Annotated in this window: 33 protein-coding genes (2 of these 33 cut by a window edge); 14 read left to right on the plus strand and 19 right to left on the minus strand. The window is 64.6% G+C overall.

What is annotated here, in order from left to right; genetic code table 11:
• The 5 genes from ACEN42_RS32175 to ACEN42_RS32195 form a co-directional block, all read right to left on the minus strand.
• Nucleotides 1-478: the 5' portion of a DUF4118 domain-containing protein gene (locus tag ACEN42_RS32175; protein WP_371882741.1), read on the minus strand. The gene continues 278 nt to the left of window position 1, outside the view; only the first 478 of its 756 coding nucleotides appear in the window; it begins with the start codon at nucleotides 476-478; its stop codon lies off the left edge, out of view.
• A gap of 211 nt (nucleotides 479-689) precedes the next feature.
• Nucleotides 690-1799, minus strand: coding sequence for an NAD-dependent epimerase/dehydratase family protein (locus tag ACEN42_RS32180; protein ID WP_371882742.1), 1110 nt, complete (start codon nucleotides 1797-1799; stop codon nucleotides 690-692).
• Complete coding sequence (locus ACEN42_RS32185; protein WP_371882743.1) at nucleotides 1796-3067, minus strand: CaiB/BaiF CoA transferase family protein; 1272 nt, start codon at nucleotides 3065-3067, stop codon at nucleotides 1796-1798. The genes ACEN42_RS32180 and ACEN42_RS32185 overlap by 4 nt, the downstream gene beginning before the upstream one ends.
• A gap of 59 nt (nucleotides 3068-3126) precedes the next feature.
• Nucleotides 3127-4407 (minus strand): acetyl-CoA hydrolase/transferase family protein, encoded by a 1281-nt coding sequence (locus tag ACEN42_RS32190; RefSeq protein WP_371882744.1) that lies wholly within the window; start codon nucleotides 4405-4407, stop codon nucleotides 3127-3129.
• 90 nt (nucleotides 4408-4497) lie between these two features.
• Nucleotides 4498-6867, minus strand: coding sequence for a LuxR C-terminal-related transcriptional regulator (locus tag ACEN42_RS32195; protein WP_371882745.1), 2370 nt, complete (start codon nucleotides 6865-6867; stop codon nucleotides 4498-4500).
• A 191-nt stretch (nucleotides 6868-7058) separates the two neighbouring features.
• Here ACEN42_RS32195 and ACEN42_RS32200 point away from each other — a divergent pair, with 191 nt between their 5' ends.
• Both ACEN42_RS32200 and ACEN42_RS32205 read left to right on the plus strand, forming a co-directional pair.
• Nucleotides 7059-8018, plus strand: a complete 960-nt coding sequence (locus ACEN42_RS32200; RefSeq protein WP_371882746.1) for an alpha/beta hydrolase — start codon at nucleotides 7059-7061, stop codon at nucleotides 8016-8018.
• Between the two features lie 948 nt (nucleotides 8019-8966).
• Nucleotides 8967-15173, plus strand: coding sequence for an autotransporter outer membrane beta-barrel domain-containing protein (locus ACEN42_RS32205; RefSeq protein WP_371882747.1), 6207 nt, complete (start codon nucleotides 8967-8969; stop codon nucleotides 15171-15173).
• Here ACEN42_RS32205 and ACEN42_RS32210 read toward each other — a convergent pair.
• Entirely contained in the window at nucleotides 15157-17148 is a 1992-nt protein-coding gene (locus ACEN42_RS32210; protein WP_371882748.1) for an AAA family ATPase, read from the minus strand. The two genes, ACEN42_RS32205 and ACEN42_RS32210, sit on opposite strands and share 17 nt — an antisense overlap.
• A 358-nt stretch (nucleotides 17149-17506) precedes the next feature.
• On the opposite strand from ACEN42_RS32210, the gene ACEN42_RS32215 reads away from it, so the two are divergent.
• The 4 genes from ACEN42_RS32215 to ACEN42_RS32230 all read left to right on the plus strand — a co-directional run bounded on the left by ACEN42_RS32215 (nucleotide 17507) and on the right by ACEN42_RS32230 (nucleotide 19647).
• The gene (locus ACEN42_RS32215; protein WP_371882749.1) at nucleotides 17507-17869 is read left to right on the plus strand and encodes a nuclear transport factor 2 family protein; all 363 of its coding nucleotides are present in this window, start codon (nucleotides 17507-17509) and stop codon (nucleotides 17867-17869) included.
• A gap of 106 nt (nucleotides 17870-17975) precedes the next feature.
• Nucleotides 17976-18704 carry an NAD-dependent deacetylase gene (locus tag ACEN42_RS32220; RefSeq protein WP_371882750.1) on the plus strand — a complete coding sequence of 243 codons (729 nt, stop codon included), beginning with the start codon at nucleotides 17976-17978 and terminating at the stop codon, nucleotides 18702-18704.
• A 194-nt stretch (nucleotides 18705-18898) separates the two neighbouring features.
• Nucleotides 18899-19111 (plus strand): Sec-independent protein translocase subunit TatA, encoded by a 213-nt coding sequence (gene tatA / locus ACEN42_RS32225; RefSeq protein ID WP_187603725.1) that lies wholly within the window; start codon nucleotides 18899-18901, stop codon nucleotides 19109-19111.
• Between the two features lie 68 nt (nucleotides 19112-19179).
• Complete coding sequence (locus ACEN42_RS32230) at nucleotides 19180-19647, plus strand: RDD family protein (protein ID WP_371883209.1); 468 nt, start codon at nucleotides 19180-19182, stop codon at nucleotides 19645-19647.
• Nucleotides 19648-19653: 6 nt separating this feature from the next.
• On the opposite strand, the gene ACEN42_RS32235 is transcribed toward ACEN42_RS32230, so the two are convergent.
• Nucleotides 19654-21318 (minus strand): alpha-amylase family protein, encoded by a 1665-nt coding sequence (locus ACEN42_RS32235; protein WP_371882751.1) that lies wholly within the window; start codon nucleotides 21316-21318, stop codon nucleotides 19654-19656.
• A 227-nt stretch (nucleotides 21319-21545) separates the two neighbouring features.
• Between ACEN42_RS32235 and ACEN42_RS32240 the strand changes: the two genes are divergently transcribed.
• Together ACEN42_RS32240 and ACEN42_RS32245 are read left to right on the plus strand one after the other, a co-directional pair.
• Complete coding sequence (locus tag ACEN42_RS32240; protein WP_371882752.1) at nucleotides 21546-22340, plus strand: hypothetical protein; 795 nt, start codon at nucleotides 21546-21548, stop codon at nucleotides 22338-22340.
• Entirely contained in the window at nucleotides 22337-25000 is a 2664-nt protein-coding gene (locus tag ACEN42_RS32245) for a DEAD/DEAH box helicase (protein ID WP_371882753.1), read from the plus strand. The genes ACEN42_RS32240 and ACEN42_RS32245 overlap by 4 nt, the downstream gene beginning before the upstream one ends.
• Before the next feature lie 142 nt (nucleotides 25001-25142).
• On the opposite strand, the gene ACEN42_RS32250 is transcribed toward ACEN42_RS32245, so the two are convergent.
• The 3 genes from ACEN42_RS32250 to ACEN42_RS32260 all read right to left on the minus strand — a co-directional run bounded on the left by ACEN42_RS32250 (nucleotide 25143) and on the right by ACEN42_RS32260 (nucleotide 28497).
• Nucleotides 25143-27587: a filamentous hemagglutinin N-terminal domain-containing protein gene (locus tag ACEN42_RS32250; protein WP_371882754.1), complete on the minus strand. Its 2445-nt coding sequence runs from the start codon at nucleotides 27585-27587 to the stop codon at nucleotides 25143-25145.
• A 53-nt stretch (nucleotides 27588-27640) separates the two neighbouring features.
• Nucleotides 27641-27925 (minus strand): hypothetical protein, encoded by a 285-nt coding sequence (locus ACEN42_RS32255; RefSeq protein ID WP_371882755.1) that lies wholly within the window; start codon nucleotides 27923-27925, stop codon nucleotides 27641-27643.
• Between the two features lie 80 nt (nucleotides 27926-28005).
• On the minus strand, nucleotides 28006-28497 hold the full coding sequence (locus ACEN42_RS32260) for a low affinity iron permease family protein (RefSeq protein WP_371882756.1): 492 nt from the start codon (nucleotides 28495-28497) through the stop codon (nucleotides 28006-28008).
• Between the two features lie 355 nt (nucleotides 28498-28852).
• On the opposite strand from ACEN42_RS32260, the gene ACEN42_RS32265 reads away from it, so the two are divergent.
• The 3 genes from ACEN42_RS32265 to ACEN42_RS32275 all read left to right on the plus strand — a co-directional run bounded on the left by ACEN42_RS32265 (nucleotide 28853) and on the right by ACEN42_RS32275 (nucleotide 33444).
• A complete protein-coding gene (locus ACEN42_RS32265) occupies nucleotides 28853-30517 on the plus strand; it encodes an ABC-F family ATP-binding cassette domain-containing protein (RefSeq protein ID WP_371882757.1) in 1665 nt (554 codons plus the stop codon).
• 92 nt (nucleotides 30518-30609) lie between these two features.
• Nucleotides 30610-30957 carry a hypothetical protein gene (locus ACEN42_RS32270; RefSeq protein ID WP_371882758.1) on the plus strand — a complete coding sequence of 116 codons (348 nt, stop codon included), beginning with the start codon at nucleotides 30610-30612 and terminating at the stop codon, nucleotides 30955-30957.
• A 186-nt stretch (nucleotides 30958-31143) separates the two neighbouring features.
• Entirely contained in the window at nucleotides 31144-33444 is a 2301-nt protein-coding gene (locus ACEN42_RS32275) for a filamentous hemagglutinin N-terminal domain-containing protein (RefSeq protein ID WP_371882759.1), read from the plus strand.
• Nucleotides 33445-34001: 557 nt separating this feature from the next.
• Here the strand turns inward: ACEN42_RS32275 and ACEN42_RS32280 are convergent.
• The 6 genes from ACEN42_RS32280 to ACEN42_RS32305 form a co-directional block, all read right to left on the minus strand.
• Nucleotides 34002-36095, minus strand: a complete 2094-nt coding sequence (locus ACEN42_RS32280) for an HlyD family efflux transporter periplasmic adaptor subunit (protein WP_371882760.1) — start codon at nucleotides 36093-36095, stop codon at nucleotides 34002-34004.
• Nucleotides 36095-37444, minus strand: coding sequence for an efflux RND transporter periplasmic adaptor subunit (locus ACEN42_RS32285; protein WP_371882761.1), 1350 nt, complete (start codon nucleotides 37442-37444; stop codon nucleotides 36095-36097). The genes ACEN42_RS32280 and ACEN42_RS32285 overlap by 1 nt, the downstream gene beginning before the upstream one ends.
• A 10-nt stretch (nucleotides 37445-37454) precedes the next feature.
• Nucleotides 37455-38222, minus strand: a complete 768-nt coding sequence (locus ACEN42_RS32290; RefSeq protein ID WP_371882762.1) for an efflux RND transporter periplasmic adaptor subunit — start codon at nucleotides 38220-38222, stop codon at nucleotides 37455-37457.
• Nucleotides 38203-39831 (minus strand): TolC family protein, encoded by a 1629-nt coding sequence (locus ACEN42_RS32295; protein WP_238294651.1) that lies wholly within the window; start codon nucleotides 39829-39831, stop codon nucleotides 38203-38205. The genes ACEN42_RS32290 and ACEN42_RS32295 overlap by 20 nt, the downstream gene beginning before the upstream one ends.
• A 22-nt stretch (nucleotides 39832-39853) precedes the next feature.
• The gene (locus ACEN42_RS32300) at nucleotides 39854-50353 is read right to left on the minus strand and encodes a VCBS domain-containing protein (protein WP_371882763.1); all 10500 of its coding nucleotides are present in this window, start codon (nucleotides 50351-50353) and stop codon (nucleotides 39854-39856) included.
• Nucleotides 50354-50590: 237 nt separating this feature from the next.
• Entirely contained in the window at nucleotides 50591-51103 is a 513-nt protein-coding gene (locus ACEN42_RS32305; RefSeq protein ID WP_238294654.1) for a hypothetical protein, read from the minus strand.
• Nucleotides 51104-51346: 243 nt separating this feature from the next.
• Here ACEN42_RS32305 and ACEN42_RS32310 point away from each other — a divergent pair, with 243 nt between their 5' ends.
• From ACEN42_RS32310 to ACEN42_RS32320, 3 genes are all read left to right on the plus strand, one after another.
• Nucleotides 51347-52111: a hypothetical protein gene (locus ACEN42_RS32310; RefSeq protein WP_371882764.1), complete on the plus strand. Its 765-nt coding sequence runs from the start codon at nucleotides 51347-51349 to the stop codon at nucleotides 52109-52111.
• A 467-nt stretch (nucleotides 52112-52578) separates the two neighbouring features.
• The gene (locus ACEN42_RS32315; protein WP_371882765.1) at nucleotides 52579-54108 is read left to right on the plus strand and encodes a transglycosylase SLT domain-containing protein; all 1530 of its coding nucleotides are present in this window, start codon (nucleotides 52579-52581) and stop codon (nucleotides 54106-54108) included.
• Nucleotides 54109-54330: 222 nt separating this feature from the next.
• Complete coding sequence (locus tag ACEN42_RS32320) at nucleotides 54331-54543, plus strand: hypothetical protein (RefSeq protein WP_371882766.1); 213 nt, start codon at nucleotides 54331-54333, stop codon at nucleotides 54541-54543.
• A gap of 907 nt (nucleotides 54544-55450) precedes the next feature.
• On the opposite strand, the gene ACEN42_RS32325 is transcribed toward ACEN42_RS32320, so the two are convergent.
• From ACEN42_RS32325 to ACEN42_RS32335, 3 genes are all read right to left on the minus strand, one after another.
• Nucleotides 55451-56788 (minus strand): IS4 family transposase, encoded by a 1338-nt coding sequence (locus ACEN42_RS32325; RefSeq protein ID WP_371880870.1) that lies wholly within the window; start codon nucleotides 56786-56788, stop codon nucleotides 55451-55453.
• A gap of 140 nt (nucleotides 56789-56928) precedes the next feature.
• Nucleotides 56929-57240, minus strand: a complete 312-nt coding sequence (locus tag ACEN42_RS32330) for a DUF4148 domain-containing protein (RefSeq protein ID WP_371882767.1) — start codon at nucleotides 57238-57240, stop codon at nucleotides 56929-56931.
• A gap of 21 nt (nucleotides 57241-57261) precedes the next feature.
• Nucleotides 57262-57671, minus strand: partial view of an HAD family hydrolase gene (locus ACEN42_RS32335; protein ID WP_371882768.1) — the 3' portion only. It continues 253 nt past the right edge of the window; the window shows 410 of its 663 coding nt (coding positions 254-663); the start codon falls outside the window, past its right edge; it ends in the stop codon at nucleotides 57262-57264.

The raw sequence follows: 57671 nt of genomic DNA on the forward strand, positions 1-57671 counted from the left end.
GCGACAGATGGCGCAGCAGCCGATGCGTCTCGTCGACGGCGCGGCGCGCGAGCGCGCGCTCGTTGTCATGGCGCAGCAGCATCTCGTAGCGCGACTGCGCGACGGACGCAATTAGCTCGGCTCGAAACTGCGCGCGCCGCAACCGTTCAAGCAGCGTGATGACGACGAGCGCCACCAGCGGATAGGAAACCGCGAACATCACATCCGACCGATCGATGATTCCCAGCGCCTCGTAGGGTGGCACGAACAGAAAATCGGCGATGCACAGTCCCGCCAGCAGCACCGTCAGCGCGGGCGCGAGGCCAAAGTAATACTCGATGAGAACGGCTGCGATGCTGAAGGCCGTGCCCGGCATCACCGGACCGAGCAGCGGATGCAATAGCAGCCGCACTGCGCTTGCGATACCTAGTGCGACGAGCGCGATAATCCATCTCCGTGCCCCGCGAGGCGCCCAGCGACGGGCATTTTGGACTTGCATGTGTCTGACTGTGGGCCGTCGTTCCGAGGAGCTTTGCCGAGCAGCCAACTGGGGGGACAGATGCGCAGCAAAAGGCGCGAATCGTATCAGCCGTGTTCTTCGTCAAACATCGTCTTTTGCTGAATTTGAATGCTGCTCGTCCGCGCTTACGGTCGCCATTCGACGGCTCGCGCAGCCACCGTCGAATGGCGAGCGGGAGCGCCTGGGATCTTCAGCTCTGAGACATAGCGCCAGTCTCTCCAGCCCCGGCCTCGCCCGGAGCCTTGGGATGCGCGTAGGGGTGCTGGTACCGCACACCCGCGAACGGCAGCTCCGCAGCCCGCGCGTTCATCTCGTTGAGCATCGCGATGAACGTGTCCTCTGCCGCGTAGTCGAAGGGGTCCCCGATCTGCTGTTCGGCCGAGGTTTCGAGCGGATGCTCGAGGTAGTGCTCGACGGTGCGCTCGATGCCTTCCTCGAAGCTCACGAGGTCGGTGTAGCCGAGCTCGCGGCGGATCTTGCCGCTGTCGATCAGCAGATGGTGGGTCGTGGGCGGGAGGCCGGTCCTGGTGAAGTTGAGATCCCGGTTCGCGCCCCAGAAGTAGGCCGGTCGGCCCATCTCGGGCGTGAAGTTCGCGAGTTCGACTTCCACGCCCATCACCTTCGCGATGGTGCGCACCAGGGTCGCGTCGGATGGCGTGTAGGCGTCGGCAACGTTATAGATCTGTCCCGACGATGCTTCCGGTTGATCGACGCAGAGCAGGATCGCGTTCGCAGCGTTCTCGACGTACGCCTTGGTCTCCAGGGTCAGGCCGCCATTGATGACGGGGACGTGGGTGCGCCCATCGCGAAGGCGTCGGATGATGCTCCACTCGCGGGGTGCGAGCTGGCGGGGGCCGAACAGGCAGGGATAGCGAAGGTGAGTGATGTTGTACCGTCCGGCCGCGTGTGCGTCCATGAGGATCTGCTCGGTCTGCACGATCTTCTCGCTGAGCTTGTGCCCCGTCTTGCGGGGGCCGTCCTCGGCCGAGGGGCGCGCCAGGTTGTCGCCGTAGGCCGCGCCGCCGATGGTGATCAGCCGTTCGCTCACACCCGCGAGCGCGTCGACGAAGAGGCGCAGGCGCCCGTAGGTCGCCACGACGAGGTCGTAGCGACGGCCCTTGAGCGCCCCGGTCAGGCCTTCGAGAAAGTTCGGATCGGTGTGGATGTGCGGCACGTCGGCGGGCAGGTCGATCTCGTGCCGCCCCGTGTGCAGGATGGTGGTCTCGTAGCCGCGCTGCCGCAGCCCCTCGACGATGAACGGACCGGTGGGGCCGGTGCCCCCGATGACGAGTGCCTTCATGATGCTGTCTCCGTGTGATTCTGCTGCTTTGTCGATGCTTCTCGCGCGATGCCGGCGCGCGTTAGCGATGCAATCTCCGTGTCGTCGAACCCGGCTTCGCGCAAGATCTCGGCGGTGTGTTCACCGAGCGCGGGCGCGTAGCCGCGAGGGCCGGTGGGAGCGTCCGCGAAACGGATCGGGTTGTTGGGGACGCGGTATTCGCCGTGGATCGGATGATTGAGCGTAGTGAGGGATTCGTTGGCGATGGCTTGTGGATCTTCGATCGCGTCTTCGAGCGCGTGGATCGGGCCGCAGGGCACGCCGGCGGCTTCGAGCTCCGCGAGCCAGTAATCGGCGGGCTGTGTCGCGAAGATCGCTTCGAGTCGACTGCACAGTTCCGAGCGATGGGTGACGCGGCCGGTGTTCGTGGCGAAGCGCGGATCATGGAAGTCGCCGTAGCGATCGAGCAGCGGCAGCATCTTCTGCCAGAACTTGTCGTTCATGCAGGCGAGGATGAAGTGCCGCTGGTCGGAGCCGAGGAACGGCTGATAGGGCACGAGCTGCGGGTGCCCGCCGCCCTGACGGCGGAACGGCACGCGAGTCTTGTCGTACACCGTCAGGTAGTTCGCGAAGCTGGCGATCAGGCCGTCGAGCAGGTTGACAGTGACCTTGTCGCCATGACCGGTCTGCTCGCGCAGGCGCAGCGCGGCGCAGACGCCGAAGCCGAGCAGGTAGGAGGCGACGAAGTCGGCGATCGGCACGCCGACCTTCACAGGCCCTCCACCGATCTCGCCGGTGACGCCCATGATTCCGCTCATCGCTTGCGCGAGGATGTCCATGCCGGGCAGGTGCGCACGCGGTCCGGTCTCACCGAATGCGGTGATGGAGCAGTAGATGAGGCGGTCGTTGATCCTGCGCAGGGACTCGTAGTCGATGCCCATGCGCTGCACGGCGTCGGGCCTGAATGCGACGGCGAACACGTCGGCTTCTTTGACGAGCCGCGTGAGCACCTCGAAGCCGCGTTCGCTCTTGAGGTTCAGCGCGATGGAGCGCTTGCTTCGGTTCACGCCGTAGAAGTAGGCGCTTTCGCCCTCGCCGAATGCGTCGTCGACATAGCGGAAACTGTCTCCTTCGAGCGGCTCGACCTTGACGACATCGGCGCCGAGATCGCCCAGCAGCGAGGTGCAGTAGGGGCCGGCGCCCACCTGGGTGAGATCGACTACGCGAACGCCGCTCAGCGGCAGTGCGCCGCGTTCGGCGCCTCCGATGGTGAAGGGAATGTTGGGCATATCGGGCTCCTCGTCGTGTGTGATCGGTGCGCTTGGTGTGCGCTGGTGCGCAGTCGGGGTCAGAATCGACGCGCCTCGCGCAGCGCGTCGCGGTGCTCAGGGGCGGCAATCCCGATCAGGCGCTCCGCACGTTCCGCGGCGGTGGTGCCCTGCAGATCGGCGACACCGTATTCGGTGATCACCATGTCGATGTCGCTTTGCAACGAGGTGACGGGTCCGCTGAGCGCGGAGACGATCTGGGTGGCGCCTTTGGGGCTGCGAGCCGGCATTGCAACGATCGCGAGGCCTGATGGCGCGATGCGGGTCGCGCGGAAGGTGTCGACCTGGCTGCCGAGCGCACCGATGTATTGCCCGCCGACGACTTCGGCGTTCACCTGCCCGAGCAGGTCGACTTCGAGGGCGGAGTTCACCGCGATGTAGGGATCGCAGGATGCGAGGGCCTCGGATGCGGTCAGATCGGTGATGGGCATGAAACGGATCCGGTCGTGCCGCGCGACGAAGTCGTAGAGTTCAGGACTGCCAAGTGCCATGCCCGCGACGCAGACGTCCTCACCGCTTGCCAGTGCCCCCGAAGCATCGAGGTCGAGCAGCCAGTCTCCGACGAGGCCGGATCGTACGCGCAGATCGCGATGCTCGCCGAGTGCGCGCCCGATCGCTGTCGCAAGTGCGCCGATGCCGAGCTGTATCGAGGCGCCGTCGGGCACGACGGATGCGACGTTGCGCGCGATCGCGTGGTCGGTGTCCGAGAGTGCGCGGGCGGGGGTGCCCTCCAGCGGTCGATCTGTCGTGAACGAAGCGGTGATCTGTGAGTGGTGCAGTCGCCACTTCGTGCGCGTAGAGGGCATGTTCTCGTTGATCTCGGCGATGACGATGGGACCGAGACGGTCCGCGGATCCTGCCGGAGCGGCTGCCGGAACCGCTTGCGCGGCCTTCGCGACGTAATCGACCGAGGTGCCGAAGCTGTGGTACCCGTCCGGGTCGGCCGGGGGCAGCTGTAGCAGGATCACGTCGGGCTGAAACGCGCCGGTGGTGACGAGACGCTCGAAGTGACTGTAGTGGTTGGGAAGGATGTCGATCTCGCCCGAACGCGCCAGGCCACGCAGCGGGCCGTGCGCGGAGTAGGTGGCCACTCGCGGCTTGCCGCGCGTCACGCGCTTCCAGTCGTCCGAGAGCGCGTACCCGCATACCACGGTGAGATTCGCGATCTGCTCCGATGCGTCGATGAGCTGCGCGACGAGTTCGTGCGGCTCGGCAGCGGCCTGACCTACCAGCACGGTGTCATACGGTTGCAGGTAATCGGCCAGTGAGAATTCGGAAGAGGCGTGCGTCGGGGCGGTCATGGATGCGTCCGTCGGAGCGATGATGGATGCATGTTACCCATGCGTGTCGCCGCGCGCGCCGGGAGAAATACCTGAATCGCTCCCCGGTGCTCATTCGGGTATTCGCTGCCGCTTGACGACCCACGAGGCCACACTTGCGCGGGATCGGAAGCCGAGCTTGGCGAGGATCCGCTCCACATGCCCCTCGGCGGTACGCTGCGCGATCACGAGCCGCTCCGCGATCTGCCGGTTGCTGAGCCCCTCGGCGATGAGGGCTGCGACTTCGGCCTCGCGTCGGGTGAGTCCCTCGGCAACGAGTGCTTTGGCGGCGTCGCCCGGCCGGCGCGCGGGCGCTTCGGTCGGGGTGAGGGCGGGTGCGTCGCCGACGGCATAGCGAGCCGCCTCGGCCACCGAGAACGCGGCGCCGTGGTTGAATGCGGCGACGTAGCGAGCCTCGCCGAGTGCCTGTCGGATCTGCTCGTCGACGATGTCGGTGCCGAGACTGCGCACGACGGCCTGCGGAAACGGAGCCGCGGCTCTGCGCCACGCGGCGTGGGCGGCTCCCTTCAGGGTCGCCGCGTGGTCGGCCTGTCCGAGTGCGGCGGCGGTCAGCGCCAGTCCTTCGCAGCACATCGCGATGCCCTCTATGAAGCCTCGGGCTTCGTAGAGCGGCAGCGCTTCCCGCAGGCGAGCCGAGGCGAACTGATGATCGCCGGCGCGCCAGAGGCAGAAGCCGTCGATCCACAGCCCGCTCGCGATGCGATAGGGGGATCCGTGCTCTTGCGCGAGGGCAAGAGACGCTCGGGCGAACTCGGCGGCTCGGTCGTCGTGCATCCCGAGTGCGGTGACCGCTGCGCGATAAAGCGCGTCGCAAGCGCCCGCGAGATTGCCCGAGGCGGTGCAGAGGGCGACCGCTGCTTCAGAGAGGCGCAGCGTACGCGCGCGATCTCCGCCGTGGAAGCTAGCGCGCGCGATGCCGCACGCGGCGTCCGCCGCAACACCGGGCAGATTCAGGGCGTCGGCGAGGTCGGCGGCCTCACGCGCGCGCTGCTCGGCTTCGTCGCCGTTGCCCATGAGCGACGCCGCATAGCTGCACGCTACCAGCGCGCGTGCGCGGGTCTCGCTCGGGGTGCGGTCGTGCTCGAGCGCAGAGGCGAGCCAGCGATATTCTTCGACGACGTAGCTGGCGCCGACCCGGTACAACTGGAGGGGCGCGACGATCGCCATCACCGAGGCGTGATCGTGTAATTCGGCGCAGTACTCGGCGGCCGCTCGCAGGTTCGCGTGCTCGTCTCGTACGCGACGCGCCCACTCCATCTCGCGGGGGCTGAAGTACGCTGTCTGGCCGTGTCCGGCCAGCGCGCAGAAGTAGTCGAGGTGATGCCGCCTGAACTGCGCCTCCTCGCCCGCTTTGCGCAGCCGCTCGATTCCGAATTCGCGAAGCAGGCCGAGCATCTTCAGCCGTGACGGTCCGCCGCCCGAGCCTCCCTCACGGGTCAGGATGGACTTGTCGACCAGCCCGGTAAGCAGGTCGAAGATCTGCTCGCGCAGGATCGGCCCGCCGCTGCAGACGTCTTCGACCGCATCGACGGTGAAGCCATCGGCGAACACAGAGAGACGAGCCCACAGCACCTGCTCGGGCGCGGAGCACAGCTCATAGCTCCAGGCCACCGTCGACTCGAGGGTGCGGTGACGCTCGGGCGTCGTTCGCAGCGTGCTTGCGAGCGCCCGGAGGGAGCCGTCGAGTCGCTCGAGGATCATGTCGAGCGAGAAGGCACGCAGCCGCGCTGCCGCGAGCTCGATCGCGAGGGGAATCCCCTCCAGGCGGTGGCAGATCCGGTACAGCAGATCCCGGTTGGAGTGGTCGACGACGAACCCGGGCAGCGCCGCCGCCGCGCGGTCCGCGAACAGCGAGACCGCGTCGGGGATCGCCGGGGATGCTGCTCCCGCGAGAGCAGCGCCGGCGCGGTTCGCGGCCGCTTCGTCGGCCGGCGGTGCTGCGAGCGGGGGTATCGGAAGCACGCGTTCCCCGGTCACGCCCAGCACCTGCCGACTCGTCGCGAGCACGCGAAGTTCGGGGGCAGCCGCAAGCAGATCGTGGAGCAGTCCGGCGACCGGCTCGATCAGATGCTCGCAGTTGTCGACGACGAGCAGCAGGTGCTGTCCGCGCAGGTGCCCGGCGAGATCGCCGGCGGTCTCGGTCGGAGTGTGAAAGAGGCCGAGCCTCGCACCGATCACCGATGGGAGCAGGTCGCCGTCGTTGATATCCGTGAGGTCGACGAACCATACGCCGTCGCGAAACGCCTTCCGGTGCTCGGCGGCGATCTGTTTGGCAAGGCGAGTCTTGCCGACCCCGCCAGAGCCGATCAGGGTCAGCAGGCGAGTCGAGACCAGCAGGGCGCGCGCCTCCTCAAGCTCGGCTGTGCGACCGATGAAGCTCGAGACCTCGGCCGGCAGATTGCCCTGGTCAGGCGAAGGCATGCTCGCTCCGGCGCCGGTGGCGCTGCAGGTGTCGGTGCGGATGCCGCATCTGCTGTTTCCTCCGGCCATTGGGCAAACTGCGAGTCGTCATTTATCCAGCACCATAAAATACTTTATATTACGAGACGCTCGTAGCCGAGATCCAGCCACGCACGGTTTTCTCCCATGGGGAGTGACGAAAGGAGTATCGAATGACAGCACCCGCGCTCGAAGCGTGGCAGCCGGAGTTGCGCGAGGTGATCGCGACCACACGATCGTTCACCCTGCGCTCGGAGATCGTCGGCGGCGCCTTTGCGGTCTGGGTGACGGTACCGCCGGGATACGGCGCGGGCGATGCGGCACTGCCCGTCCTCTACGTCGCGGACGGCAACACGCAACTTGCGATCACCGCCCCCACTGGCTCGCTGATGATGATGCACGAGACCAGCCCGATCCGGCCGTTCATTCAGGTGACAATCGGATACCTGGGCGATGACGCGCGAAATTTCCTGAAGGTGCGCAATCGTGACCTCGTGCCGCCGGGCGAGCCGTTCCCTCATCAGATGGCGGCTCATCTGCGCCCGCGCGTCGAACGGGGAACACTCAGCGAGGAGCAGTACGCCGCGATCCTCGCTGATCTCAGCCACTCCGCCGGCGATCGGTTCCTCGCCTTCATCGAGCGCGAACTGCACCCCCGGATCGCCGAGCGCTGGCGGGTGGATGCCGATGACGTTGGCCTGTTCGGCTACTCTTACGGCGGCCTCTTCGCCATGTACGTGTTCGCAACGGCCAGCCCGCTATTCACCGTGATCGGAGCGAGCAGCCCCGGCATACTGTCGGCGCAGAGTGAAGTGTTCCGGCGCTACGATCGCCGCATCGCCGAGGGCGACAGCACCTTGCCGCCCCGGCTGCACCTGACGATCAACGACAGCGAGACGAGCAGCGAGTTCGCCCTCTACCGAGACCTTTCGCACAACTACCTGGCGCTCGTCGACCGTATTCGCCGCACCCCGCTGCCGGGGCTGCGCGCGACGGCCGAGGTGATCCGGGGCGAGACGCACGGCACCGGCATCGTCGACGCGTACCGCAGTTTCGTGCGTTCCTGCTACACGGTGCGGGGGCATGATCCGCGCACCGAGCTTGCCTGGCCTGCGGAACCTCATCCGAACTGAGCGATGTTGAACGAGGAATCGTTGTCGAGAGGCGGGTTCGGTCTGTTCTCTCGCGGGTTGGGGCGGGGTTAGCCGAGAGGAATACTTCGCCGTCTGATCTGCTCCCACCGCTCTCGGCGTCAGAAGCACAACTTTTGCGTCGTACAGTTCGCGTTGCACCTGTACGATCCCGGCAATTGATTGTGTTCCGTTTGAACCGATGCATGTGGCACGTTCGGTCGCGGATCGTCCAACGATGCCCGCATCATTTCACCAAAACACTTTTTATAGGCGACCTCAGTTGAGTACGTCCGAGTCATTGCGTCCGCGCGATCGGCTCGTCTCGTGTTCGGCCTTCGTGCTGGACTGACGGTTCACCTCTAGTGCCTTGAATTGAACAAAGAACGGCTCGCGATACCTGTAGTTCCATCCTACTAATAAATTTCTAATTCACCGCGAGCACTATCCAGAATAAGCGCAATTGATTGGTGTTTTTCAAATGCGCATTGGGTGCATCGGCCTGATGCGACGTATAGCAGCATGGCGTCTGCTGATTGACTCAAGTCTGATCAGATCCACGTAGGGCTTCGCGGCCAAGACGCTTGAGAATGCGGATCAACTCATTCCGACAGCCTGTATCAAGCTAGAAAACCGCCGCCGACAATATTTTGACGACATTTAAAGATTAATCCCACTGGGCGAGACTCAATTTCGTAAGGGTCACTTGCCAGTGCCGACTTCCGGTTATTCGAAGCCTCCAGAAATCAAAGTTTTTTCGATCGATCTGGATCGCTAGCAAAACCAGTCTCTGCGCGACTCGCAGACAAATTCGATGTCTTTTTTAAAAAGACTGCAACCAGTTTGGGGAAGATCGTGTACATATTCAAGCATTCATCGAATTGTGAGTCTGCGCGGGCAGTGACGTCGGCGCTTTGTGTAGAGGATGGCTGCGGAGCCAGGCGTCGGACGGTGGTTGCGTTGGCCGTGGCGTCGCTTGCCACGCTGCTGGTTCCGGTCGCGGCGCGCGCCCAGTGCAACAGCAGCGCCAATCCCGCGCTGCCTTCGGCGCCTGCACAGACCAACTTTTCCAATCAGTCGTTTGGCGCAGCGCCGCTTCCCCAGTATTACCTGAACGCCTCGGGGCAGATGGGATGCAAAGGCGCTGACGACGGCTCCTGGAACGGAAGGGGCCAGGATGGCTTCGCTGGTCAGTCGGGTGGTTCCTTTAACAGCGTCAATAGCGGAATTACGGTGAAGGGGGGCTTCGCGCCGACCTTCATCAGCCCCACGATAGGAGCGGGATGGTCCGTCAACGGTGGTGCCGGCGGTGCCGGCGGACAAGGCGGTTTTGACGCCAATGGCTCGGCCCACACTGGAGACGGCGGAGCGGCTGGCAATGGCGGCGCGGTCTCCGTGAAGTTCAGCGGCACGGTTGGTCCCGACTCGAAAGGTGTCCTTCCGGAAGTTGCGCTCGACGTGGAAGCCAATGGCGGTACCGGCGGAGCGGGTGCCGAGTCCAATACCCAAGGCGGACAGCCGCTCTATGGCGGCAACGGGGGACAAGGGGGGCGGGGTGGTCAGGCGACGCTTACCGCCTCCGGCAATATCCAGTTCTATGGCGTCGGCCTGCGAGCGTCCGCCGTGGGCGGGGCCGGCGGGGAAGGTGGTAACTCGCCCACTCCGGCTGATCTTGTCGTGGAAGGCCATGGAGGCAAGGGCGGCAATGGCGGCGCCGGCGGTACCGCGACACTTGCGTATCAGAACGGCAGTCTGACCGCCAGCACCCCTACAGGCCAGATCTTTCCGATGCAGGCTGATGCCGATGGCGGTAAGGGCGGCTACGCTGGCGGCGCGTTCGGTGGAAGTGGCAGTTTTGGCGGGACCGGCGGCGACGGAGGTAACGGCGGCACAGCCAGCGCGGAACTCGGCAGCGGTGGCCAGATCGCTTTCTCCGATCAGATGCAACCGGTTAGCAGTCAGAATCAGCCGGGCAGCGGCGTAACCGCCAAGGCCAATGGCGGAGCGGGCGGGGAAGGTGGCACCGCCATCGACGGCAACGTCCGCAATGAGGGTGGTGCGGGCGGCAACGGCGGGAATGGGGGCAGCGCGAGCGCCACCGTCCTTGGTTCCATCGATTACACCGCGAGTGTTCCGGCAGGGCAGTCTGCTGGCGGGCTGATCGGGGGCGAGGGGGTGCTGGTACAGGCCAATGGAGGCGCCGGCGGTGTCGGTGATGGCGCCCAGCACACTACCGTGGGTGAAGGCGGCAATGGTGGTAAGGCAGGCGCCGGCGGGAGCGCTTCGCTGGCCCTCGGAGACGCGGCGAACACGGCGACAATCAAAACGAACGGCCCCTACACGCATGGCGCCCTGGTGCAGAGTATCGGCGGCGGCGGGGGCAATGGCGGTAGTGTCAGCTTCGTGCTGAACGGCTCGGGCGGTGGAGGTGCCGCGGGCGGCGATGGCGGTGCGGTCACGGTGAACTCGGACCACGCCTTTGTCACGGCCGGCAGCACATCGGGCGAAGGCAGCATTCCGCTGATCGCCCAGAGCATCGGCGGTGGCGGCGGAAGCGGCGGCGACGCCAGCGGCGTCACCGTTGGTGCGGCTTTCCAGATCGGCGGCAACGGCGGCCAGGGCGGCAACGGCGGCGCGGTGAAACTCACGCTGGGCCAGAACAGCGTATTTGGCAGCCTCGACCAGAGCGGTGGCGCGGGGATACTCGCGCAAAGCATCGGCGGTTCGGGCGGCAACGCCGGCAGCGCGACGTCGGCCGGCGGAGGGCTCATCACCATGGTGATCGGCGGGGATGCCCACGGTGGCGGCTCGGGCGGCCAGGTCACTGTCGATAACGGCGCGCTCGTCACGACCCACGGCGATCACGCCGCCGGCATCAAGGCCCAGTCGATCGGCGGCGGTGGCGGCAATGGCGGCAACGCTACAGCGTTCACGGTCGGCGGCCCCCTGTCGAGCTCGGTTGCCATTGGCGGACAAGGCGGCGGAGGCGGCGCGGCTGGCGCGGTTTCGCTGACTAACACCGGGCAGGTTGCCACGTATGGTTCGGATGCCGAAGGAGTCGTGCTGCAAAGCATCGGCGGCGGCGGCGGCTCCGGCGGCAGCGCCACGGCGCGTGCCGTCGCCGCATCGGGCAGCCCGAACATTCCTGCAATCAGTGTCAGCGTCGCCATCGGCGGCGCCGGCGGGACCGGTAACACCGGCGGCAATGTCACGCTCGATAATTCCGGTCTGATCACCACGGCGGGCGACAGCGCGACCGGCGTTTTCGCGCAATCCGTCGGTGGCGGCGGTGGTACGGGCGGCGACGCAACCGCCGCGTCCTACTCCGCGTCGCCTGCCAAGGGTGCGGCCCTGTCGGTCTCCGTGGCTCTCGGCGGCAGCGGCGGCAGCGGCGGCACGGGCGGCGCCGTCAAGCTGGAAAACTCCGGGCTGATCGCCACCCTGGGCCAGGACGCCCACGGCGTGTTCGCACAGTCGATTGGCGGTGGCGGCGGCAATGGCGGCACGGGCGATGCCTCGGCAACGGCGGCTAACGCCAAAGCCAGCTTCAGCGCGTCGATCGCGGTGGGCGGAACGGGTGGAACGGGGGGGACGGGCGGCACGGTCGGCCTGACCAACGACGGTTCGATCGCGACGCGCGGCGACGGCTCGGACGCCGTGTTCGCCCAGAGCGTGGGCGGCGGCGGCGGCGCAGGCGGCGGCGGTACCGCAGCGGCCAGCGGCGGCAAGGATGCTATCGCCGTGGGTGTTGGCGGCAAGGGTGGCGTCGGCGGCGACGGCAACACGGTGACGACGACCAACAACGGCAACATCGTCACCCGCGGCGCGGCCTCGACCGGCATCTTCGCGCAAAGCGTCGGCGGCGGCGGGGGCAAAGGCGGCAAGGGCGCGGCGGCCGCGGGCGGCAGCGGCGGCCTCGACACGATCTCCAATGCCCAGACCCTGTTCGGCATTCTGGGTCAGGGCCTCGGCCTCAACCAGGATGTGCAGAACCTGGGCAACAACATCCTGCAGGTCGGCGTGGTCGGCGAAAAAATCAAGGCGACTTATGGCGATCTGGAAAAGCTCCTCACGCAGCCGGACGGGGTATCGAAAGTTCTGGGCACCGTGTCACAGATCAGCGTTGGCGTGTCGGTCGGCGGCAGCGGCGGCGCGGGTGGCCAGGGCGGCGCGGTGAACACCAGCAACACCGGCGCGATCGGCACCTATGGCGCGCAATCCCACGGCATCTTCGCGCAGAGCGTCGGCGGCGGCGGCGGCAGCGGCGGCGCGGCGAGTTCGGTCGGCAAGTCGAACAATGATTCGAAAGTGCAGGCCGCGGTCGCCGTGGGCGGCAGCGGCGGCGCGGCCGGCTCTGGCGGTGCGGTGAGCGTCGTGCAGAATGCGAGTGGCAAAGTCGAGACGCAGGGGGTGGAAGCGTTCGGCGTGTACGCGCAGAGCGTAGGCGGCGGTGGCGGCAACGGCGCGATGTCGGGGGCGATCAGCGGTTCGCTGAAAAGCCTGTCGGTCGCCGTGGGCGGCAATGGCGGAGGCGCCGGGAATGGCGGCACCGTGAGCGTCGACAACAACGGCACGGTCACGACACTTGGCAAGCACAGCGTCGGCATCTTCGCGCAAAGCATCGGCGGCGGCGGCGGTGTCGTGACGACCGCGAGCAGCGATGAAACGTTCGATCCCTCCAAAATCATCGTGAATCCTCAGGGACGGCTCGCCGACGTCTACGGCGTGACATTGAGCTTCGGCGGTCAGAACGGCAGTTCGGGAAAGGGCGGCGACGTCACTGTCAACACGGAAGGCAACGTGACGACGAGCGGACTCGACGCGCACGGTATCCTCGCGCAGTCGATCGGCGGCGGGGGCGGGTTCGTGGTGGGCGGACAGATCGCGAACGCGACCTCCGGCGCCGGTAGCGCGAAGGGCGATGGCGGCAACGTTCTTGTCGTGGACACCAATAACACGGTCGCCACCAGCGGCGACGGCGCGTATGGGATCGTCGCTCAATCGGTCGGCGGTGGCGGGGGCTTTGCCGGAGACCCGTCCGCCCCACAGGGCTACGGTGGCGCTACGAACAACGCGGTATTTGCCAACAGCGGCAATGGCGGCACCGTCAACGTCATCGTGGCAAACGGCGGGAAGGTCGTGACGACCGGCCGGTACGCGCCGGCGATCTTCGCGCAATCGATCGGCGGCGGCGGTGGTCTGGTGGTCTCTAACTTCAACGCAATCAACTTGCCGAATGTGATGGGAGAGGGCAGCGCGGGTGGCGCGGGCGGGGGCGGCCCGGTCTTCGTCAACGTCAGGAATAACGACACGGTCATGGCGACAGGCGTCGGGTCCGCCGGCATCCTGGCGCAGAGCGACGGCCAGACAGGCGGGCGCATCTCGATCAACCTGGCGCCCGGCTCGAAAGTCGTAGGCGGCACGACCGATCCCAATTTCCCGACGGGCAAGATGGTGGGGCAGGACCCGGAGTATCGCGATGCTGCCGCAATCCGCCTGCTTGGGGGCAATAACAACGTCGTCACCAACCAGGGCACCATACAGACGTTAGGCCAATACGCGATCCTGGCGTACCCCACGGTGTACGGGGGCGGGCCTGCCAGCACCACGGTCAACAACTCTGGCACGATCACCGGCGACATCGACATTGGTAGCGGCGGTGTCGTCAACAATCTGGCCGGAGGCGTGATCGACACACCTACCAAGCTGGCCGTCGGAGGCGGCACGGTGAACAACGCCGGCACGCTCAAAGTCGGCGGCGCCAACTCGGTCGGCAAGACGGTGCTCACCGGCAATCTCGTGCAGAGTTCGACTGGCGCGCTGAACGTCCAGATCGATCCGGCCAACAAGCGATCCGATGTGCTCGATGTTACCGGTACCGCCGCGCTTGCCGGCAAGGTGCAGGTCGACCCGGTGAGCTATCTGAAGAGTACGAGCACCGTGCTGACGGCGGCCGGCGGTATCCAGCCCGATGCGACGCTCGCGGGTACTTCGACGCCCGTCTATCGCTTCACGCCAGTGATGCAGGGCAACACCGTCGCGATCAAGACCGATGCGGATTTCGTGGGTGCGAGCAAGGGTACTTCGGCCACACAGCAGAGCGTCGCAGCCAACCTGGACCGGCTGTGGAACAGTGCCGATCCCGCCTTCGCACCCATCTTCGGCGCCTTCGGCAACGTCGGTAGCGCGTCGGGCTATGCGCAGACGCTGACAGCCGTCTCGGGCCAGGAACTGCTCGGCATCGCTGCGGCGCGCTACCAGGCGAGCCAGGCGTTCGCGCGCTCCGTCTTCAGTTGCCCGGTGTTCGCCGATGACGACACCGCAGTGAGAAAGCAGGGCTCCTGCGTGTGGTTCCGCGCCTCGGGCATGTGGGAAAACCGCAGCGCCGACGCTTCGTTCCCGGGCTACGGCTGGCAAGGTTCGACGATGAAGGTCGGCGGTCAGGTCGAACTGCAGCCCGGCTGGTTCCTCGGCGGCGCCATCGGCTACGAGACCGACCGCTTCACCGGCAACGACAACCTGACGAGCGCCAACGGCAATGCACTTCTGGGCGTCGTCGCGCTGAAGCACGAGGTTGGGCCGTGGACTTTCACCGGTGCGGCGGACGCCAGCTACGGCTGGATGAACAGCTCGCGCGTCATCCCGGGCGCCAACGCGGTGGCGACCGCCTCGCCCGACTCGTACACGCTCGGACTGCACTTGCGCGCGGCCTACCAGATCCCGTTCGACCGCTTCTACCTCGAGCCGGCACTCGACGCCGATCTGAACGACGTCAATCTCCCTGGCTACACGGAGAGCGGCGCGGGCGCGCTGAACCTGAAGGTGAAGAGCGCGAACAGCGTCATTGCGAGCGGCACACCGAATCTGCGGATCGGGACGCGTGCGCAGATCGGGTCAGCGACAGTCGACGCCTATGTCGGCGCCGGGGTCAGCTTCATTGCAGGCAATAGCTACACGACCGACGCGTCCTTTGCCGCTGCCCCGGGTTACGGCAGCTTCACCAATACGCTCACCAATGCGCACGTCGCAGGCAAGTTCTCCGCCGGGGTGGAGGTGTATACGACCAAGCGCCTCGATGTGCGTCTGGAGTACGACGGAGTCGTTGCCGCGCACGAGGTTGAGAACGGCGGACAGGTCCGGCTCAAGTACAGGTTCTGACGACATTGTCGGGAGCCGCGAAAGGCATCAAGTCATCGGCAGCCCGCTCGCTGGTCGCGGCACTGAAATACACCGCTTCCAGCTCGGGCGGCTGCGTGACTTCGCTCTCGCGGATGAGATCATAGACATATGCGCCGGGCACCGTCTCGGTCCTGGTCAGCGCAAGCGTGACATCGCGCAGGATCGATTCGTTTCGCGCGAGCAGGTCGAAGCAGCGCTCGTTCATCTCGTTCAATAGCGCATTGGCCTGTTCGATTGCACCGTCGAGTTGCCGTCCGGCGCTCTCGCGTGGTAGCGCGGCGAGACTGAACAGATTACCTTCGCGGCCGAAGCCGAGCCGCGACACCATCTCCAGACTGATGCGCGATGCTTCCTGCAAGTCCTGCGCCGCGCCGCTCGATGCCTCGCCGAACACCTGCAACTCCGCATTGCGTCCGCCGAGCAACACCATCAGTTCCTTCTCCAGCTCGCTGCGGCGATACAGGTGCTTGTCCTGCGGCTTCGTGATGAGCGCCATGCCCAGTGCACCGCCGCGCGGCAGGACCGTCAGTTCCTCCAGCACGCCGGCGCCCAGCAGCGCAGCGACGATGCCATGCCCCGCTTCATGTACGCCGACGCGACGCACTTCGTCCGCATCGAGCGCCTTCTCCGCACGACTCACGTCGCCGATGCGCGCGACTTTGACCGCTTCGCGCAGATGCTCGGCGCACACCATGCCCGCGCCTTGCCTGCGCGCGATCAACCCGGCCTGGTTGACGATCATCGACAGCGACGCGGGCGACAAACCGACCGTCAGCCGCGCCAGTTGATTGCAGTCGATATCGGTCGAACACGACGGCAGCTTGCCCAGGTAATACTCGAAAATCTTCACGCGATCCGATACGTCCGGCAGACGCACCGGCACGATGCGATCGAAGCGGCCCGGACGGCGGAGCGCTTCATCGAGATTCTCGGGGAAGTTGGTCGCGGCGACGAGAATAACGCCTTCGTTCTTCTCGAAGCCGTCCATCTCCGCGAGCAGTTGATTGATGATGCGGTTGCTTTCGGCGTCGGCGGAACCGGACGCGCCGCTGGTGCGTGCGGCGAGCCCGTCGGCTTCATCGATGAAGATCACCACCGGGCCATGCTTGCGCGCCGTCTTGAACAGATGCTTGACCTTCTGAATGCCGACGCCGTAGTACTTCGCGCTGAAAAAGCTCCCCGTGATCGCGATGAAGCGCGCGCCGCACTCACCCGCCAGCGCCTGCGCAAGCCGCGTTTTGCCGACCCCCGGACCGCCCGTCATCAGCACGCCGCATGGCGGACGGATGCCCAGTTTCGTGAACGACTTCGGATCGCGCAGATAGGCCTTGATGTCCTCGAGCGCGGCCTTTGCCTCGACTGCGCCGATCACGTCGTCGAAACTCGTGTCGGGTGGCGCGGTGATCAGCGTGGCGTCACCCTTCATTTCGCGGCGCACGTACCAGAGCATAAGGCCCAGCATCAGTACGTACACCAGCATGACGACCGAATCACGCAAGACGGCGAGCAACGGACCTATGCCCGCCTGTGCGCCGATGGACACGTTCGGAAGCCACGCGATCTGGTAGTCCGGCGCGCTTTCGCCCTTGATCGCATTGAGCAGCAACGACTGCGAGAACACCGCGAACCGGTCGCTGACGAAGTACTGCAGGCCGCTTTTTGTCGACACGAGGATGGCGTCGAGCGTCACGCCGATCGCGGCCACGCGCTTCTCGCGGATATCCGTGAGCATGCGCGAGGCGTCATTCTCGGTGCGTGCCCACGGCGACGGATCCTGCCGCATCTGATAGACGATGCTCGTCGTCTGAAGCGGATCGTGATGCTGGTCCGCCATGCGGTGCCGCACTACGGCCGAGCCGATCGCGATCAGTACGGCGACGAACGCAACGACGGAGATCAGCAGTCGCCGTCGGCCACGCAGCCGAGTCCACGGTCCATTCTTTCCCGGTTTCATGGGGGTTCTTCCTCGTATCGCGTACGTGTGCGTCTCTCTCATGCGGAGACTTGCCTCTCATGCTCCGGCCCTTGCGCGTGTCATGTTTGCGCGCATTTTTCTTAAGGCGGCAACGCGGGAGCGCAGGCTACGAATGTTGCACGCGCTGAAGATTCGCGTCCGTGCGTATGACCGCTTTGGGACGGCGCGGTGCGTGATCCGGGGGGGTTCGTGGCTTATCATGCGTCGCAGTGCAGCGTGAATCGCGCATTGGCAGCTTCTATGATTTCGAGGGGCAGAGCGTCGACGTCAAGTCCGGGTTGCCTCACTTCAAACATGAGACAGCCACTCGGAGGTTGACATGCCCAATGCGATAGACGTGGTCAAGAAAGCGTATTCCGCCTTTGCCTGTGGCGATGTGGCTGGCGTGTTGGCTTTGATTCCGGACGTCGTTGACTGGCGAGTCGTCGGACCGTCGAGCCTGCCTTACGCGACCTGCTGTCGAACGCGCGAGGAGGTTCAACGCTTTTTCGAGGACCTGCTCGATGCGGAAGAGATCACCCGATTCGAGCCCCGCGAATTCATTGATGCTGGCAACCGTATCGTCGTCATCGGCTTCGTCGCCGCTGTCGTCAAGGCGACGGGCAGACCGTTCGAGACGGAATGGGTGCACATCTTCACAGTCGAGGACGGTCGGGTGAGCCGATGGCTCGAATTTTTCGATACGGCTGCGCACGGCTGAATCAGATGACGACGCGAATTCTGCAGTCGATTGGATTCGGAGCGACGCCTTAAGGGCGGACGCACAAAGAAACTGATGGAATCGCGCAAGGCGCAAGCATCGAGATATGGATAACAGGACGCCCAGGCTCTACGTGTTTTCCGGCGCGGGATTGTCCGCTGAAAGTGGTCTATCGACGTTCCGTACAGGCGACGGTATCTGGACTCGCAACAGCGTCGACGAGGTCTGCAATATCCACACATGGCGCAAGAACCGTCAGGCCGTCTTCCGGTTCTACAACGACCGCATTCGCGAGAAGCATGGTGCCGAGCCGAATGCCGCGCACAAGCTGCTCGCCAAGTGGCAGAACCAGTGGGGAGCCGAGCGCGTACAGTTGCTGACTCAGAACGTCGATGACCTGCTCGAGAAAGCCGGCGCCACCTCCGTCATCCACCTCCACGGCGATTTGAACTCGTTGTTGTGCACCGCGTGCGATCTCGCGTTTCCGAAAGAAGGGCTGTATTTCGACCCTGCGGCTGCCTGCCCGATTTGCGGAAACCACGAAGGCGTCAAACCGGGAGTCGTATTCTTCGGCGAGGCGGCCCCTGCCTATCTCAATCTCCATCGGCTCCGGGCAGAGATGTGCGCGCGCGATCTGTTTCTCGCCATCGGGAGCGCTTTCGAGGTCGTTCCGCCCGAGGCAATGCTTCCTCGGGACCGACAAAACGAGCATCCGAGAAACTTCCTCGTAGACCCGTCGCCGAACCGAAGCGACATGTTCGGCGTTGTAGAGGCGCAGCCTGCGACAACCGGGCTACAGCATCTCGAGGAACAAATTGCGGGTCTCATGGGATAGCCTGCCGACTCTCTCTGCACTCGCAAGGCAAACGGGTTGCCACCGGAGCCTGTCGCCTGCCGCGTCTCGATGCGAAACGGGGTCACATAAGCCATTGATTTTTATGACAGAATACGAGACGAGTGGAGCGGGGCGTGAAGTAAATATTGCGCATTCCGCTCGAATTTAAGCGTTTCTCTTTATGGATGGGTGATATGGGAAGTCTCAGCATCGGGCATTGGCTTATCGTTTTGGCGATCGTTGCGCTTGTTTTCGGCACGAAGAAGTTGCGTAGTGTCGGTTCCGACCTGGGCGGTGCCGTCAAGTCTTTCAAGGACGGCGTGGGCGATGCCTCAACGTCGGCCTCCACGGCGAACTCGATTCCGGCGACCGTTGATGTTCAAGCCAGGGATGTCACTGCACGGTAACGACGCAAGGCGGCCGCACTACCGGTGAGACGATTTCACGCCGGAACGCGATGGATCCCGGCTTGTCAGTGCACGAACCTCAGTTGATTGGTCTGGTTCCCGAGATGCGCCTCGCCACGTATTCCGAGCGCGCCCGCGCTTTGTTCATCGATTCGATCTGGTGGACGGTTATCCTTCTGTTTATCCCGTTAGGACCGTCCTCCGAAGAAATCCTGCTGTCGCCTGATGCGCTCGCGGCGAGTTTCATCCTGTGGCTGATCGTGGCCCAATGCATCCCACTACTCATAACCGGTGTTTTATGGGTCGTGTGGGGGACGTCACCGGGAAAGCGCGTGGTGCGATTGCGGATTGTGGACGCCGATAGTCACGAGCCGATGACCCGCAGGCAAGCAGTCTTGCGCACGGTGGGCTACATCCTCACGTTCACGATGTGTGGAGCGGGCTTTCTCTGGGTATTATTCAATCCGCGCAAGCAAGCCCTCCATGACCGAATCGCAAACACTGTCGTCGTCGGTGGACTGCAGAAATCGTCCTGATGTACGTCACACTTCGCTGCGCTTCAGGAGGTAGTCGAGACCGCCTACCCGGAACCATCGATAGCCGTAAGGCTCGAGCACGACCGTGTGCTGCCCCTTCGCGTTGCCCTGGCTGTGGTCGTCGGAGAGCAGGTTCACGAGTACGTCGTTTTCGCCGGCTTTTGAGCCGACGCGGAACTTCACCGTGCACGCAGCGGCACTGAAGTTATGCACGCAGACCACCGAGTTGTTGCGCCAGTGGTAAAGCATTGCGAGCACGTCATCGCGCGATGCCTTCAGAATCGCGAAATCGCCCCAGCTTATCTCAGGCACCTCCTTGCGCATGCGGATCATTCGCTCGATCCAGTTCAACAGCGAGTTCGGGTCGCGGCGCTGGTTCGCGACATTCACGCGTTCGAAGCCGTACGGTCCGCCAGAGATCACCGGACAGACGGGGCGATCATGCTTCGTGAAGCCGGCATGCGGCTCGGTGGACCATTGCATCGGCGTGCGCACGCTTTCGCGCTCGGGCAGGCGCAGGTCGTCGCCCATGCCGATTTCATCGCCGTAACGCACGACGGGCGTTCCCGGCAGCGTCAGCATCAGGCTGTACGCAAGTTCCAGCCGACGACGATCGCCATCGAGCATCGGCGCAAGGCGGCGGCGGATGCCGCGATCGTAGAGCTGCATGGCGGGATCGGAGCCGAACGCCGCGAACACGGTTTCACGCTGCCTGGGCGAGAGCCGGCCGAGGTCGAGTTCGTCGTGATTTCTCAGGAATACGCCCCATTGAGCCGTTGCGGCGCGTGACTTCGTCGCCTCCAGCGCGTTCTTCAGAGGCGCGACGTCCGCGCTCGCGAGCGCATAGAACGTGTTCTGATTGACCTGGAAGTTGAACATCATCTGCAATCGTTCGCCGGCGTCGCCGAAGTACTTCATGTCGGTGTCGGGCAGTACGTTCGCCTCCGCGAGAATGATCGCGTCGCCCTTGCGCCATTGCAGGAACTCGCGAAACGTGCGCAGCATGTCGTATTGTTCGACCGGTCTTTTCACCTGCGCGCCCTTGGTGGCGATGACGAACGGCACGGCGTCCATGCGAAAGCCCGAGACGCCGAGCTGGATCCAGAAGCCCATGATCTTGAGCAACTCGGCCTGCACGAGAGGGCTGGCCGTGTTCAGGTCGGGCTGGAACTCGTAGAAGCGATGGAAGTACCACATGGCCGCTTCCTTGTCGTAGGTCCATGTCGATTTTTGCACGCCGGGGAAGACCACCCCATCCTCCGCGTTGGCCGGGCGCTTCTTCGACCAGACATACCAGTCACGATATTTCGATTCGGGATCGCGCCGCGCTTCCCGGAACCACGGATGCTGATCCGACGTGTGATTCACTACGAGATCGATCATCACGCGCAGGCCGCGCTGATGACACGCGTGCGTGAACTCCGTGAAGTCGCCGAGCGAGCCGTAGCGCGGATCGACGTTGTAGTAGTCGGTGATGTCGTAGCCATTGTCGCGGCCGGGCGACGGCTGGAAGGGCATCAGCCAGATGGTGGTGATGCCGAGCCCCTGAAGATAGTCGAGCCGACGCAGCAGGCCTCGGAAGTCACCGACGCCATCGCCGTTCGCGTCCATGAACGTGCCAACGGACAGGCAGTAGATGATCGCGTTTTTGTACCAGAGATCGTTGACCATAGGCCTTGAATGAAGTCCGGCTTACGGAGGCTTCCGTGGATTGGACGGGGGAATCGAACGGGTTGTTGCCCGTGTATTGAGCAAGAAGTGTTCCGGCAGGGTTCGCAGATTTGTGTCTTTGCCGCTTTTGTAGAAGCGCTTAAATTGAACTGAACCCGAGGAAGCCGGCAAAGTCTAGAAGCCGCGGGAACACGTCCCGGTCGCGGTGGGAGGCGAACCGCGACACCTTGCTGCCGGACTATGAGCGTCGCTTGTGGCCGCAGCGCATCGACAAGCAGCGCCTGGCCGCTGAGCCCGTCGATCGCGAAGCCTGGATGACGCTTTTCAGCCTGGCCGTGTTCAGGCGCGTGGGCCGCGCGAACGACGCACAGCATCGCGGCTTCCTCGACTTCCTCGAACGCAAGGGTTGGTGGTACACGATCAGCCAGCTGGACCCGCAGGAAGCGGTCGAAGACTGGATGAACATCCTGCGCGACTACGCCGAGTCGAGCCAGGTCTCGGCCGAGTTCGAACAATGGATGGACGGGTTTCCGCGCCTCTATCGCATGGCGCGCTGGTTCGATAACTACGTCGAGCTTTTCCAGAGTGCGCAACTTCGCGATACGCAGACGCTGCGGCATCTGCTGACGCCCGCATCCGACTCCTCGCTCAGCGGTTCGGACCTGGAAGCGCCGACGCTTCACCGGACCTTGCACCTCGGCCACAACCTGGTGATCCGCGAACTGCTGCGCACCGGCGTGCTGAATTCGGAAGCCACGCATCAGATGGCGTTCATGCCAGTGCGGGGCGTGCGCGAGCTGGTGTCCGGCATGGGTTACGAGGCCGTGGAAACGAGCGAGGACATTCACGCGTTGCTGCTGGAAGAACTTGGCGACGTGCAACGGGCAAGCTTTGCCGGCGACTTCGACATACCGCTGCTCCTACTCGCGAACAATCCGGACCGCCAGCGCGAAGTGATCCAATGGAACAACGAGGATCGCGACGATTACGGCGCATTCGAAGCCGAAAAGGAAATACTATGAACCAACCCGCCGACACGAATGGCGAGCGCGCGCGCATGGCCGCGGGCATGACGGTGATGCATCGGGGCTTCGGCCAGGGAAGCGTGCTTCTGGTCGATGGTGCGACCTCGATCGTGCGGTTCGCGCATGGCATCGAACAAGTGCTGAGCGCGGAACTGACCGAACTCGCATCGGTTTCCGATGCCGTGCCTGAAGTGACGCTGGCCTCATCGCTCGAAGTGGGGCTCAAGGCTCAGGCCGCCGCGATCGCCTCCGTCAACGATGCATGGGGCGTGTTCACGCGCTCGCGCATCTCCTTGCTGCCCCACCAGCTCTGGGTGTGTCATCGTGCCCTGCGCGAGTGGCCGATCCGCCTTCTTATCGCCGATGACGTGGGCATGGGTAAGACCATCGAGGCCGGCCTCGTGCTGTGGCCGCTGCTCGCCAGCCGCAAGGTACAGCGGGTGCTCATCCTGGCGCCGGCGAAGCTCGTCGAACAATGGCAGCAGCGCCTGAAGAGCATGTTCGACATCCGCGCGGCCATCTATCACCCCGAGGTCGACACGCAGCGCGCCGACTTCTGGGGCATCCATCAGATCGTGGTTGCATCGCTGCCGACCTTGCGTGCCGACAACAAGGGCCGTCACGAGCGTTTGCTCGATGCGCCCGCCTGGGACATGGTGATCGTGGACGAGGCGCATCATCTGAATGTCGATGACAGCGCCAAACGAACGCTGGGCTTCGATCTCCTCGACAAACTTCAACTGGCCGGAAAGGTCGATTCGTGCGTGCTGTTCAGCGGCACGCCGCACCGCGGCAAGAGCTATGGCTTCTGGTCGCTGATGAGTCTGGTCGACCGCGATGTGTTCGGCCCGAAACGCGACGAAGCCGCGATGCTCGCCGCGCTGCCGCGCTATCTGATCCGCAATGCAAAGCAGAAAGCCACGGACATGCACGGCGAGCGACTTTTCAAGCCGGTGGAGCAGCATCCGGAGACGTTCCGCTACACGCCCGCGGAAGAAGTGTTCTACAAGCTGATGTCCAGGTTCATCATGGAAGGGCGCGCCTATGCCTCGTCGCTGAACCGGACCGAAGGTGGGCAGGTGATGCTCGTGCTCATCGCGCTGCAAAAGCTGGCATCCAGTTCCATTGCCGCGGTGCTGGCGGCGCTGGATACGCGGCGCAAAAGGCTCAGACAGGAAGCGATCCGCTCGCGCAGCGAACTCGATCTGGAGTCCGAGACGGACGACGACGATACCCGTAAGGCGCTCGACGTCTGGATGCGCGACGACCGCCGCGCCCGTCTTCAGTTGATGGAAGACGAGGGCCGTTATCTCGACGACCTGATCGAAGCCGGCCAGCAGGTGACGGAAGAAACGCGTGTGCGCAAGGTGATCGAAGTCATCAGGGAGCGCTTTGCTGGCGAGCCCGTGCTGCTGTTCACGGAGTACAAGCAGACCCAGTCGCTGATCGTATCGGCGTTGATGGCCGGGTTCGGGCAAGGCAGCGTCGGCTTCCTCAATGGCGATGACCGCCTCGACAGCGTGCTGCTGCCGGACGGTCGCAGGACGTCGCTGCCGAGCCGCCGGGACGACACGTGCGATGCCTTCAACGCAGGCCGCATCCGCTTTCTCGTGTCCACGGAAGCCGGCGGCGAGGGCATCGATCTGCAACACCGTTGCAGCGCGCTGATTCACGTCGACTTGCCATGGAACCCGATGCGCCTGCATCAGCGCGTCGGGCGGCTGAACCGCTACGGGCAGACGCGCACGGTGTCGGTGGTGTCGCTGCGCAATCCCGACACGGTCGAATCCATGAACTGGGAGAAACTCGAGAGCAAGCTCGCGAGCATCATGCGCGCCGTCGGCTCCGCCATGGACGAGCCGGAGGATCTGCTTCAGCTGGTTCTCGGCATGAGCGGCGAGCGTCTTTTCGAACAACTCTTTGCCGGCGCGTCGGACCTGCCGCGCGAACGGCTCGATACCTGGTTCGACGAAGTGACGGGAACGCTCGGCGGCGTGTCGGCCATTCAGACGGTGCGCGACCTCGTGGGCCGTGCGGCGGGATTCGATCTGTCGGCGCTGAAAGAGGTTCCTCCGGTCGATCTTCCCGACCTGCTTCCGTTCGTACAAGGTTCGCTGGTGCATAACCGGCGGCGTCCGAAAGTGGAAGACCTCTCGCTGTCCTTCAAGACGCCCGAGGAGTGGGTGACGAGTCACGCCATCCGCCGTCACTACGACAACCTGTTGTTCGATCGCAAGGCGCCTGCCAATACCGGAGATCTGATGGGCGTGGGTCACCCGCTGATGGAAAAGGTGCTGCAGGCCGCCTCTCGTCTGCACGGCGTGATCTGCATGGCCGAAGCGCTGGAGACGCCATTGCGCGTGATCGCCGTATCGAGCAAGGTCACGGGCAGGGCGGGGCTGTCGGGGCGGCTCGTTTTCGGCGTCGCGGGCGCGCCGGGAAATTTCAGGCTGTGCAAGGACTGGGAAGTGTTGCGCATGCTGAACGCGTGCGCATTGAAGCCGGAGCCGGCGGTTGGGCCGAATGGCTGGGCCGAAGCGGCGCGCGGTTGGGGCTCGCAGGCGTCGGCAGCCATGCCGTCACTGTTCGCGAGCCAGGAACTGCTATTCGATTCCTTGCATATCGAAGAAATCGCCATGTTCTGGACGAGCTTGTGATGCACGCCTAGCCTGCGCGCAGCGCACGTTTTCGCACTGCTTGCTGCTGAGTCAGCATCGGCGGCAAAGTCTCGCTTGTCGCACCTTGATAAACATGGCGTGTTGATCTGGGTCATGGCCAAGGTCATCGAAGGTCCTCGTATTAATAATGTCCCTGCTGCCACTGCAGCACCGGATGCGTCGCGCCAGCGGGCATCGCCCAGACGCCTCCCGCCGGAATGTTCCAGTCGAGGAAGTTCGACGCGTTGCTCATCTGCGTCGTGGTAAGGCCGTTGCTGTCGGGCGGCGCGGTGCCGTTGCCGATGGTGAAGGCGCTCGTTTGCGTCGTCACCGTCCTGTCCCAGTAGACGTTGTTATGGATCGCGCCGTAGTTATAAAACGCGACGCCGCCGTGAAACGAGCCTGGCTCGCCGGGGCCGCTGACCAGGTTGGCCGCGAACGACTGGTCGATGATGCCGGTTGCCGTGTTGTCATCGGCGAGCCCCGCGTCCTGCGCATAACCCGTCGAATACGACTGCGTGAGGAGCCCCGCATTGGTCCCGACGATGCCGCCGGTGCCGCCGTGCGAGCCGCGGCCGACCGAACCCGTGACGAACGACTGCGCGATGGTCCCATAATTGTCGCCCACGAGCCCGCCCGCATCCCCTTGCGTGCGCACCGCTGCACTGCTGGACGATCGCTCGACGGTGCCGTAGTTGCTGCCGACGAGACCGCCGTCGGGACCACCTCCGATAATGATGAAGTCGGTGACGTTGCCGGAACTGGACGAGTAGGTGACGAGCCCGTAATTGACGCCCACGAGCAGCCCGAACGACCCGACATTCGATCCGACGCCGATGGCTGCGTTGGTGAGGTTGACGTTGCGCACCACGCCATTCTTCCCCACGACCCCAAAGAGACCCAGCGCCGCGGTGGGTCCGCCCCGGCCAATGTCGATCGGTCCGTAGGCCAAGCCGTTGATCCTCAGGTTGTCGATCGTATGGCCCATGCCGTCGAACTGGCCCGTGAACGGCGCGTCAGACAGTGCGGCGACCGGGCCTGGCAGTGACCCGATCGGATTGAAGACTGTCGTGCCGCTCGCGTCGATGTCCTTGCCGAGCGCGTAGTTGCCCGCGACATCCAGCGCGACGTTCTGCAAGTCGTTGACGTTGTTGACGAGCCTGTAGGCGGTAATCTGCGTGACGAGTCCGCTATACGGCGCCGCGGTCCAGCTAGTGTTGGCGAGCACGGTGCCCGGCGAGTAGTTCCCGGTCATATCGTAGAGCGCGCTGACGATGCCCGTGCTCTTCGACCAGTCGAAAGTCCCGCCATTCTTGATGCTTCCGCCGTTGTCGACGCCGCCGCTGTCCGCGCGCAGCGTGAGGTTGCCGCTTCCGGCATTGGCGATCGTCGTGTTCGCAGCGATCGTCACGTTGTGAGCCGCGCCGAGCGTTAGCGCCGCCGCGCCGTGCCATTGCACGTTGCCGTTGACGGCCAGATCGCCCACCGACGCCTCGACATCCACGGAAGTGCCAGCATTCAGGCTGCGCGAGACCGCGCCCGCATTGCTTCCGTCAAGGGTGAAGGTGGGCGCGCCGAGTTTCCACGTTCCGGCCAACACCGTCGCGCCGCCGACGTCCAGCGTGGTGCCGCGCGTCTCCACCGTGCCGCCGCTGCGGTTTGCGTTGCTCGCGGACACGTTGCCGTTCGCGTGCACGCCGCCCGAATCCGCGACGAGCCATACGTGACCATCGCGCGTGGCCGTGCCGGTCGCGCGGATCGCGGCGCTGTGACCCGCGAGCGCATAGACGTTGCCATCGGCCGCTTGCAGGTTGATCTGCGCGGCGCGGATCGCGCCCGCGTTCAGCGCCGTGCCGCCGCTGCCCGTCTGCACGAACACCTGCTGGCTGCCCGATGCATCCTGCAACAGCACCTGGCTGCCTGCCGCGAGTTCGGCAGTGCCCTGCGCCGCATCGATGCTGCCGAGGTTCGCCGCGAGCGTGCGCGAGACAAGGAAGACATCGCCGCCGCTCGACCCGATGCGACCCAGATTCACGACGACGCCGTTCCCGCCGCCCGAAAGCGTGAGTGCGCCGCCCTGCATGAACGCATTGTTATCGACGTCGAGCGCCGAGGCGACGAAGCGCCCGCCCGTCGCGATCACGCCCGTCGGCCCAACGAGCACGCCCTGCGGGTTGATCAGATAGACGCTGCCGCTCGCGTTGAGCGCGCCGAGAATCACCGACGGATCGCCGCCCGTGACGCGGTTGAGCGTCGCGCCGCTGCCGTTATTGAACATGACGGCGCGGCCATTGCCGATCGAGAAACTGGACCAGTCGATCACGCCGCGTGAGGTGGACTGGTTGATCGTCAGTGACTGCCCGCCGCCGCTGATCGAGCCGCTGCCCGCGACGAACTGTCCACCCTTCGGCAAGGGCGGAGCCGCGTGCGCCTCGATGTTGGATGGCTCCGAACAAGCCGTGGCGAAGAGCAGCGCCACCGTCAGTGGGCGAACCCGCAAACGGCGCGCGCGGATCCTGGGATGATGAGAAAGGTGGGAGTTTCGGGCGGGACGCACCGACAATACAAAACTTGAATCGAGCTGCATATGCCCTCCAGACGGAATCAGACATGCGATCGTCGTCCGGCTGCTGGTGAAGCTCACCGCTGAATTTTCAAGGGCGTGAACATCGACGTGCTAGCAGGCGTGCAGATAGTATCAACCCGGAAGCCGGCCAGCGGGGACTTGTACGTTTGTTCAGTGCGCAAGGCGGTCCGGGGCGGTGTACGCAGGCGTGGTCGCAAGGGGGCTTTCATGCTGTGAAGTTCGGCATTGTCGGCGACGCTCATGCCGTTAGCCATGTTGAAGAACGGATTCCTTCGCGCGAGAGGACCGGGCGGGGCGCTCGAAACTGCGATCTTCGGCAGCCGGCCACTTTCGCTCATTCGCTCGCCGTCTAGAAAAGCGCCAGCCAAGGTGTTGACGCGCGCAAGCAAATGCGCACCGCAGTCGGACAGCGCGTTTGCTAGCCGCGTAGCGGCGCGGCCCCCGGTTTGGCATCGCGATTCTCATCGCCTCGCCGCTCGTCATCATTGCCATCGTGGTCGTCGACGAACGGCGAACCGGTGTCGCTGTCGCCCGCGCGCAGCGCGGTCCGCGCTTCTTCCGCCAATTTCTCATAGTGTTTTCGGAAACGGCTCAGATCCTTTTCCTCGAGTTCTTCAAGATCGAGCAGCGCGTTATGCGCACCTTCCATTGCGCGGATCAGCTCGTCGAGCTTGATCTGCATCGCGGCCGTGTCACGGTTCTGCGTGTTCTGGATTAGGAAGACCATCAGGAACGTGACGATCGTGGTCGACGTGTTGATCACGAGTTGCCATGTGTCGCTGTAGTGAAAGAACGGGCCGGTGATCGCCCACACGAGCACAAGGGCAACGGCCATCACAAACGTGGCGGGCCTACCGGTCATCGTGGAAAGGTAGCTCGCGAATTTCGAAAACCACTTGCTGCTCATCATAATCTCCGGTAGTCGGGCCAATGTACCGGATGATGGCATAGACGGTGGATTCGCTTCTTTCTACCGATGTGACTTGCAGGCACTAAATGACCGTTTCAAAGTGGGACGACCGTCTCTTGTGGGTCGTCTAGGAACGTTCGGTTTTCAATCATCGATCGCTGTTGTTCGGGTCCAGCCTTGTAATTTCACGATCGACCAAGATTCGCCCTGGAACGCCCGTGCGTCAGCGTTCGTCTTGCTTTGTGAGCGGTGGACGCCGCAAAGCGAAAGTGTTTCTTCACTCGTGCGGCCCGAAAAGTGTCCGGTCTGTACGTCCGGTCGGCTATCATGCCTATCCTCTTCGAAGCCGCTCCTCATGATTTCCATCCGAAATGTCACGCTGCGCCGCGGCGTCAATGTCGTGCTCGACCGCGCGTCCGTCACCTTCACACCCGGCGAAAAGATTGGCCTTGTTGGTCGCAATGGCGCGGGAAAATCGTCCTTCTTCGGCCTTCTCAACGGCACGCTGCACGAAGACGGCGGCGAGTTTTCGATTCCCGCTGCGTGGAAGATGGGCCAAGTCGCGCAGGATATGCCGGAAACAGAGCTGAGTGCGACCGACTTCGTAATCGAGGGTGACATCGGACTGCTTGCCGCGCAGGCCGAAGTTGCCGCCGCTGAGGCCAGCGAGGATGGCATGCGCATGGCGCACGCCTACATGGCCCTGCACGACGCCGGTGCACACGATGCCCCCTCGCGCGCCCAGGCGCTGATCCTGGGCCTTGGCTTCACTGTTGCGCAGCTTGGCGAGCCGGTCAATAGTTTCTCCGGCGGCTGGCGCATGCGATTGCAGTTGGCGCGCGCGCTGATGTGCCCGTCCGACTTGCTGCTGCTCGACGAGCCGACCAATCACCTTGACCTCGACGCGCTGGTCTGGCTTGAAGCATGGCTCAAACGCTATCAGGGAACCCTGGTAGTGATCAGCCACGATCGCGAATTCCTCGACGCGGTGACGCAGGTGACGGTGCACGTCGACAACGCCAAGCTCGTGCGTTACGGCGGCAACTACAGCAAGTTCGAAGACATGCGCGCTGAACAACTCCTGTTGCAGCAGGCCGCGATGGCCAGGCAAGCGGACAAGATCGCCCACCTGCAAAAATTCATCGACCGTTTCAAGGCCAAGGCTTCGAAGGCGAAGCAGGCGCAAAGCCGCGTCAAGGCGCTCGAACGCATGGAAAAGATCGCGCCAGTGCTTGCCGACGCGGAGTTCAACTTCGAGTTCAAGGAGCCGCTCAACGTCCCGAACCCGCTGTTGTCGATGCTGGATGCGAGCTTCGGCTATCCAGCGCCGGCCGACGCACCGCCGGGCACGCCGCCCACCGTCATCGTTCGGGGCATCAACCGATCTGTGCTGGCCGGTCAACGCATCGGCATCCTCGGTGCCAATGGCCAGGGCAAGTCCACGCTAGTGAAGACGGTGGCGCACGCGCTGGCGCCGATTGCCGGCGAAATCAGCGAAGGCAAAGGGTTGAACATCGGCTACTTCGCACAGCAGGAACTCGACGTGCTGCGTCCTCTCGACACGCCGATGGAACACATGATTCGGCTCGCCAAGGACACGCCGGCGCACATGCGCGCGCCCGGCCAGAGTGGTACCGAACAATTCCTTCGCACCTTTCTCGGCACCTTCAGTTTCAGCGGCGACATGGTCCATCAGGCAGTCGGCACGATGAGCGGCGGCGAAAAGGCCCGACTCGTGTTGTGCATGATCGTGTGGCAGCGTCCCAACTTGCTGCTGCTCGACGAGCCTACCAACCACCTGGACCTGGCTACCCGCGAAGCGCTAGGCATGGCACTCAACGAATTCGAAGGCACTGTGATGCTGGTCAGCCACGACCGGTCCCTGCTGCGAGCGGTATGTGATGAATTCTGGCTCGTCACCAAGGGTGGGGTGGAGCCCTTCGACGGCGATCTCGACGATTATCAGCAGTTCCTGCGCGATGAAGCTCGTCGCATGCGCGAGCAGGCTGCCGGAGCGTAGAGGCGCTTTGTTTGACGTGGTCGAGGGCCTTTACAGCCTGTCACGGTTGACGCAGCTGGCGAACGACATCGAGTGCACCCGACACCGGCGCGATGGCCAGACGCCGTAACCTGCGGGTGCTTGAGCTCATGCGGGAAGAGGCGCTTCTCGTTCGCGCTGATGGTGAACTGGATATCGGGTGCGCCAGGTTGACCGATACCGTCGCGCAAGCTCGGACGGTGAGCGACCACTGTCGCGAATATCAATGCCTTGCCTGGTTCGCGATAGTGAAACTCGAGCAGGAGACTCACGTTGACGTCGTGCGCCTGGATAGTTCGATCGTAGCGGCCGCACAAGAGATGGTCGCGACCTCAAATTCGCCGAACTCCTTGCATCTTTGTTGCGCGATTGCTGAACGAACGCCGGCAGCGTTCGCGCAGAATGAGCGAGCTCGGGCGTGATTACGTACACGTTGCCGCCTTCCGGTCTACTATCCGCTTATGCTTGGACAAACTACTTTTGAACGGCGACTGAATGCCCGACTGAGTAGCAAGCGGCTCAGGGCAAAGGAGGGAAACATGCAACGCTTGGCGCGGTGTTCATGGATTTGCACCCCAAATCAATGTTGCCTTCCGATGCGACCGTTCGTGCTTGGCCTGGCATCCGCATACGCGATCGCGGTATCCGGGGCACCGCCGCTCCCTGGCGGCGGCCAGTTCGTCGCGGGCAGCGGCGCTATAACGACCGGCAGCCAGTCCGTCACGATCAATCAGACGTCGTCGCGGGGCGTGATCGACTGGCGCAGCTTTTCGATCGGGTCGTCTCGCACGGTGACTTTCGACAACGGTAGCGGCGCGACGCTCAATCGGGTGACGGGCGGCGATCCTTCCACGATCCTGGGGCAGATGCACGCGAGCGGCAGTGTCTATCTCATCAATCCGCACGGCGTGCTAGTGGCCCCCGGTGGCGTGATCGCGACGGGCGGGCGCTTCGTTGCATCGACCCTGAATATCGATCCGAACGCCTTCATGCAGGGCGGCCCGCTCGCGTTTTCGGGCGGAGGCAACGGAGTGGTGATCAATCTCGGCAAGATCGGTTCGAGCGGCGGCGACGTGTTCCTCGTGTCGCGCAAGTCGGTGATCAACGCCGGAAGCATCGATGCGCCGAAGGGAACGGTTGAACTGGTGGCAGGCAATCAGGTGCTGCTGCAGGACGCGTCCGCTGGCCAACAGGTATTCGTGCAGGCGGGAAGCGGCGGTACGGTGATAAACGCGGGCACGATCGGGGCGGCGCAAGCCAGCTTGCAAGCCGCCGATGGCAACGTGTATGCCCTCGCGGGCAACAGCGCTGCGATCCGCGCGACCGGCACTGCAACCCGCGATGGCCACGTCTGGCTAGTTGCGGACAAGGGCGAAGTTCATGCGGACGGCACGATCATCGCGAAGGATACGGACGGCAGCGGCGGCTCCGTCGACACTCGCGCAACGACGCTCGACATCGGCAGCGCGACGGTGCTCGCGGGCCATTGGACATTGAGCGCACCGATCTTCACGATCGATGCGAACGCCGCCAATGCAATCTCGCGCAGCCTGGGCAAGGGCACATCGGTGGACGTTACGGTCACAGGCGCGAACAGCGATATCACGGTGAGCGGCAACGTCGAGTGGCAAGGCGGCGCATCGCTTGCGCTGAATTCCGCGCATAGCGTGTCGATCGCCGCTGGCTCGGCCATTCGCAACACCGGCGGCGGCAACCTCACCGTTCGCGCCGATGCAGCGGGCATCGACAATGGCGGCGGCATCGGCAATCAAGGCACGATCGACTGGTCGAGGAGCAGCGGCATCGTAAGTCTGCTCTACGACTTGAATGGCAGCTATTCGGCCGGAACGCTGCTCGCCAATCGATGCTGGCCGGGCTTGCCCTTCAGCGGCTACGTCACGCAGATCACCGCATACACGCTCGTGAACAACGCCACGGATCTGATGAACGTGTCGCGGGATCTGAAGGGCAATTACGCCCTCGGCAAGGATATCGACCTGAAGACGACGCAGAGCACCTCCTTCACTCCGATCGCACCGACCGACACGGCGCCCTTCGCCGGGCAATTCGATGGCTTCGGCCATGTCGTCAGTAACCTGAATATCCAGGTCCCCGCTCAAGCGTACGTTCCGTATGCCGGGCTGTTCGGTGTCGTTGGACAGAGCGGCGTCGTACGGAACATCGGGGTGGCGAACGCCGAGGTGGAGGGCGGGATCGGTGGCAGTTTCGGCGCGCTCGCCGGGCGAAACGATGGCGTCGTCGCCTATGCATGGTCGACCGGTGGAGTGGGGTCGGGCGCGGCGTTCGGCGGCGTCGGGGGTGGCGGTCTCGTCGGGTGGAACAAGGGCACGATAGAACGGTCGTGGAGCGGCGCATCCGTTGGCGGCAATGGTTCGTATGGCGGCCTCGTCAACCAGAACGACGGCTGGATCGTGCAGTCTTTCGCGACCGGCTCGATCAACGTTGGCGGCTCGCACGCGAGCGGCGGCGGACTGGTCGCAAGGAACACGGGGGTGATTCAACAATCCTATGGCACGGGTCCTGTCGGCTCCTTGATGGGAGACGGTGCACTTGTCGAATACAACGCCAGCACGGGCATCATCGAAGAGTCGTTTGCCGTGGGGCGGTCGAGTGAGCGACCGACGCCCGATATCAACGGCGCGATCGCCACGCTGAACTCGGGGACGATCCGCAACGACGTGTACTGGAACAAGGAAACGACGAATCAGCTGAACGCGGTGCATGTCAGCGAGGGCGGTACGGCACCGCCCGCGACAAACGGATTGACCACTGCGCAGATGAGCAATCCGGCGAGCTTCGTATCGTGGAACTTCGGGCCTTCGGGCGTCTGGGCGATGCCGGCGGGCGCGACGTATCCCGTGTTGCGATGGCAACTGACGGCGCATTGAGAACTCTTTGCGGCCCGTAACATGGCCTGATTGAGCGACCGCGCTTATTCAGGGTGCGACCTTGAGCGGGAGAAGTGCCGAGCGGGAGAAGAGGGTCGGGTACGGAAGCTCGGCGCGCGGGCGCAGCGGTGCATGGCGATTGACCTGCGATCTTCGGCGCGCGGCCAGTTGCCGTCACTCGCCTGTACCAGAAACGAGCCATTCAAATGGCTGCTCACAGAGAGAATTGGACGTCTGGGAAGCGCATTTCTTGCTCCATCGGATAGGCATATCTATGCTATCCGGCTACTCGGGGTTCGAAGCCAATCGAAAAATCGGTGCGAGGACCATGATGTCCGTCGGTGCCCAATCGGAATTGCCTTGCCGCTCCCATCGCGCGCTCTCGATCGTTGTTGAAGACGGCCGCGGTCAGGATCCGGATTGGAAACTTGCTTCGGTCCAGGACAGGCGCGATGTCGCCACCCGTCGAAGAGTCGACCTTGCGCACGATAGAGACATCCGTTCGACCGACCACTTGCAGGCTCCCCGTCACAACGCCTTCCTCAAGCGCGAACGCCTCAAAACCCGCTCTGCCGGATCAGCGCGCCGAGCACATGCGTGCCGCCCTCAATCAGCAGACTTCGACGCGCGCCATCGATCTGCAACTGCCCGCGCGTTTCCCACAGGTTGACGGGCGGCGCATCCAGCCCAACGAGCACATGGAACAGCGCCGGGTTGGGAACCAGCGTGCCACGCTCCGACGAAACCGCAAGCGGCCCTTTGTAGCGCGACGCGAGCATCGGGTGATCGAGCTGACGCACGCGCGTGGTGTCGATGGCAAGCACGCGCCCCGCGATCGGCGCGACCTGTCCGACGGGATAGAAGCGCGCCCGGTCGCCGATGGCGATGCGCTGAACCTCGTCCTGTTTGACGAACGCGTCGACCTGCCAGCTACGCGGATCGATCAGCACGCCCACCGGCACCTTCGGATTGATCCATTGCCCGGCGCGCCATTGCGGATCGACGTCGGTCCAAAGGCCCGCGAACGGCGCACGCAGGCTCAGACGCGCGATCTCCGAGTGCGCCGCGGCGTTTTCCTCGTATTGCACGCGCAGGCGCTCGCGCACTGAGGTCTGCTGATCGAGTCCGTTCGCATCGGCGATGAGACCCGCGAGCCGCCCTTCGTAGCCGCGAATGCCGGCCTCGCTGCGGCGCATTCGCGCGGCGATATCGGGTTCGTCCATTTCCATCAGCGTCGCGTCGGAACTCACCGGACCGGAAGGCAGAATCGTCTGGATGCGCGCGGGAAACGGCACGAATACGCGCAGCACGCGCTCCGCGCGCGCGACTCCGTCCGCGTGGATCTGCGTGCGCCAGGGCAGCGCGAGCAACACCAGCGCGAGCGCGACGAACAGGCCGAACACGAGCCGGCGTCCATGCGCCACTCGCCGCCGATTCGCCCACCAGTAGCCGAGCTCGCGCCATACCGGCAGCACGATGAACCAGCTTACTTCCACGACGAACAGCACGATGCCGAGCAGCTTGAAGAAGAACAGATACACCGTGACCGCGATGCCGAGAAACAGCACGAGCCGATAGAGCCAGGTCACGAACTCGAACGCGACGAGCAGGCGCCGCTGCATGACGCCGAACGGCTCGGGCCACGGATCATCCAGACCGAGAAGCGCGCGTCGCAGACTCACCCGCGCAAGTGCGGACGCGCGGAAATGCAGGTTCGGAAAGTCGAGCAGATCCGACAGGATGAAGTACCCGTCGAAGCGCATGAACGGACTCGCGTTGAGCGCAAGCGAGAGCACCCAGCTCGTCGTCGCGAGATAGAGGAACGCGTTGCGCAGCGGCCCCGGATCGCTCAACGCCCAGCACAGCGTCGAGAGGCCGGCGAGCGACAGCTCGCACAGAATGCCCGCCGACGCGATCGCGAGCCGCTGGCGCGCACGTTTGAGCTTCCAGCTTTCGCCGGTGTCGGTGTAGAGCATCGGCCACAGCACGACGAACGCCACGCCCATGTGCGCGACCTTCAACCCGAGGCGCGTGGCGACGATCGCATGCGCCATCTCGTGCAGCGTCTTGGCAACGATGAGCGCAAGCGCAAAACTCAGCATGCCTTCGACGGAGAAGGACTCGACCACGGCCTTCGTGAACACATCCCACTGCTGAAGCACGAGCACGATCCCTACAATGCTCGCGATCACGACGATGATCGGCGTAACCGGCGTGAAGAGCCAGTCGAGGCGCTTCGCGAGCCATGCGAGAAAACGCTGCGGGCGCACCAGCGGAATGCGGAAGAACAGATAGTGATGCAGCCACCAGCGCCACGTGAACCATTGCGCGCGCTGAGCGTTGCGCAGGCGCGCGAGCGTGTCGGGAGTCGGCTTCAGCAGTCCGTGCCGTTCGAGAAACGCGCGGAACGCGATCACCTGTTCGATCATGGGCCGCAGCGCGGTATCCCGCTCGATCTCGCTGCAGATCTGCGCGGGCGGCCTGTCCCAGCGCAGCAGACATTCGAACTCCAGCCAGCCGATGCGATAGAAGCGGTTGACGACGACGTCCTGGATCACCCACGCGGGTTCGCCATTCCTTCCAGGCGATGCTTCCGAGAGGCGCAGGTCTTCGCGCAAGGCGGGCGAGGGCGCGTCGGGATCGATCGTCATCACAGTCCCGTCCAGGCGCGCAGCGCGGCGAGCGGGCGGCGCAGCAGGTAGTACGCGAGGCTCACCGGCCGGCCGTACAGTTTCGCGGTGCCGTGCAGGCCGAGCCGCGCATGCTCGCGCTCGTTCGCATCGTCATCGACGCTCGCGAGCAGCCGGTACGCGACGATGTCATCCTCGGTCGCCTTCGCTTCGTAGCTCGTCTCGACGATGCGGCCGTGCAGCGGCGCGAGCGGCCACGCCGTCAGATAGAGCGTGACCTCGTCGCCGGGATCAAGCGCGATGGCGTCCGCGACGGCCAGATGGATGAGGATCGCGGGCTTGCCCGGATCGGCGAGTTGCAGGATGCGCTCGCCGGTGATGACGGGCTTGCCGATCCAGTCGTTCGGATCACTGAACACGGCCACGCCGTTTTCCGGCGCGAAGACGCGCGTGCGTTGCAACTGCGCCGTCACCGCCGCGAGTTCCGCGCGGCGCTGTTCCGCGACGCCGTTCAGCACAGTCAGCTCGTTCTTGCTCTGCGCGTTGTCGAAGGCGCGCTGGCTCGCGGCGGTCAGTTCCGCATCCGCGACGGCGACCTGTCTTTGCAGCACGTCGACACGGCTCTTCAGCGACGTCTCGTCGAGCGAGAAGAGCAGCGCGCCCGCGTCCACCCGCTGATTGGGCCGCACGGCGAGCGAAGCGATGACGCCATCGATCGGCGAGCTGATGATGCGCGCGCTGCCCGAGACGATTTCCGCAGGCGCGAGCACGGTCTGCCGCACGGGAACGAACAGCAGCAGCGCGGCGGCCGCGCACGCGACGAGCACCTGCCGGCGCGACGGCCGCCAGCCGAAGCGCAGGCTGCGGCGCGTAAGCGACCACCAGCAGTAACCCCAGGTCTTGACCGTGCCGCGCAGCACGGCGGCGAAGGCAACGGCTGGAGGATCGTCCAGCAGCACGAAGAGCAGCGCGAGCCGCTTGCCATTCGGCGCATGCACGGGCACGCACCAGACGCCCTTCGGCCACCATTCGGCCCAGCCATCGGCGATGTCGGGCGGCGGATCGACGGCGTCGCGCGCGAACCATTGCGGCTCGTCGCCGGCGAGCTGCGCCGCGATCCACGCGCTCGCGCGCCCGAGCCAGACGAGATAGGGCGAGTCCTCGGCGGGCGAGGCGAGACCGGACGCGCACACGAGCTCGCAATGCCTGCCGCGATCGGCGAACACGAGCGCCTGTCGGAACGGCTGCACCGCGTGCAGATCGTTGGCCATCGTGAACGCGAGCGCATCGATGGATTCGGCTGCCATCGCGCGCTCGCGCAGCGCGTCCAGATAGAGCAGCAGCGGCGCGGGCGGGAAGGGTTCGTTCATCGCGGCTCGTTCAGGGATTCGCCGGAATCCGCGCGACGCCGCTCATGCCCGCGACGAGATCCTGGGGTGCGCCGTCGAGTTGCGCTTCGAGTTCGACCGTCTGCGCGACCGCATCGACGCGCGCGTTGACCGCGCTCACGTGCGCCGGATAGGTCTTGCCGGTTTCGTGAATCGTTATGTCGAGCCGGCTGCCCGAACGCAGCCTGACGAGCAGCGCGGATGGCACGTTCAGCCGCACCTTGAGGGCGCCGTCGCTGACCAGGTCTACGATCGGCGTGCCCGCGCTGACGGTCTGATACGGCTTGACATACACCTTCGCAATGCGTCCGCTGAACGGTGCGATCACCTGGCAATAGCCGAGCTGCGCTTTCGCGAGCGAGAGCGCGCCCTTGGCCTTCTCGACATCGGTGGAAGCCATCGCAACCTCGATGTCGCCTGCCGCCTTCAGTTCGCGCAGGCTGCGCTTGGCGGCGAGATTCTGGTTCGCCATGTTCAGTTCCGCCTTCGCGACGCTCGCGCGGGCTTGTACTTCGGCGCAGTTCATCTGCGCGATCACGGCGTTCTTCGCGATAGGCTTGCCGAGCGACGCATGCAGATCGGTGACGGTGCCGTTCATCTCGCTCGACAGCGTGGTTTCGAGACTGGGCGCGAGCAGCACGCGGATCGCGTTGGGATCGTCGAGACCGTCGCCCGCAGGCTTCGCGGCCTGCGCGAGCGGCAGGACGAACAGCAAAAGCGCGGCCGCGCGCCGGATGCGATCAGCGCACGGATAGGGCATCGCTCGCTCCGGCGGGCTGGGCGACAAGCGGTTGCGCGATTTCAGGCGCGGGCGGCGACATCTGTCCGAACGGCGCGAGCGGCGCGGCCGAATCGGGTGCGGGAAGCCTCGGCAGATACTCTTCCTGCCGCGTCATCGTGCGCTTGATTTCCAGCGCGAGCGTATCGACGTCGTCTTTCGCGATGGCGTCGGGCATGACGTCGTAGCCGAGCGAGTTGTAGAGCCGTCCCCACGCCGACTGGCAGTCGGAATACGCCGCCTCGCGCAGATAGCGCGACAGCAGATAACGCCCTTCGGCGCGGATCACTTCCAGCTCGGACCCGATCGACGCCGTGCGGGCGGCGTTGGCGTAGTCGAGCAGGTCGTGATCGACGCGCAGGCTGTCGTCGGCGAAGTTCAGTTCCTGCAACGCGAGCTGATAACGCAGCGAGCCGATGCGCACCTGCGTGAGAATCGCCATCGAAAGCGCCATGCGCCGCAGGTTGTCGGTCTGCTCCTGCGAGGCCGCCTGCTCGTTCAGCGCGGGCAGTTGCAGCAGGCGGAACAGGTTCAGCGACACGCGCACGCCCACCGCCGCCCAGTAGTTGTTGTAGAGATAGGTGTTGGAGTCATAGTTCACGTTCATGTCGATGCCGATGTTCGGCCACAACTGCGCCTTCGCGATCTTGATGTCGTTCTCGTTGACCCGCTTGCGATACCACTCCTCCATGATCTCCGGGCGGTTCTGCAACGCGATCAGTTCGAGCGTCGGCTGCGGCGTGGACAGGGGCGGCAATGGCAGCGCGCCGTCGTTGGTGTCGGCGAGCACGAGCGGCGTGCCGGGCGGCAGCGACATCAGCGCGACCAGTTCGGCCTGCGCGAATTCCAGATCCTGCCGGCGCACGGTCAGGAGCGAGATGGCGTCGAGGAGCGCGCGCTGATAGGCCAGCACGTCCTGCCGTGGCATCAGCCCCTTGTCTTGCGCCTCGTGCGCATTGCGCAGCGCGGCCTGGGTACGCGCGATCAACTGATCGACCTCGGGCTTCAGGCGCTGCGCGGACAGCGCGCGCCAGTAGGCGTTGCGCACGTCCTGAAGCACGTTCTGCGCGACCTTGCGGCGGCGCTCCTCGGCCATCAGCATCTGATCCGACCGTTGCTGCGTGCGGTAGTACGCCATGCCGAAGTCGATCAAATTCCACGTCATGCCGAGCGACACGAGTTCGTGATAGCGCTGCTCCGAGGTAGACGGCCGCAAGCTCACCTGCCGATCCTCGATGCCGATCGAGGTGCCGCCCGAGTCGTTGCTGCGATACGAATAGCCCGCCGAGGCCACCAGTTGCGGCAACAATGCATTGGTCGAGACATCGCGCAGATTCGCGGCGAGCGCGCTTTCCATCAGCTTGAGCCGGTAGTCGAGGTTGTATTTCAGCGCCCGCGCGGAGGCCTGATAGAACGTGATGGGGCCTTTGACCGGCTCCTGCGCGTCGTACATGGCGAGCTGGTCGGTGACGACGCGGTCGCGAATCTGATCGGTCGTCGCGGGTTGCGGCTGAAGGGACGAGCAGCCCGCGAGGACGCACAGCGCGAAGGCGGTCGCGGCTCCGGACAGATGCGGCTGATGTCGTGGCATGGCGCGAATCCTCGTTCGAGAGCTAGCGACTGGCCGTTCTGCCGCGCATGGCGGGCAGCTTGCGCGCGGCTTCATGCAATTGCGACCCGAAAGCTTGCGCGGTCTTTGCCGGCGCCTTTTCGACGGGCGGATGCATGCCGTCCGTCAGATGGCTCGCGAGCGCGGCGAACACCGAAGGATCAGCGAGCAGGCCGTCCGCATCGAGGCTCACGCGTCCGTGACGGCCGAATATCCACGCTTCATCGAAGGTGCTCGCGAGCTGACTGTCGCGCACCGTGCGGCCGACGAACTCGCCGGGCTGAAGCTCGGGCATCGTGCGGGACGCCAATGACACATCGGGTTCGAGCGGCCAGCCGATCTGGCTGCCGTCCGCCTCGCGCGAGCGCTCGGTCGCACGCACGGCATCCGCCTCGACGACGGGCGTCACGAACACAGTGGGCACGAAGTTCTGCTCCGTCTGCAAATTGGCCGTGGTCGCGAGTGCCTCGTTCCAGTACGGGCCCGCGCCTGCTGGCGGAATATAGGGCGATGAGATATCGAGGTGGATCACCAGCGCGGCTTGCGCGGTCGCGCCTGCGGTGTCGCTCACGGTGTAGGTGAACGTGTCCTGCAGCACCTGGCCGAGTCCGGCCGCCGCCAGCACTTGCGGGTTCGTCAGATCGATCGCGTAGGTGTACGTGCCGTCCGCGTTCAGCGTGAGCGTGCCGTAGCGGCCCGCCAGCGCGTGCCCCGGCGTAGCGGTGGCGCCGGTTTCCGACTGCACGCCGGCGACGTCGAGATGATCGTTCGCATCGACATCGCCGTCATTGGGGAGCACGTTGCCGCGTGCCTGAGGCGCGGGCGTCTGATCGCTCGCGGCGTTGCTGTCGTCGTGCGGGGCGGGCGTATCGTCGGCGCCGTGGATCGTGACCGTGAGCGTGGCCCGCGAGTTCGCGCCCGCCGTATCGCGCATCTGGTACGCGAATGTTTCGGTGAGCGTGTCGCCGTTCGTGCGCAGCGCCTGCACGGCCGCATTGGCGTTGTCGACCACATAGTCGTAGCTGCCGTCCGCCTTCACGATGAGCGTGCCGTATTGCCCGGCGAGCGCCTGTCCCGCTTCGGCGCTGCCGCCCGCTTCGTTCGCGATGCCGACGACCTGTTTCGTCTCGCCGTTGGCCGCGCTGTCGACATCGGTATCGTTGGCGAGGACGTTGCCGGTAGCATTGCGTCCCGGCGTGCCGTTGCTCACGCCGCCGGCTTCGATCGCCGTGCTGCTGTCGTCGTGGGCGACGGGCGCGTCGTCGCGCCCGTCGATGGTAACGCGCAACTGCGCCGTGCCCTGCGCGCCGAGCACATCCTCGCTCGTATAGGTGAACACGTCCTGCAGCGTCTGGCCGCTCGTGCGCAGCGCCTGCACGGTGGCCGATGCATTGTCGAGGGCATAGCGCCAGGTGCCGTCGGCGTTCATCGTCAGGGTGCCGTACGCGCCTTGCAGCGGCGTGCCGACCGCGCCGCTCCCGCCCTGCACGGCGCTCACGTGGATGGCGTCGCCGTCGGCGTCGGAGTCGTTGGCGAGCACGTTGCCCGACGGATCGATGCCTGGCGTCGCGTTGTTCACGCCGCCTGCTTCGACGGCGGTTGCGGTGTCGTCGCGGGCGACGGGCGCATCGTTGCGTCCGCGCACGACGATCGTGAGCCGCCCGAGGTCCGTCAGATCGTCGCGATCCCGCACCCGATACGTGAAGACATCGTCGACGGTCTGCAGCGGACCCAGCGCGATGACCGTCGGATTTGTCGCATCCACGCGATAGAGATAGGTGCCGTTCGCGCCGATGAAGAGCGTGCCGTACTGCCCTTGCAGAATCGTGGCGTCGACGCTGCTGCTGCTGCCCGGTGCGATCGCCGACAACGGCACGGCCGCGGCCGGGCCGCCTGCGCGGGCCGCGTTGCCGCTGAGCGAGTCGTTCAGGTCGACGTCGGTGTCGTTGGCGAGCACGTTGCCGACGGCGTCGAACGCTCTGCCGTTGCCGATATTCGCCGAAGCGAGGGCGAAATCGTCGTGGGCGACGGGCGCGTCGAAAGCGCCGCGAATCTGCACGGAGATCTGCGCCGTGTCGGCAGCGCCCGCTGCGTCGTGCATGCGATAGGTGAAGGTTTCCTGCACGCTCTGGCCGATGATCAGGCTCTGCACGGCCGGCAGGCTGTTGTCGACGACGTAGGTGTAGCTGCCGTCCGGGTTGATCGTGAAGGTGCCGTAGGTGCCTTTGACCGAGGTCGCGCCCGCGACGGCGGCGAAGCTGCCCGGCGAGGCCTCGGCGCCGGCCCGCACGCCATCGATGGCTTTGGTGTCGCCGGCGTCGACGTCCGTGTCGTTGAGCAGCACGTTGCCGGTCGGATCGACGCCCGGCGTCTGGTTGAGCGTGCCGCCGGCTTCCAGCGCGCTCGCCACGTCGTTTTGCGCGACCGGATTGTCGTTCCTGCCGGAAATGACGATGTTCAGCTCCGCCTGCGCCGGCGCGCCGTGCGAGTCGGTGACCGTGTAGGTGAAGCGCTCGGTGAGGGTGTCGGTCGCGAGCCGCAGCGCCTGCACGTTCGGGTTGGCGTTGTCGACGACGTATTGCCACGCGCCGTTCGCGCCGAGCGTCAGGCTGCCGAATGCGCCGCGCAGCGGCTGGCCCGGCACGCCCGCCGTGCCCGCGCCCGCCGAAGCGCCCGTGCGGATCGCCGTCACCGTCAGCGGGTCGTGCTCGGGATCGCTGTCGTTGGCGAGCACGTTGCCCGATGGATCGACGCCCGGCGTGCCGTTGTTCGCGCCGCCTGCTTCCACCGCGCGGCCGGTGTCGGTCTGAGGCGTCGGCGCGTCGTTCACGCCGCGCACGGTGATGACGAGTTGCGCCTGATCGGTTAAGCCGCTCGTATCGACGATCCGGTACGTGAAGGTTTCGGTGAGCGTCGCGCCGGCCGCGAGCGCGCGCACCGCCGCATTGTTGCTGTCCACCGCGTAGTCATACGCGCCGTTCGCGCCGATGCGGATCGTCCCGTACAGGCCCGCGATGCTCGTGCCGTTCGCGGCGGTCGTGCCCGCCGCGACCGCCGTGAGGCTGCCGCCCGCCGCTTCTGCGCCCGTTCGGACGCCGTTCACCACGAGCAACGTGTTCGGATTGTCGGTATGGTCGACGTCCGTATCGATGCCGTTGCCGCCCGGCTGCGTCGTCGTGCCGGGGCGGCTCGCCTGCGTGATGACATTGCCGGTCGCATCGACGGGATTCACGCCGGTGCTGGCCGAACCGGCGCTCGTCGCGCCCGCGTCGTCGCTCGCGACGGGATTGTCGTTCGCGCCGTGCACCTCGATGCGCAACTGGGCGAGATCGGAGAGCCCGCCCGCGTCCGCCAGCGCGTAGGTGAACGTATCGACGAGCGGCGCATCGGCGGGCACGAGCGCCTGGACCTGCGCGTTGCTGTTGTCGATGGCATAGCGATACGAGCCGTCCGCGCCGATGATCAGCGTGCCGAACGCGCCCGCGATGCTCGTGCCATTGCCGCTCGTCGTGCCTGCGGAGACCGTCGCGAGCGGCGCGTCGACCGCGCTTTCGGGCCGATTCGTGATGCCCGTCACGCGATGCGTCTCACCGTTTGCCGCGCTGTCGACGTCGGTGTCGTTGACGAGCACGTTGCCCGTCGCGTTGCTGCCGGGCGTGCCGTTCGCGACGCCGCCCGCTTCGGTGGCCGACCCGGTGTCCTCGACGCCGATGGGCGTGTCGTTCGCGCCGTGGATCGTCACGGTGAGCGTCGTGCTGGCGCTCGCGTTCGCGCTGTCGTTCACGAGATAGGTGAAGCGCTCGGTCAGCGTCTGGCCGGAGAGCCGCAGCGCCTGCACCGCCGCATTGGCGTTGTCGACGACATACTGATAGCCGCCGTTCGCGCCCAGGCTCAACGTGCCGTACAACCCGGCGATGACGCCGCGCCCCACGTTCGGCAGAAAGATGCTCGCGCCGCTCTGGTTGCTCACCTGCACGACGCGCAGTGCGTCGCCGTTGGTGGCGATATCGACGTCCGTGTCGTTGTTGAGCACGTTGCCGGTCGGATCGACGCCCGGCTGCGCGTTGGCGTTGCCGCCGGCCTCGGTCGCGCTCGCTGCATCGGGGACGGCCACGGGGGTGTCGTTGACCGCCGTCACCGTGATCGGCAGCGTGCTGATGGCGATGCGCGCATCGGCCGCTTCGCCGGGAATGCCGTTGCCGTTGAAGTCGCCGAAATTGCCGCGGTCGTTGGTGCTGACCGTCAGCGTATCCGGGCCGTTGAAGTTCGCGTTGCCGAGATATTGCAGGTTCGCGAGCGCGCTGTTGAGCGAAGCGAGCGTGCCCGTCAGCGTGAGCGTCGCGGTGTGATCGCCCGATTCGGTGACGCCGGCGGGCAGGGCGCTCAGGAAGAGCGTGCCGTGCAGCACGTTGAGCGCGACCTGAAGCGTGCCGCCGCCCGCGTCCACGTCGCTCACGGCGACGCCCGCGAGGCTGAGCGTCGTGTCTTCGAAACCGGTCGGCGATGCGGGCAGCGTGTTGACGGGCGCATCGTTCTGCTCGACGTAGCCGGCATTCGCGCTCGCCGTGCCGCCATCGGCGAGCGTGAAGCCGATGGTGCCGAGCGGCGTGGCCGTGTCGCTGTCGATGCGCACCGCGAGCGCGCCGACCGGCTGCGGATACGTGATCGCGCCCGTGGGCGCCTGAATGCGATAGACGCCGAGCGGCAGCACGCCGAATGCGTAGTGTCCGTTCGCGTCGGTGGCGGCGGTGTAGACGAGGTTGTCGGCGGTGGTGGCGAGGTTGCCGTCCACACCCGCCCACGTCAGCGTGACGGTCTGTCCGGCGAGGCCGGGGCCGTCGGGCGTCGCCGATGCCGTCGCGGATGCCGTGTCGTCCCACAAGGTGCCGCTCACCAAGCCGAGTCCCGCCGCGCTCGTGCGCACGTAGGTGTTGGGGCTCGTGCCCGCGCCGGTGCGCTCGCCGTCCGCCGTGCCCGCGACGCCGACGCCCGAGCCGCCCCAGCTCGTGAAGCTGTCGGGCAGGCTGGTCCACATGAGCGTCGCGTTGGTCGGAGCGATGGGCGCGGCGTTGGGTGCATCGGCTGAATAGAACACCTGCACCTGACTGTTCACCGCGAGTTCGGCGAAGGTGACGCGAAGGCCGTTGCTCGTGTCCACCGCCGCGCCGATGCCCGCGAGCTGCGCCGCCGTGTAGGTCGTGCCGTTGAGCACGAGACGGTCGAACGTATAGCCGGTCGCGCCCGTGAAGCTGTCGGTGAGCACGACGTCGTAGGCCGGTGACGTGCCGCTCTGCGTGAAGCGCACGTCGACCTGAGCCGTGCCGCCATTCGTGCCGACGCCCGGATCGAAGCCGTAGACCTGCTTCTGCACGCCGCTGAAATTCGGCTCGACGATATCCTCGCGCACCGTATCCGCGGTCGACAGCAGGTTCGTGCCGGAGCGGTCGACGGCGCTCATCGTGAGCGCCGCGCCCGCGACATTGGATGCCTGATTGGCCACGCGCGTGTTGAATTCGAGCGAGATGCCTTCGAGGTCGGCGTCGTTGTCCGGGTTGACGATGTTGCCGAGCCGGAACGTGATGGTCTCGTTGCCGTTGGCATCGGTGACGACGCTGATGTTCGCCGCGTTGAGCACGCCCGTGGGCGCGGCGCCCGACAGGTCCGGCGTGATCGGCAGCGCCTCGGGGCTGGTTTCGTTGCCGGTTTCGTTGAGCGTGCCGCCCGTAACGAGACTGGTGAGGTCCGTCGTGATGCCGTTGTTCGAGATGAACACGATGCGCGCCGTGCCATCGTTGATGAAATGCAGGCCGTTCTGCAGCGTGATTTGCAGCGAGTAGTCGTTGGTCGCGCCCTCGGCGAGCAGCGAGACCACGCGATAGCGGACCACTTCGCCCACGGCGACGCTCTCGTCCGATGCGTCGGTGGGCGAGGGCGCGGGCGTGTCCGCGAGGCCGCCCACGCGCGAGATCCTCACGACCTGCGCGACCGGCACCGTGAGCGTCGCGCTCGTGCGGTAGTCGTTGAGCGCGCCGCCGTTGAGCAGACCGTCCGCGCCCGTGCGCTCTCCGGCGGGATCGGCGCTGGCCGATGTGGTGCCGTCGAGGCTCGTCCACTGAACCGTCGCGGTGTTGTCGAAGGACGGCACGCTCGCCGCCGACGCGAGCACCGTTCCCGAGACGCGGATCGTTACGCTGCCGCCCTTCGCGATGTCGACGTTCGCGCCCGCTGCCGTGCGCAACTGGCCGCCCGCCAGTTCGAAGTCCGGGCCGCCGTGGTTGGTCGCGCCGTTCTGGTAGGTGACGCCGAGGATCGCCAGATTGCCGAGCTGCGCGGGAAGCGTATCGAGAAAGCCCACATCGAACGCGTTGAAATCGGTCGCGGCCGCGCCGTTGCCGATCGTGATGTCGTACTCGACCGTATTGCCCGCGTCGACACCGAAGCGCGGCAGCGCGGGCGTCGTCTGCGTGACCTGCAGCGTCGGCTCGCGGATCACGACGGTCGGCGCCGCGCCGCTCTGCGCGACGCTGCGATCGAGCGCGGCCGCGCCGTTGGGCGTGTCGCCGTCCGGGTCGCTGTAGACCAGCCGGCCGGGATCGGCGAGCGTCACGCCCGCCTGATTGCCCGTCGTGTTGCTCGCCACCAGATGCACGCGGATCACGAAGGAGTCGTTCGCGCCGATGTTGTCGGCGTTCGCGCCCGCGCTCGCGAAGGTCAAGCGCGCGCCCGCGCCGTCCGCGCCCAGTTGGCCCGACAACGCCGCGAGGCTCGCCACGCTCACGCTGCCGTTGAAGTCCGCCGCGAGCGCGGCGCTGCCCGCGGCGGTCGTGATGATCTGATAGCCGAGCCCGCCATTGAAGCTCGTGTCGAGGCGCAGGCCGGCGGGAATCAGGTCGTCGACGCGCAGATTGCGCGTGCCGCCTTCGGGCAGCGTCACCACGATGTCGTAGGTCATGCTCTCGCCGATCACGAGGTCGCTGCCGGTCGTGTGGCTCGCGCTCGAATCGGCGTCGTCGAGCGTGCCGCCGCCGTATTGCACGCTGACGGTGGGCGCGGCGATCTGCTCGTTGGCCGTGTCGGCGAGATCGGTCGGCGTGAAGTCCGTGCCGCCCTCGACGCTCGCGTAACGCGTGAGCGCGGCGCTCGTCTGCAGCGTGCTCCCCGCGGCGATGCCGCCGATGACCGTCGCATCGTAAGTCACGACGACGACATTCGTGCCCGCCTGATCCGCCGTCGTGCCGGCGCGCCCGGCGACGAGCGTCGCGACGCCGCCTGCGTCGAGGAAGGTGATCGTGTTGCCGCTGACGCTGTAGTCCACGCCCGCTGTGAGTCGCGTGCCGTCGCCGCGATAGATGGCGAGATCGGCTGCCGCGAGACTGCCGCCGACGAACTGAAGGCCGCCGGGCAGCGTGACCGTGGTCGAGGCGTCGAACGCGCCGCCTCCGCCCGTGTTCTTGATCGCGGTGGCGAGACGCACGATGTCGCCGCCGTCGATGCCGCTCACGTTGCCGTCGACGGCGGCGACGTTTGTGACCGAGCCCGCGAAGGGCACGCCCGCACTGCCCGGCGCATTCCAGGTTCCGGTCGTGCCGGACACGGTGCCCTCGCTGCTCGACACGACGCCCTGCCGGATATCGAGCACCGGTTCGGCGACCGATGCGACCACGGCGACATCGGACGATACGAGCGGCGTGTGCGCGATCGTCGTGACCTGGTTCGATTGCGCGAGCACGTCGAAGGAGCGCTGATCGGCGTAAGGCTGATCGCCCACGCGCATCGTGAAGAGAATCTGGATGGTGCTGCCGCCTGTGGCGCCCGTCGCGAAGCTGCCGAAGTCGAACACGAGCGAGTTGCCGCTGCCTTCGGTCACGCTGACCAGGCTGCCCGCGTTCGTATTGGCCGCGCCGAAGCTCCACTGGCCGACACCGCTTCCCTGCGTCCAGTTGATGCCGGTCGCGTTCAGGAGCGGCAGCGGCAGATAGGCCGCGAGCGAGAACCGTTCGTAGTCGCCCGTCACGAGGTCGTAGCGCAGGCTGAAGGTGACGACGTCGCCCGGATTCAGCTCGCCGCTCGCGGGCGGCGTCGTTCCGTTGACCGTGACGAGCGCGATATCCACGTGACCCGTGGGCACCGTGCTCGTCGTCGATGAATCGTCGCTCACCGAGCCGCCCGTCAGATTGAGCCGGTCGAGCAGCAGCGTCGCGGCGACGGTCGCGTGATTGCCGAACGAATCGCCCTCGTTGATGTCGCTCTGCGTGTAGTTGCTCGCGTAGCGCTGGCCGACCACCGCGAGATAGTCGATGCGCGCCGTGGTCGCGCCCTGCCGGCTGCCATCGGAGATGATGTCGCCCGCCAGCGCGCCGGGCTGCAGCGCGCGCGCCGTCGCAATCGACGCGCCGATGTCGAAGGCGAGCGTGGTCGTGCCGTTCGCGTTGACGGTGCGCGTCGAGACGAGCGCGATGGTGCGCGTGACGCCGTCCTGCGTGTAGGTGAGCGTCGGGGTGCCGGTGAGCGTCTGGCCGTCGCCGAGCTGGTCGGTCACGATGAACTGTCCCGCGCCGAGTTGCGTCTTGCCGAGCGCGAAGTAATCGGACAGCGCGACATCGAGGGAATAGGCGAGCGTATCGCCGGGCGTCGCGCCCGCCGTGCCGGTGTCGGTTTGCTCGCTGACCTGCTTCTCCAGCGTCGCGGCCTTGGCGACGAAGGTCGTGCCGGTGCCGTCGGCCGAGCCGGAGAATGCGACGCTCGTATTCGGCGGCGTGAGATCGCGCGGATCGAGCGGCACCCACTGGCCGCTTCCCGATGCCGTGCCGAACGCGATCGTCACCGGCGCGCCCGTGGTCGGATTGATCACGCTCGCGCCGGACGCATCCGTTTGCGGCACGTAAAAGCTGACCACCGTATCGACCGAACCGCTGAGACTTGCGTATTCCACCGAGTACGAACGGATGAACACGGTGTCGCTGTTGATCGCCGCATTGATGAGCGCGGCATTGGTCAGCACCGACCCGTCCTGCAACGTGAGCGACGTGATCGTGCCGCCCGCGCCCGGCGTGATCGCGGTGATTTGAACGTTTGCGGGGACGTCCTGATTGATGACCACATCGGTGAGCGTCTGCCCGGTCGCGGCGGTCGCGGTGACGGTTTCCGTGCGCGCGAAGTTCGGGCCGGTGGCGGTCTCGCCTTCGGGCGTATTGACGGTCTGCTTCAGCGATACGACCGTCGGATGCACGGTGAAGTCCTGTAGCGCAGTCTCGATGATCGTCGGGTCCGTCGTCGGATTGTCGAGCGAGTCGTTGCCGAACTGGAATGCGCCGCGCGCGCCGATCGTCAGGTCGGGGCTGCTGTTGGAGAACGCGGTGTCGGCGAGATTGCTCAACTGCGCGTTGATCTGCACCGTGATCGCCGGCTGGCCCTGCGCGACGCTCGCGAACGGCAGTTCGAGCACAACGAGTTCGTCGCCGGGGCGCAAGCCGTAGGTGGCGGCGTTGACGACGAGCGCGTTGCCGCTCGCGTCCTTCGCGAGCGGATGCACCGCCCGGCCGTTGGCATCGAATGTGATGGTGAAGGCCGTGACCGCCTGGCCGAGATAGCTCGCGGAGACGAACGTGACGCCATCGTTGCCGTCGCGGCCCGTGGAGGGCATCAGGAGGTCCACATAAGGGCCGTATCCGACCTGGCTCGACGTGTTCGTGAAGGAGACATCGAAGGAGAACTGATTGCCGAGCAGCACGCTCTGCGTCGCCGTCGCGAGCGCGACCGTGGGGCTCGCGTCGGCGAGCAGGTGGTCATAGTGCGCGAGCGCGTAGGCGGAGAGCGCGATCGGCTTGTCGAGCGTGCCGCTCGTTACTTCGAGCGTCCAGTCGCCGCCGAGCGCGGCGCTGCCGGTTGCGTCGTCGGATGCGCCGACGGTTGCGCCCGTCGTGCTTGCGAGCGTCTGCACGAGCGACTTGCCGGCCGCGCCCGCGCCGATGTCGCAACCGTAGAGCTCGATGTCCGCGTCGTGGCCCAGATGGCTGCGCCACGTGCCGAGCGCATCGGCCATCTGTACGAGTGTCGTGCTCGTGAAGGTCTGGTTGCCGAGCGTGAACTGGCCGGCCGCGCCGTGCGAGAAGATCTGCACCGAGTCCGCGTGGCCCATGCCGGCGAGGGCGGCCGTGATCGCGCCGATCGCATCCTGCCCCGGCTGAACGACGAGCACCTGCGTGCCGGGCGGCTTTTGCGCAAGCAGTTCGCTGCCGTTCTCGACGCGGCTGTCCAGTACCACCAGGTTACGTGGCGCGACCGGCGCTGCCGCTGGCGCCGAGGCCGTTGCCGTGCCACTGCGCGCGTCCGGTGCTGGAGCGACTTCGGGCGCGGCTGCGGCATGGGCGGAATCGGCATGATGCTGGTAATCGGCGGCCGATGCGGCGGCGCCGTCGAACAGGATGCGCTGTTCGAGCGCCAAGGCCTGGCTGCGCGGCCGCAGATGAAGGGCGCCATTCGACGAACACGGGAAGTCGGCCATTTTCGCCTCGCAGATGCCTGCTGAATTGAAAGCGCTCCCCGGAGTTCATTCTTCGACTTTCAGAGACACGGCGAATTTCGATTTACGAAACGAAATGGGCGCGTATTTCTATTTTCTTCGAAATGCATCTCGTTCTTTCGAATGAATTGGTATACGTAAATATATAAAGGACGGCTCCGAACGCAACACGCGGCTAGAGATTTTTTCGATTTTTTCGCGCCGCGTTGCAGCAATCGGTCAGTCGCGATGAGGAGGGAGGGGGCCGAAGAAGATTGCTTTGAGTCGATCTCGGCCGAATGCCCGGGAGAGCTCCGCGATCATGCAATAGTTGAAGATCAGGGTGACGAGCAGAATCTGTATGGCCCAGAAGCGCGACCAGTTGATGCCGGCCCACAGCTCGTGATTTGCGGCGATGAGGTTGGGCGCGTCCTTCCAGGAATCGTACAGGCGCTCGAGGTAATGAACGACGAGTGCCACGAGCGCATACATCAGCGTCTTCCAAGAGACGTTCCAGATCAGCGGCTTCTCGGGGAAACGGTTGATGAACGGGAGCATGTCGGCAACCAGCACCGACTTGCCGAGAATGAGCGACGCAAAAAGGACCGATGCCGACGACTCCATCGAAATCCCGGTGCCGCGAATCATCAGCGCGCGGATCAGTACAACGATATGCAGAATCACAAAGAAGAAGATCGTAGGCGGCAGCGCCTTGATGAGTTCATGTTTGAGTTTTGCTGCGACCGTGCTCATGATGCGAACCTCCCAATGTTTCCCGGCGCCGGCAGAGTCGTCGTAAGCCTTGCTTTTGAACCAGCCATTCAAGAGATTGAAGCGTCACGGGTCTATTGCTACGTGATTTTCATAGTTTAAAACGAATATATTCTCGCCAGTGCTTTCCATTATCGATTGAAGGTCGATGAACGCCCGCTGGCCGCCGCGATCAATCGCAAATTCCCAGACCTGCGCTGCTTATCTATACGACAGGGGTTTCGAATGACAGCATTCGTGGATCGTCCGGCTGTGTTGTTCGTCGTTCTTCTGGCGTTGTTCGTCGGCGCGGTGGCAGTCGGCGCGTTAGTTTTACGACGCCTTGCTTCGCTCCCGGCGGAAGACCACGAAGACTTCAACATCATTCAGACGTCCACGCTGACCCTGCTCGCACTTCTGGTCGGTTTCAGTCTTTCGATGGCAGTGAATCGGTACGACCTCCGCAAAACTTTGGAGGAAAGCGAAGCCAATGCTATCGGCACTGAGTATTCGCGCGCTGACCTCGCCGATGTTGTCGTGGGCGCGCAGATCAAGTCAGCCTTGATCCGGTATGCGAAGCTTAGATTGGCCAACTATAGGACGCGAGAGCGCGATGAACTCGCAAAAATCAACCGCGATACTGCGAATGTCGAGACGGAACTATGGCAACTCGCGACGCGGGTGGCGAAAATGCAACCGACACCCATCGGTGCGCTGGTTGTCTCCGGCATGAACGACGTTCTGAATTCCCAAGACTACTCGGAGGCCGCCCGCATCAATCATATCCCGCTAGGCGCGTGGTACCTGATGATCGTCACCGCGCTGCTCGGTTGCGTTTTGCAGGGCTATGGGGCAAAGGGCAGCCTGCGAAGGGGACTACTCATCACGATTCTACCAACCACAATCGCGTTGTCGCTCGCGCTCATCGCGGATATCGACAGCCCGAAAGGTGGAATGATCCACATCGAGCCCCGAGATCTCACAAGACTGATAACTTCTCTTGAACCATAAAATAACGTGGGAAAAAAGCAGTGCGAGATGGGTGACGCTCGCTTCGGCCAAAGCTTTCGTCGCGCGTTAATCGTCGGAACGGAAATAATTCTTGCCAACCGCTCGTGGAAGCGATATCGCTTCGACGTGCAGGTGTCAGCTGTTGTCTGGCTCTCCAGCAGCCGTTGGTCCAATACGCGGATGATTAGCTTCAATGTGTGGTGCGTCTTTCGACAGTCTAGGGCGACGAAAATGAACCTTGGAGCATGTTTCACGTAGGTGGCAAGACCGTTGGCGCGCGAACGTTCGACGAATGGCATAGAAAAGACGTTGGTCGCGTGCTGGTGAACCTGTTCGAAACGGCTGTCGTGCAGACGATGGGGCGTCCCGCGCAGACGTGTGTGACCGCCGGATTCTGTGGCAAGGCGCTTGCGATCGAACATGACGGCGAAGTCTTGGAGCGACAAGGAAGCACGGGGAGACTGGATATGCTTCACTGCAGATTGTCGATCTGGGCAATGGCGCTTTGCATTTCGGTCGTGTTCACGGGGTCGCAGGCGGCAGAACCGGCCGCCCCCGCATCGGCGCCGGTCGCCGCCAGTGTGCCTCCCGAATCTTCCGCCCCGCCCGCTGAGCCGAAAGGTGATCCCCGGCAACTGAGCCTCACGAACAAGCCCTGGACGGGCGACTTCGATGCCATGCTCGACCGGCGCATGATCCGCTTTCTGGTGCCCTACAGCCGTACCCTTTACTTCGTCGACAAGGGACGCGAGCGCGGGCTTGCTGCCGAGCTGGCGCGCGACTTCGAACGCTACGTCAACAAGAAGTATGCGGCCCAGTTGAACAAGCGGCCGCTCACCGTCTATCTCATTCCGACGACGCGTGACAAGCTGCTGTCGTCGCTCAATGATGGGCTAGGCGACATCTCTGCGGGCAACCTGACCGCAACCGACGAGCGCCTGAAAATCGTCGATTTCATCGCGCCGCGCGATCGCAAACCTGTGCGCGAGCTCGTAATCACCGGACCGAACGCGCCATCGCTGGTCAAGCTCGACGATCTCGCTGGCAAGGAAGTCTTTGCCCGGCGTTCGTCGAGCTACTACGAGAGCCTGAATGCGCTCAACGAGCGCTTTCGGAAGGAAGGCAAGGCGCCGATGCGGATCACGCCGCTGCCGGAAGCGCTCGAAGACGAAGATGAGATGGAGATGCTGAACGCCGGGCTGCTGGGCATAGTCGTGGTCGACGACTGGAAGGCGCGTCTCTGGGCTCAGGTGTTGCCGCGCGTTAAGGTGCATGAGGATCTCTCCGTTAGCGACGAAGGCTATCCGGGTTGGGCGATACGCAAGAACAGCCCGCAACTGCAGGCGGCACTCAATGACTTCTACATCAACTTCGTGAAGAAGCAGGGCGTGTACGAGTACCGTCTCGCGCAGTACATGAAGAAGATCAAGCAGATCCGCAACAACGCCGGTGACGCCGAACAAAAACGCTTCCAGCAGACGCTAGAACTTTTCGAGAGGTACGGCACGCAATACGGCTTCGATCCTCTGATGCTCGCTGCGCAGGGCTTCCAGGAATCGCAACTGAATCAGCAGGCGCGCAGCCATGTAGGCGCAATCGGCGTCATGCAGCTCATGCCGGCGACGGGCAAGCAGATGGCGGTGGGGAGCATCTCAGTGACGGAGGCAAACATCCATGCCGGCGCGAAGTACATGGATCAGCTGATGACGAAGTACTTCAAGGACGCGAAGTTCAGCGAGACCGACCGTCCGCTATTTGCGTTCGCGAGCTATAACGCGGGTCCGGGCAACATCGCGAAGATGCGTCAGCTCGCCGCGCAGCGCGGCCTCGATCCCGACAAGTGGTTCAACAATGTCGAGATCGTCGTGGCCGAGAAGATCGGCATCGAAACGACCACTTATGTACGCAACATCTACAAATACTATGCGGCGTACAGGCTGATCGTCGATGCGCAATCGGCGCGCGATAAGGCGATGGAGGGGCTGAAAAAGCAGTGAAACGCGAAGCCCGTTTGACGTTGAGGCCAGCGAGGTCGCGGTAGCCGCGTCGCGTCTTCGAAAGGCGGTTGCGCATTCAAGACCGGTCGGCCGATTGCTCAAAGGGCGAATGGCGGAGATGGGTCGAAAAGCGCCTATCGCGTCGCCAGACAAGCATGCGCTGTTATCGCAATCGCACCGCCTTCCTGGACAAAACTGCCTCTACGCGCGCTCGACGCGTGCTTGGGCGCGACCTATTCATTCGGCCGCGATTCGGCGGGAACGGGCAACTTGCCGGGGCAGGGCACATGCGCCGGCGGCGTGCCCGGACAGTTCACGGCGTGCCGGCAGTGGAGCGCGCGTCTGAAATACGACAACGGCGTGGTGGGCGCTTCGGCGGTCTATGACGAGCAGCGTGGGGCGCCAATGCAGCCGCGAATTTCTTCGATGGGGTGACGCCTACGGATCACGTCGAGCGGCGACAAGGATACGCGTATCGAAGCGAATGCGTGGGCCATGGTCGGGGCATTCAGAACCGGCGCGGGATGGATCGCGCGTACGCTCACCGGTCCGCTTGTCGCGCGCGTACGCGCGAATCTGTTTTACGCAGGCGGCAGTTATCAGGCGACGCCTTCGCTCATGCTAGACGGTGTGGTGTACCGGATGATAAGGCGATGAGAGAGTTCGGGCCGATTCCGGCAGTTCGCGGAGGCAGACGACTGGCCGGGCGCACATCGACTGACTTCCGATTGCCGACTCTCCCCAGCTGCAACTGCCTACGATACCGCAGCAATCGCTCGACTTCGACAGACCCAAGCCGCACGAGGTAGAGCGATAAGCGACACGGGAGGAGGAGAGAAAGGTCCTTCTGGCCCAGATTGCTCGGCGAATTGAATGTCGATGAGATCAGCCTCAACCGAACTTTACGGAGCCAGGGTTCCGAAGAACAACCGTCCGGAAACGGGACCAAGGTTTGCTGCACAGTCCCCGCACGGGAGACGATCATGCGCAGACTTCTCAGCATTTTGACACTCGCAGCGGCCTTCTCTGGATGCGTTGCGGCTCCGCCATACGGATACAGCGATTCCGCATATGGTCCCGCGCCGGGCCCCAAGGTCGGGGTGGGCGTGGGAGTGGGTACGGGCAGCTTCGGGTCCGGAGGGGGTGTTGGCGTCGGTGTCGGGTTCTGAGAGTCGAACTCGCACGACGAAGTCTGCCTGCCGTCGCCTTTCTCCCAGCGGTTCCGCGCAAGTGACCCGGCCGTCGCAAGAGCATTGAAGTTAAAAACGCCGCCGCGATGCAATCCGCAACAGCATTGCCTGACTTCCGAGAACCGGTTTAAACCCATTTGATTACACATAAGTCATTCGCCGAGTTCTTGGGCGTACTTGAGGCCGGCGGCGAAATCCGTCACTCGCTGCAGGCCTTGCCAGATGGTTTTGACTCCGGGTTCGCCGTCGCCTTTGCGCGCCAGGAATCCGCCGAGCATGGCGACCAAGCGCACGACCTCATTCAGACGCGGTGAGTTCTTCGGCGGTTTCTTCTTGTTGAGAATGAATGCCGCGCGCCATTCATCTCGCTCGAACAAGAGCGCTGCATCCAGGTCCGGGCAAGTTCGACCGAGTCGCATCAACCGAGCAATGCGCCATGCCACCACCATGAACAGCGCCAAGGCACGTTCAAGCCGTGCCATCGATGCGAGTTGCAACGCCTCGACCCGACAGCCGTTCTTGAGCACATGAAAGAATAGTTCCACCTCCCAGCGCGCGCGGTACCAATCAATAAGCTGCGCTGCCGCCTCCAGGTCGTTCACATCGCGGTTACTCAGCAGGCGCCATTCGATCGGCTTGACGCCTGCCGGCGGGTCGACCTCGCGGGCGACGATGCAAGTAGCACTCACCACGCCGCCTGCAGCATCAGTCAACGCAACCCGCTGCGCCCACACCTGCTGCCGAACCGCGCGCGCAGGCTGAGCCTGACGGGCTGCCAGCGTAAAGTGAATCCTGCCCGCCGGCTCACCCGCAGTCACTTGGTCCCACAGCTTGCCGCCGTCAGGCAAGGTGCGATTGTGCTGCGAGCGCAGTAACCAATCCGCCGGGTGGCCCAACTCCTTTGCTTTGACCATCAGCGCCATGATGTCCGATTCCCGGTCAGCCACATAAACCAGTCGCGTGGCAGGCAGTGCGGCCGCTTGTTCGGCAACCCTCTCATATCCTTCGGTCCAACGGGTGCTTTCCTTGATGCCGGGGCGCACACCGTCCGCACCCTTCGGCTCGCGCGCCCACATGTACGCGTCAAGCACGCCCAGCGGTTCGCGCGATGGCGTCACCGCGTAAGTCGGGTGCAGATACAGCCCGCGTTGCGCCTCATACGACAGCGGTCCCAACCCTGTGATGGTCTGACCGTTAAAGTCCAACTGCGTGGTGTCCTGGATGCATAGCACTACTTCGCACGCCCGCATTCGTTCGGTCGAACTCTGCCAATGTGGCGCCATGATGTCGCGCCAGTCCAACTCATCTTGCGACAGGAAGCGGTACGCTGCTGCCGTTTCCGCCCAGCCGCCGCATGCGTTGGGTATGCTTGCCGTCGGCTTCTCCGCCAGCCGCTCAGCCAATAGCACGGCACGCTTGTTCAGGCGTTGGTCGCCCAAATCGATGCCCTTGAGTTCTGCCGCTGCCCAGCTCGATTTCTCTTGCGTCATGTGCCGCCCAAAATGCAAGAGTTAACGCCAGTCCGAAAGAGTTTACAACCCCACCCGCTATGTCATTGACCGTAAACGACTTTTCGCGGCGTGCCACCGTCGCGACTTATGTGTAATGAGGTGGTTTAAACCACCTACTTTCATCCCTGCGAGATTTGCTGACATTCTGTTTGGAACCAATAGTCGACGAGTCGCTGCGCCGCTTGTAAATCATCAGGGTAGTACGGATCGTCGTACCACGGCGACGGGTCGTAGCCTGCTTTCCTCAGTGCGCCCAGTTCGGTTTGATGTTGCGCCATCGTAGGAGACGCGTTGCTTCGAAGCGCAGCCAGGTCACGACACTCTGTCGGGCTCAGGTGCCGTCCGGTGTACGGCATGCCACCGACGGCACAGCCGCTGAGAAGAAGAACCGTGGCGCAAAGCGCTAACCGGCGTCTCTGAAGTTCGTTCACGATTTAACTCAGCCAAAACGATCAAGCTAATAACAGCGAATGAGCGAGGTTCGCAAGCAGGCCGGCGGGCCCGGGATACACTGCAACGCAGCCGGCATCCCGCAACGACTGCTCGGGAAAGGCTCCGGAAAGGAAGCCGATCATGCGCAGGCCTGTCTTCGACGCCGCCTGCGCGTCGTAGGGCGAGTCGCCAATCACGATCGCGCCGTCGGGCGGCACTTCAAGCTTCTGCAGGGCGACTTCGAATACATCCGGTGCAGGTTTAGACTGTTCGACATCTTCCGAGGAGACCGTCACGTCGAGTAAATCGGTGATGGCCGCGATCTCGAGATATACCTCGAGCTCATCTTTCTTCGCCGATGAGGCGACGGCGAGTTTCACCCCCGCCTCGCGCAGTTTTCCCAGAAGTTCGGGCACCGCTGCGAACGGCC

This window comes from Caballeronia sp. S22 (genome assembly GCF_964261745.1).
GTDB lineage: Bacteria > Pseudomonadota > Gammaproteobacteria > Burkholderiales > Burkholderiaceae > Caballeronia > Caballeronia jiangsuensis.

Coding starts and splice junctions, on each gene's coding strand:
- ACEN42_RS32325 (WP_371880870.1), bottom strand. CDS start 56,788: ATGACGCAAGAGAAATCGAGCTGGGCAGCGGCAGAACTCAAGGGCATC.
- ACEN42_RS32200 (WP_371882746.1), top strand. CDS start 7,059: ATGACAGCACCCGCGCTCGAAGCGTGGCAGCCGGAGTTGCGCGAGGTG.
- ACEN42_RS32210 (WP_371882748.1), bottom strand. CDS start 17,148: ATGAAACCGGGAAAGAATGGACCGTGGACTCGGCTGCGTGGCCGACGG.
- tatA (WP_187603725.1), top strand. CDS start 18,899: ATGGGAAGTCTCAGCATCGGGCATTGGCTTATCGTTTTGGCGATCGTT.
- ACEN42_RS32245 (WP_371882753.1), top strand. CDS start 22,337: ATGAACCAACCCGCCGACACGAATGGCGAGCGCGCGCGCATGGCCGCG.
- ACEN42_RS32270 (WP_371882758.1), top strand. CDS start 30,610: ATGGCCAGACGCCGTAACCTGCGGGTGCTTGAGCTCATGCGGGAAGAG.
- ACEN42_RS32265 (WP_371882757.1), top strand. CDS start 28,853: ATGATTTCCATCCGAAATGTCACGCTGCGCCGCGGCGTCAATGTCGTG.
- ACEN42_RS32260 (WP_371882756.1), bottom strand. CDS start 28,497: ATGATGAGCAGCAAGTGGTTTTCGAAATTCGCGAGCTACCTTTCCACG.
- ACEN42_RS32310 (WP_371882764.1), top strand. CDS start 51,347: ATGACAGCATTCGTGGATCGTCCGGCTGTGTTGTTCGTCGTTCTTCTG.
- ACEN42_RS32190 (WP_371882744.1), bottom strand. CDS start 4,407: ATGACCGCCCCGACGCACGCCTCTTCCGAATTCTCACTGGCCGATTAC.
- ACEN42_RS32290 (WP_371882762.1), bottom strand. CDS start 38,222: ATGCCCTATCCGTGCGCTGATCGCATCCGGCGCGCGGCCGCGCTTTTG.
- ACEN42_RS32250 (WP_371882754.1), bottom strand. CDS start 27,587: ATGCAGCTCGATTCAAGTTTTGTATTGTCGGTGCGTCCCGCCCGAAAC.
- ACEN42_RS32195 (WP_371882745.1), bottom strand. CDS start 6,867: ATGCCTTCGCCTGACCAGGGCAATCTGCCGGCCGAGGTCTCGAGCTTC.
- ACEN42_RS32305 (WP_238294654.1), bottom strand. CDS start 51,103: ATGAGCACGGTCGCAGCAAAACTCAAACATGAACTCATCAAGGCGCTG.
- ACEN42_RS32315 (WP_371882765.1), top strand. CDS start 52,579: ATGCTTCACTGCAGATTGTCGATCTGGGCAATGGCGCTTTGCATTTCG.
- ACEN42_RS32280 (WP_371882760.1), bottom strand. CDS start 36,095: ATGACGATCGATCCCGACGCGCCCTCGCCCGCCTTGCGCGAAGACCTG.
- ACEN42_RS32235 (WP_371882751.1), bottom strand. CDS start 21,318: ATGGTCAACGATCTCTGGTACAAAAACGCGATCATCTACTGCCTGTCC.
- ACEN42_RS32180 (WP_371882742.1), bottom strand. CDS start 1,799: ATGAAGGCACTCGTCATCGGGGGCACCGGCCCCACCGGTCCGTTCATC.
- ACEN42_RS32185 (WP_371882743.1), bottom strand. CDS start 3,067: ATGCCCAACATTCCCTTCACCATCGGAGGCGCCGAACGCGGCGCACTG.
- ACEN42_RS32295 (WP_238294651.1), bottom strand. CDS start 39,831: ATGCCACGACATCAGCCGCATCTGTCCGGAGCCGCGACCGCCTTCGCG.
- ACEN42_RS32285 (WP_371882761.1), bottom strand. CDS start 37,444: ATGAACGAACCCTTCCCGCCCGCGCCGCTGCTGCTCTATCTGGACGCG.
- ACEN42_RS32300 (WP_371882763.1), bottom strand. CDS start 50,353: ATGGCCGACTTCCCGTGTTCGTCGAATGGCGCCCTTCATCTGCGGCCG.
- ACEN42_RS32255 (WP_371882755.1), bottom strand. CDS start 27,925: ATGAGCGAAAGTGGCCGGCTGCCGAAGATCGCAGTTTCGAGCGCCCCG.
- ACEN42_RS32220 (WP_371882750.1), top strand. CDS start 17,976: ATGGATAACAGGACGCCCAGGCTCTACGTGTTTTCCGGCGCGGGATTG.